This window comes from Myroides sp. LoEW2-1 (assembly GCF_009767705.1).
Classification (GTDB): Bacteria; Bacteroidota; Bacteroidia; order Flavobacteriales; family Flavobacteriaceae; genus Flavobacterium; species Flavobacterium album_A.
This window is the reverse complement of sequence record NZ_WSPP01000010.1, coordinates 1-53,224: the sequence shown is the minus strand read 5'-3', so window position 1 is coordinate 53,224 and position 53,224 is coordinate 1. Positions and strand designations below refer to the sequence as shown.

Annotated in this window: 46 protein-coding genes, 1 tRNA gene and 2 riboswitches; of the genes, 25 read left to right on the top strand and 22 right to left on the bottom strand. The window is 35.2% G+C overall.

Annotated elements, in window-relative coordinates:
* Nucleotides 1-107: 107 nt before the first annotated feature.
* Nucleotides 108-180, bottom strand: a tRNA-Gly gene (locus GOQ24_RS01140).
* Between the two features lie 352 nt (nt 181-532).
* Here GOQ24_RS01140 and GOQ24_RS01135 point away from each other — a divergent pair.
* The 5 genes from GOQ24_RS01135 to GOQ24_RS01115 all read left to right on the top strand — a co-directional run bounded on the left by GOQ24_RS01135 (nt 533) and on the right by GOQ24_RS01115 (nt 7,314).
* On the top strand, nt 533-901 hold the full coding sequence (locus tag GOQ24_RS01135) for a transcriptional regulator (RefSeq protein ID WP_243731240.1): 369 nt from the start codon (nt 533-535) through the stop codon (nt 899-901).
* A gap of 8 nt (nt 902-909) precedes the next feature.
* Nucleotides 910-2,061 carry an efflux RND transporter periplasmic adaptor subunit gene (locus GOQ24_RS01130; protein ID WP_155092513.1) on the top strand — a complete coding sequence of 384 codons (1,152 nt, stop codon included), beginning with the start codon at nt 910-912 and terminating at the stop codon, nt 2,059-2,061.
* A gap of 3 nt (nt 2,062-2,064) precedes the next feature.
* Nucleotides 2,065-5,202 (top strand): efflux RND transporter permease subunit, encoded by a 3,138-nt coding sequence (locus tag GOQ24_RS01125; RefSeq protein ID WP_160338953.1) that lies wholly within the window; start codon nt 2,065-2,067, stop codon nt 5,200-5,202.
* Between the two features lie 3 nt (nt 5,203-5,205).
* Complete coding sequence (locus GOQ24_RS01120; protein WP_155092511.1) at nt 5,206-6,615, top strand: efflux transporter outer membrane subunit; 1,410 nt, start codon at nt 5,206-5,208, stop codon at nt 6,613-6,615.
* Between the two features lie 75 nt (nt 6,616-6,690).
* Nucleotides 6,691-7,314, top strand: coding sequence for a polysaccharide deacetylase family protein (locus GOQ24_RS01115; protein WP_160338952.1), 624 nt, complete (start codon nt 6,691-6,693; stop codon nt 7,312-7,314).
* Here GOQ24_RS01115 and GOQ24_RS01110 read toward each other — a convergent pair.
* Nucleotides 7,309-7,605: a thioredoxin family protein gene (locus GOQ24_RS01110; RefSeq protein WP_155092509.1), complete on the bottom strand. Its 297-nt coding sequence runs from the start codon at nt 7,603-7,605 to the stop codon at nt 7,309-7,311. The two genes, GOQ24_RS01115 and GOQ24_RS01110, sit on opposite strands and share 6 nt — an antisense overlap.
* 74 nt (nt 7,606-7,679) lie before the next feature.
* Nucleotides 7,680-8,942, bottom strand: a complete 1,263-nt coding sequence (locus GOQ24_RS01105) for a metallophosphoesterase (protein ID WP_155092508.1) — start codon at nt 8,940-8,942, stop codon at nt 7,680-7,682.
* A 167-nt stretch (nt 8,943-9,109) separates the two neighbouring features.
* Between GOQ24_RS01105 and polA the strand changes: the two genes are divergently transcribed.
* Entirely contained in the window at nt 9,110-11,932 is a 2,823-nt protein-coding gene (polA, locus tag GOQ24_RS01100) for a DNA polymerase I (protein WP_160338951.1), read from the top strand.
* Nucleotides 11,933-13,173: 1,241 nt separating this feature from the next.
* Nucleotides 13,174-13,737, top strand: a complete 564-nt coding sequence (locus GOQ24_RS01095) for a 1-acyl-sn-glycerol-3-phosphate acyltransferase (protein ID WP_160338950.1) — start codon at nt 13,174-13,176, stop codon at nt 13,735-13,737.
* 129 nt (nt 13,738-13,866) lie between these two features.
* Here the strand turns inward: GOQ24_RS01095 and GOQ24_RS01090 are convergent, their stop codons facing one another.
* Nucleotides 13,867-14,361 carry an immunoglobulin-like domain-containing protein gene (locus tag GOQ24_RS01090; protein WP_160338949.1) on the bottom strand — a complete coding sequence of 165 codons (495 nt, stop codon included), beginning with the start codon at nt 14,359-14,361 and terminating at the stop codon, nt 13,867-13,869.
* A 267-nt stretch (nt 14,362-14,628) separates the two neighbouring features.
* On the opposite strand from GOQ24_RS01090, the gene rplM reads away from it, so the two are divergent.
* The 7 genes from rplM to thiC all read left to right on the top strand — a co-directional run bounded on the left by rplM (nt 14,629) and on the right by thiC (nt 21,559).
* On the top strand, nt 14,629-15,084 hold the full coding sequence (gene rplM / locus GOQ24_RS01085) for a 50S ribosomal protein L13 (protein WP_160338948.1): 456 nt from the start codon (nt 14,629-14,631) through the stop codon (nt 15,082-15,084).
* The gene (rpsI, locus tag GOQ24_RS01080) at nt 15,084-15,470 is read left to right on the top strand and encodes a 30S ribosomal protein S9 (protein ID WP_155092501.1); all 387 of its coding nucleotides are present in this window, start codon (nt 15,084-15,086) and stop codon (nt 15,468-15,470) included. Before rplM ends, rpsI begins: the two co-directional genes overlap by 1 nt.
* Nucleotides 15,471-15,612: 142 nt before the next feature.
* Nucleotides 15,613-16,353: a 30S ribosomal protein S2 gene (gene rpsB, locus GOQ24_RS01075; RefSeq protein WP_155092500.1), complete on the top strand. Its 741-nt coding sequence runs from the start codon at nt 15,613-15,615 to the stop codon at nt 16,351-16,353.
* 100 nt (nt 16,354-16,453) lie between these two features.
* Nucleotides 16,454-17,416, top strand: a complete 963-nt coding sequence (gene tsf / locus GOQ24_RS01070; RefSeq protein WP_155092499.1) for a translation elongation factor Ts — start codon at nt 16,454-16,456, stop codon at nt 17,414-17,416.
* An 89-nt stretch (nt 17,417-17,505) separates the two neighbouring features.
* Nucleotides 17,506-18,684 carry a dicarboxylate/amino acid:cation symporter gene (locus GOQ24_RS01065; protein ID WP_160338947.1) on the top strand — a complete coding sequence of 393 codons (1,179 nt, stop codon included), beginning with the start codon at nt 17,506-17,508 and terminating at the stop codon, nt 18,682-18,684.
* Nucleotides 18,685-18,751: 67 nt separating this feature from the next.
* Entirely contained in the window at nt 18,752-19,231 is a 480-nt protein-coding gene (locus tag GOQ24_RS01060; RefSeq protein ID WP_160338954.1) for a class I SAM-dependent methyltransferase, read from the top strand.
* Between the two features lie 94 nt (nt 19,232-19,325).
* Nucleotides 19,326-19,424: riboswitch (TPP riboswitch) on the top strand.
* A 320-nt stretch (nt 19,425-19,744) separates the two neighbouring features.
* Nucleotides 19,745-21,559 (top strand): phosphomethylpyrimidine synthase ThiC, encoded by a 1,815-nt coding sequence (thiC, locus tag GOQ24_RS01055; RefSeq protein ID WP_160338946.1) that lies wholly within the window; start codon nt 19,745-19,747, stop codon nt 21,557-21,559.
* Nucleotides 21,560-21,858: 299 nt separating this feature from the next.
* Here the strand turns inward: thiC and aat are convergent, their stop codons facing one another.
* From aat to GOQ24_RS01040, 3 genes are read right to left on the bottom strand one after another with little or no spacing between them, the layout of a single operon-like run.
* Nucleotides 21,859-22,503, bottom strand: coding sequence for a leucyl/phenylalanyl-tRNA--protein transferase (gene aat, locus GOQ24_RS01050; RefSeq protein ID WP_155092496.1), 645 nt, complete (start codon nt 22,501-22,503; stop codon nt 21,859-21,861).
* Nucleotides 22,504-22,557: 54 nt separating this feature from the next.
* Complete coding sequence (locus tag GOQ24_RS01045; RefSeq protein WP_160338945.1) at nt 22,558-23,214, bottom strand: DUF3127 domain-containing protein; 657 nt, start codon at nt 23,212-23,214, stop codon at nt 22,558-22,560.
* 30 nt (nt 23,215-23,244) lie between these two features.
* Nucleotides 23,245-24,117: a flavin reductase family protein gene (locus tag GOQ24_RS01040; protein WP_160338944.1), complete on the bottom strand. Its 873-nt coding sequence runs from the start codon at nt 24,115-24,117 to the stop codon at nt 23,245-23,247.
* 131 nt (nt 24,118-24,248) lie between these two features.
* Here GOQ24_RS01040 and GOQ24_RS01035 point away from each other — a divergent pair, with 131 nt between their 5' ends.
* A complete protein-coding gene (locus tag GOQ24_RS01035) occupies nt 24,249-25,400 on the top strand; it encodes a sensor histidine kinase (protein WP_155092493.1) in 1,152 nt (383 codons plus the stop codon).
* A gap of 42 nt (nt 25,401-25,442) precedes the next feature.
* Here the strand turns inward: GOQ24_RS01035 and GOQ24_RS01030 are convergent, their stop codons facing one another.
* Both GOQ24_RS01030 and greA read right to left on the bottom strand, forming a co-directional pair.
* Entirely contained in the window at nt 25,443-25,832 is a 390-nt protein-coding gene (locus GOQ24_RS01030) for an HIT family protein (protein WP_155092492.1), read from the bottom strand.
* Between the two features lie 16 nt (nt 25,833-25,848).
* On the bottom strand, nt 25,849-26,325 hold the full coding sequence (gene greA / locus GOQ24_RS01025; RefSeq protein ID WP_155092491.1) for a transcription elongation factor GreA: 477 nt from the start codon (nt 26,323-26,325) through the stop codon (nt 25,849-25,851).
* A gap of 149 nt (nt 26,326-26,474) precedes the next feature.
* Here greA and GOQ24_RS01020 point away from each other — a divergent pair, with 149 nt between their 5' ends.
* Nucleotides 26,475-26,945, top strand: coding sequence for a hypothetical protein (locus GOQ24_RS01020; RefSeq protein WP_160338943.1), 471 nt, complete (start codon nt 26,475-26,477; stop codon nt 26,943-26,945).
* Nucleotides 26,946-27,007: 62 nt separating this feature from the next.
* Here the strand turns inward: GOQ24_RS01020 and GOQ24_RS01015 are convergent, their stop codons facing one another.
* The 9 genes from GOQ24_RS01015 to GOQ24_RS00975 form a co-directional block, all read right to left on the bottom strand.
* The gene (locus GOQ24_RS01015; protein ID WP_160338942.1) at nt 27,008-29,158 is read right to left on the bottom strand and encodes a TonB-dependent receptor; all 2,151 of its coding nucleotides are present in this window, start codon (nt 29,156-29,158) and stop codon (nt 27,008-27,010) included.
* Nucleotides 29,159-29,236: 78 nt separating this feature from the next.
* Nucleotides 29,237-29,324, bottom strand: a riboswitch (TPP riboswitch).
* Between the two features lie 30 nt (nt 29,325-29,354).
* A complete protein-coding gene (locus GOQ24_RS01010) occupies nt 29,355-30,035 on the bottom strand; it encodes a glycosyltransferase family 32 protein (RefSeq protein WP_155092488.1) in 681 nt (226 codons plus the stop codon).
* A 100-nt stretch (nt 30,036-30,135) separates the two neighbouring features.
* Complete coding sequence (gene arfB, locus GOQ24_RS01005) at nt 30,136-30,534, bottom strand: alternative ribosome rescue aminoacyl-tRNA hydrolase ArfB (RefSeq protein WP_155092487.1); 399 nt, start codon at nt 30,532-30,534, stop codon at nt 30,136-30,138.
* Nucleotides 30,515-31,138 carry a nicotinamide riboside transporter PnuC gene (gene pnuC, locus GOQ24_RS01000; RefSeq protein WP_155092486.1) on the bottom strand — a complete coding sequence of 208 codons (624 nt, stop codon included), beginning with the start codon at nt 31,136-31,138 and terminating at the stop codon, nt 30,515-30,517. The genes arfB and pnuC overlap by 20 nt, the downstream gene beginning before the upstream one ends.
* Nucleotides 31,139-31,220: 82 nt before the next feature.
* On the bottom strand, nt 31,221-31,931 hold the full coding sequence (locus tag GOQ24_RS00995) for a Bax inhibitor-1 family protein (protein WP_160338941.1): 711 nt from the start codon (nt 31,929-31,931) through the stop codon (nt 31,221-31,223).
* Nucleotides 31,932-31,981: 50 nt separating this feature from the next.
* Nucleotides 31,982-32,599 (bottom strand): 4'-phosphopantetheinyl transferase family protein, encoded by a 618-nt coding sequence (locus tag GOQ24_RS00990; protein ID WP_160338940.1) that lies wholly within the window; start codon nt 32,597-32,599, stop codon nt 31,982-31,984.
* Nucleotides 32,600-32,748: 149 nt separating this feature from the next.
* Entirely contained in the window at nt 32,749-33,198 is a 450-nt protein-coding gene (mscL, locus tag GOQ24_RS00985; RefSeq protein ID WP_155092483.1) for a large conductance mechanosensitive channel protein MscL, read from the bottom strand.
* Nucleotides 33,199-33,255: 57 nt separating this feature from the next.
* Nucleotides 33,256-35,694: a bifunctional UDP-N-acetylmuramoyl-tripeptide:D-alanyl-D-alanine ligase/alanine racemase gene (locus GOQ24_RS00980; protein ID WP_160338939.1), complete on the bottom strand. Its 2,439-nt coding sequence runs from the start codon at nt 35,692-35,694 to the stop codon at nt 33,256-33,258.
* A gap of 80 nt (nt 35,695-35,774) precedes the next feature.
* Complete coding sequence (locus GOQ24_RS00975) at nt 35,775-36,134, bottom strand: DsrE family protein (protein WP_155092481.1); 360 nt, start codon at nt 36,132-36,134, stop codon at nt 35,775-35,777.
* A gap of 179 nt (nt 36,135-36,313) precedes the next feature.
* Here GOQ24_RS00975 and GOQ24_RS00970 point away from each other — a divergent pair, with 179 nt between their 5' ends.
* The 6 genes from GOQ24_RS00970 (at nt 36,314) to trxA (ending at nt 40,704) form a co-directional block, all read left to right on the top strand.
* The gene (locus GOQ24_RS00970) at nt 36,314-36,874 is read left to right on the top strand and encodes a YeeE/YedE family protein (protein ID WP_155092480.1); all 561 of its coding nucleotides are present in this window, start codon (nt 36,314-36,316) and stop codon (nt 36,872-36,874) included.
* A 69-nt stretch (nt 36,875-36,943) separates the two neighbouring features.
* The gene (locus GOQ24_RS00965) at nt 36,944-37,357 is read left to right on the top strand and encodes a DUF6691 family protein (protein ID WP_155092479.1); all 414 of its coding nucleotides are present in this window, start codon (nt 36,944-36,946) and stop codon (nt 37,355-37,357) included.
* An 88-nt stretch (nt 37,358-37,445) separates the two neighbouring features.
* Nucleotides 37,446-38,078 carry a Crp/Fnr family transcriptional regulator gene (locus tag GOQ24_RS00960; protein WP_155092478.1) on the top strand — a complete coding sequence of 211 codons (633 nt, stop codon included), beginning with the start codon at nt 37,446-37,448 and terminating at the stop codon, nt 38,076-38,078.
* Between the two features lie 7 nt (nt 38,079-38,085).
* On the top strand, nt 38,086-38,877 hold the full coding sequence (locus GOQ24_RS00955; RefSeq protein WP_160338938.1) for a sulfite exporter TauE/SafE family protein: 792 nt from the start codon (nt 38,086-38,088) through the stop codon (nt 38,875-38,877).
* Between the two features lie 73 nt (nt 38,878-38,950).
* A complete protein-coding gene (locus GOQ24_RS00950; RefSeq protein WP_155092476.1) occupies nt 38,951-40,381 on the top strand; it encodes an MBL fold metallo-hydrolase in 1,431 nt (476 codons plus the stop codon).
* A 5-nt stretch (nt 40,382-40,386) separates the two neighbouring features.
* A complete protein-coding gene (gene trxA, locus GOQ24_RS00945) occupies nt 40,387-40,704 on the top strand; it encodes a thioredoxin (RefSeq protein ID WP_155092475.1) in 318 nt (105 codons plus the stop codon).
* Between the two features lie 42 nt (nt 40,705-40,746).
* Here trxA and GOQ24_RS00940 read toward each other — a convergent pair whose 3' ends face one another.
* Nucleotides 40,747-41,595, bottom strand: coding sequence for a hypothetical protein (locus GOQ24_RS00940; protein ID WP_160338937.1), 849 nt, complete (start codon nt 41,593-41,595; stop codon nt 40,747-40,749).
* A gap of 103 nt (nt 41,596-41,698) precedes the next feature.
* Nucleotides 41,699-43,495: a translation elongation factor 4 gene (gene lepA / locus GOQ24_RS00935; RefSeq protein ID WP_155092472.1), complete on the bottom strand. Its 1,797-nt coding sequence runs from the start codon at nt 43,493-43,495 to the stop codon at nt 41,699-41,701.
* Nucleotides 43,496-43,785: 290 nt separating this feature from the next.
* Between lepA and GOQ24_RS00930 the strand changes: the two genes are divergently transcribed.
* Nucleotides 43,786-44,667: an esterase-like activity of phytase family protein gene (locus GOQ24_RS00930; protein ID WP_160338936.1), complete on the top strand. Its 882-nt coding sequence runs from the start codon at nt 43,786-43,788 to the stop codon at nt 44,665-44,667.
* Here GOQ24_RS00930 and GOQ24_RS00925 read toward each other — a convergent pair.
* Nucleotides 44,650-48,363 (bottom strand): BamA/TamA family outer membrane protein, encoded by a 3,714-nt coding sequence (locus tag GOQ24_RS00925; RefSeq protein WP_160338935.1) that lies wholly within the window; start codon nt 48,361-48,363, stop codon nt 44,650-44,652. The genes GOQ24_RS00930 and GOQ24_RS00925 overlap by 18 nt on opposite strands.
* Before the next feature lie 29 nt (nt 48,364-48,392).
* Here GOQ24_RS00925 and GOQ24_RS00920 point away from each other — a divergent pair, with 29 nt between their 5' ends.
* Nucleotides 48,393-49,544 (top strand): Pycsar system effector family protein, encoded by a 1,152-nt coding sequence (locus GOQ24_RS00920; RefSeq protein WP_155092469.1) that lies wholly within the window; start codon nt 48,393-48,395, stop codon nt 49,542-49,544.
* A 55-nt stretch (nt 49,545-49,599) separates the two neighbouring features.
* Here GOQ24_RS00920 and GOQ24_RS00915 read toward each other — a convergent pair whose 3' ends face one another.
* Nucleotides 49,600-51,963, bottom strand: a complete 2,364-nt coding sequence (locus tag GOQ24_RS00915) for a hypothetical protein (RefSeq protein ID WP_160338934.1) — start codon at nt 51,961-51,963, stop codon at nt 49,600-49,602.
* Nucleotides 51,964-52,121: 158 nt separating this feature from the next.
* On the opposite strand from GOQ24_RS00915, the gene dusB reads away from it, so the two are divergent.
* Nucleotides 52,122-53,114 carry a tRNA dihydrouridine synthase DusB gene (gene dusB, locus GOQ24_RS00910; protein ID WP_155092699.1) on the top strand — a complete coding sequence of 331 codons (993 nt, stop codon included), beginning with the start codon at nt 52,122-52,124 and terminating at the stop codon, nt 53,112-53,114.
* Nucleotides 53,115-53,224: the final 110 nt, after the last annotated feature.

The following is a 53,224-nucleotide window of genomic DNA, read 5'->3' as shown; positions in this document are numbered from 1 at the left end:
GAAGACGAGGCTCGAACTCGCGACAACCAGCTTGGAAGGCTGGAGCTCTACCAACTGAGCTACTTCCGCATTTGATGTGATTTGAAAACTTACATCGAGTTTGTTAGAGCGGAAGACGAGGCTCGAACTCGCGACAACCAGCTTGGAAGGCTGGAGCTCTACCAACTGAGCTACTTCCGCATTTTGTGAGGGCAAATATAAAGCTATTTTCAGAATCAATGCAATTTTTTTTAAAAAAAATAAGCAGAAAAACGATGCCACATAAATATCATCACATTATCAAGGAAATACATTTTGGAGCTATCGACAGTAAGTTCCCCTTATTTATACGCCGTTTAAATAATTATAAAAAAATTAAGTTTTTTTAGTTTTGTATTTACCGAACTAAAACTATCTTTGCTCTCAAATCTTTATTACGACATCTATGCGACAATACAATCCAGAATTAGTTGATTTATTTCAAGATTTCTGTTCACATCATGAGATAGTTTATCACTTCTCGCCTCTGACGGCTCAGATATACACCTATATTATGTTTAATAATAATAGAGATGGCGTGACTTTTGATGAGTTAGTAGAAAAATTAAATGCAAGTAAAAGTTCTGTGTCAAATAGTTTAAATTTATTAATTTCAAACAACCAAATAGAACATTTTAACAAAATAGATGAAAGAAAAAGATTTTTTAGATTAAACCCTAATTTCATGACCACAAGATTGCAGTTAATACGCGATTTACTGGAGAGAGAGCACAATCTAAGTTTGCGATTAGAAAACTTTGTCACAACCGGTGAAATCAATGCACAAAACTGTGAGATGAAAATGAAATTATATATCGATCACCTTGAAAAGAGCAAAAAACATTTAACAGAAACTATAGAAAAATTAAAAAGTACAAATTAAGTAATTATATGAAACGTTATTTCCATACTATCGTTCTAGCGTCGCTTGCGATTACAGCAGGTTCTTGTGGTAAAAAAGAACAGCAAGCAGCTCACGGCCCACTACCATATAAAGTAGTGCAAGTACCTACACAAACAGTGATAGGACACAATACTTACCCAACTACTCTACAAGGTAAGGTTACAAGTAATGTACGAGCTAAAATAGCTGGATATATTCAGGAACTTTACGTTGATGAAGGTTCGGTTGTACGCAAAGGACAACCTTTATTCAGACTTGAGACTAATACATTAAATGAAAATGCAAACGCCGCTTTAGCAGCCGTAAAAGCAGCAGAAGCACAAGTTAGCGTAGCACAAGTAAACTACGATAAATTAGTTCCTCTTGTAAATAAAGGTATCATTAGTAAAATTCAATTAGATACTGCTGAGGCTACACTAAACAGTGCTAAAGGTCAATTAGCAAATGCTAAGGCACAACATCAAAGTATCGTTGCTAATATTGATTACGCTATAATCAAAAGTCCAATTGACGGTATCGTAGGAGCTATTCCTTTTAGAGTTGGTTCATTAGTTAGTCCAAGTGATCCACAACCGTTAACAGTTGTTTCAGATAACAGTGAGATGTACGCTTACTTTTCAATGAATGAAAAGGAGTATTTTAACTTCTTAGAAAAAATTGAAGGAAAGTCAATCAGCGAAAAATTAAAGCACTTACCAGAAGTAAAATTAGTTTTAGCCAATGGACAAACATACTCAAGTACAGGTAAAATTGAAACAATGACAGGTCAAGTAAACCTTGCTACAGGAACTGTTCAGGTAAGAGCATCTTTCCCTAACACAGATAACATTTTGAGCAATGGTAACAGTGGGTCTTTATTACTACCTGTGGAATATAAAGATGTTTTAGTTGTTCCAGAATCATCGACTTTCGAACAACAAGGACAAATTTATGTTTACCGCGTTGTAAATGATACTGCAAAGGCTGCAAAAATTAATGTAATTGATCGAGTAAACAAATTAGCTATTGTTAAAGAAGGAGTTGCAAAAGGAGAAACTATTGTTGGTACAGGATTAGGAACATTGCGTAATGGTTCTGCAATTACACCAGACAAAGTAGAATTCAACTCTATCAACGAAGCTATAAAATCAACTTTCTAAAGCATGTTAAAGACTTTTATCGAAAGACCTGTATTATCTACAGTTATTTCTATCCTTATAGTAATACTTGGGGTGTTAGGACTATCCGCACTTCCAGTAACGCAATATCCAGATATTGCACCGCCGACTGTACAAATTGCGGCGAGCTACCCAGGAGCAAATGCTGAAACTGTAATGCAATCTGTGATTATCCCAATTGAAGAACAAGTGAATGGGGTGGAAAACATGGACTACATTACATCAACAGCAAGTAATGATGGTAGTGCAAGTATTCAAGTAATATTTAAACAAGGAGTTGACCCAGACATCGCAGCGGTAAACGTACAAAACCGTGTTGCTCGAGCTACTCCATTGTTACCAGCAGAGGTAACTCGTTCGGGGGTTACCACACAAAAGCAGCAAACAAGTGCATTAATGTTCTTGTCGTTCTATTCGACAAACCCGGATTATGATGCTATCTATATCCAAAACTATATGAACATTAACGTAATCCCAGAGCTGAAACGTGTTACTGGTGTAGGAGATGCACAAGCATTTGGTTCTCGAAACTACTCAATGCGTGTGTGGATTGAACCTGCAAAAATGAAAGCATACGGCTTAGTTCCTTCTGATGTAGTTAGAGTACTAAACGAGCAAAGTTTAGAGGCAGCTGCTGGTCAGCTTGGGGAAAACAATGCTGAGGCATTTCAATATGTATTAAAATACAGTGGTAAGTATAAAACTCAAGAACAATATGAAAATATCGTAGTAAAATCTTTAGGTAACGGACAAATCCTAAGGTTAAAAGACGTAGCTCGTATTGAACTTGGAGCACAATCTTATGTAGGTAGTTCTGAACTTGATGGTAACCCAGCAGTAGCAATGGCTATTTATCAAACACCTGGTTCTAACGCTCAAGAGATTATCCAAAACTTACATTTAATCCTACAAGGAATGGAGAAAAACCTTCCTGAAGGAATGAAATACAAAGTATTGATGGATACAAACGAATTCTTAGATGCTTCGATTAGCAAAGTAGTAAGTACTTTAATTGAAGCGTTTATCTTAGTATTCGTGGTAGTGTATATCTTCTTACAAGACTTTAGATCGACACTTATTCCGTTAATTGCGGTACCAGTTTCTATTGTTGGTACCTTCTTTTTCCTAAGTGTATTTGGATTTTCATTAAACTTACTTACACTTTTCGCATTAGTACTGGCCATCGGTATTGTGGTGGATGACGCCATAGTTGTGGTGGAAGCCGTCCACGCCAAGATGGAAGAAACGGGTAAAGATGCATTGGATGCGAGTGTTAGTACAATGGGAGAGATCTCAGGTGCCATTATCTCAATTACATTAGTAATGGCTGCGGTATTTATCCCAGTAACCTTTATTAGTGGTCCAACTGGAGTATTCTACAAACAATTTGGTATTACTCTTATTGTAGCTATTTTGATTTCAGCAGTAAATGCCTTGACTTTAAGTCCAGCGTTATGTGCTATCTTCTTAAAGCAACATGACAATCACGAAGGAAGAAAAAGAAATTTTGTTCAACGTTTCTTCGACGCATTCAACGTTGGGTTTAACAACTTAACGCATAGATATGGTAATTCATTCAAATTCTTATTAAAACACAAGTGGTTAACATTTGTAATCTTATTAGGATGTCTTGGAATTACATACTACTCTGCTAAGACAATGCCAACAGGATTCGTACCAAACGAAGACCGTGGGTTCATCATGGGTAATATTGAATTACCTACAGGAGCATCACAAGACCGTGTAACAAGTTTACAAAAAGAGTTTTCTGCTGTAGTAAAACAAATTCCTGGTGTAGATGCCGTAACTGTTGTTTCGGGATTCTCTTTCATCAATGGACAAGGTTCTAACTATGGTATGGCGATGATTAAGTTAAAGGATTTCTCTGAAAGAAAAACAGACGATCTTGCAACAGATGTAATCATTGGTAAATTATTTGGACTTGCTGCAACTCAGTTCCAAGATGCGAAAATGATTTTCTTCCAACCACCAAGTATACCAGGATTCGGTATGTCTGCCGGATTTGAGATGAAATTACTTGATCGCAGTGGAGGTGAATTAACAGAATTCGATAAAAAATCACAAGAATTCGTAGGTGAATTAATGAAGCGCCCTGAAGTATTATATGCTCAGTCGTCATTCAATACAAACTATGCACAATACGAACTTGAATTAAATATTCCTCGTGCAAAAGAATCAGGTGTTTTAGTAAGTGATATTTTCTCGGCTTTACAAGGTTATATTGGAGGTATATATGCAGCAGACTTTACGCGTTTTGGTAAGCAATACCGCGTAATGGTTCAATCATTGCCACAATATAGATCAGATGTAAATAGCTTAAGTGAAATCTACGTTAGAACATCTACAGGAGAAATGGCACCAGTAAACCAGTTTGTTGATTTGAAAAAAGTATATGGTCCGCAATCTGTAAACCGTTACAACTTATTTACATCATCAAATATCAATGGTGCTCCGAAACCAGGATATAGTTCGGGGGATGCAATTCGCGCAGTACAAGAGGTTGCTCAAAAAACATTATCAACAAGTCACAGTATTGACTTTACAGGACTATCTCGTGAGGAGATTAATGCAGGTAACCAAACAGTAATGATTTTTGCACTTTGTGTAATCTTCGTTTACTTCTTACTATCTGCTCAATACGAAAGTTACTTATTGCCATTTGCGGTAATTATCTCATTACCTACAGGAGTTATGGGAGCATTCCTTGCACAGAAATTAGCAGGATTAGAGAATAACATCTACTTCCAGATTGCTCTGGTCATGCTTGTGGGATTACTTGCCAAGAATGCCATTCTGATTGTAGAGTTTGCTGTTCAGAGAAGACAACATGGGGAGTCAATTGCAGAATCTGCTATTAACGGTGCTAAAGCGCGTTTAAGACCGATCTTGATGACTTCATTCGCATTTATCCTTGGTCTTATGCCATTGGTATTTGCAAAAGGAGTTGGAGACGTTGGTAACCGTTCAATCGGTACAGGTGCTGCCTTTGGATTATTAATCGGTACAATCATTGGAGTTTTCGTAATTCCAGTATTATATGCTATTTTCCAATATCTTCAAGAAAAAGTGAAGCCTGTTAAATTTGAAGAAAAAACGCACTAAGAAATGAAAAAACAAACTTTATATAGAGTTATTCCTATTGCTCTTTTGGGGTTGACAATGCAATCGTGCTTTGTTGCCAAAAAATACGATAGACCAGAGGTTATCGATGAGCAATACTTTAGAACTGATAAGATTTCTCAAGATACTCTTTCTATGGCCAATGTGTCATGGAAAGAGTTATTCTCAGACGAAATTTTAAAACAATATATTGATCAAGCTTTAGAAAACAATTTAGACATTCGCATTGCTTTAGAAAATATGAATGCTGCTAAAGCTTATATGCAACAAGGTAAATGGGGATATGCCCCTACCTTAAATGTAGGTGCAAACTACACTCACTCTGTTGCGTCTAAAAATGGACCACAAGGAATAGCTTTTGGAGATACAAGAGTAAAAACCGATTTATACGACGTTACAGGACAATTCTCTTGGGAATTAGATGTATGGGGTAAAATCAGAAGTGGCAAAAGAGCATCTACAGCAAGTTATTTACAATCTGTAGCTGCCCATCAAACTGTAAAAACACAGTTAATATCTTCAATTGCAAGTACTTATTTTCAATTAGTAGCTCTTGATCAACAAAAGGCAATTACAGAAAAAACAATTGTCAATAGAAAGAATAGTTTAGAAACAATTGAAGCTCTAAAAGAAGCAGGACAGGTTAATGAAGTTGCAGTAAAACAAACACAGGCTCAGCTATATAACGCACAAGCTTTGTTAGTTGACATCAACAACAGCATCAAGTTAACGGAAAACACGTTCAGTATTCTACTTGGAGAAAATCCAAATGCGATTAAAAGAGGGCAACTTGATGGCCAAACGTTAAACACTGATTTAACTGTTGGAGTACCTATTCAACTGCTTACAAACAGACCTGACGTTAGAGCTGCTGAATTTGAACTTATCAATGCTTTTGAAATGACAAATGTAGCTCGTAGTAATTTCTACCCTTCATTCCGCATTACTGCTAATGGAGGCTTACAAAGCTTAGACTTTGACGAGTTATTCAATACCAACTCTCTATTCGCTAATATTATTGGTGGATTAACTCAACCTTTGTTAAATGGTAGACAAGTGAGAACTCAACATCAAGTAGCACAAGCAAATCAAGAAAAAGCATATTTAAACTATAAAAAATCAGTTTTAAATGCTTCAAAAGAAGTTTCTGATGCGCTGTACAACTACGAAAGTTCAAAAGATAAACTGGTACTAAAAGAACAAGAGTACAAGTCTTATCAACTTGCAACTGAATACTCAGAAGAATTATTAGTTCAAGGCTTAGCAACTTATCTTGATGTATTAACAGCAAGAGAAAGTGCTTTGGCTGCTGAACTAGTTTATATCAATACTGAATTAGCTCAACTTAACTCTTTAGTTACTTTATACAGAGCTGTAGGTGGAGGTGTAAAATAACGTTTATAGTTAATTGTTATTCGATAATTAGAGTGGTTGAAAATTTCAGCCACTCTTTTTTTTATCTTTGTTTCTATGAATATAGGTCAATACATACTAACTAATATTTTCCCAAAATACACTTGGATCAGAAAAACCAGTGAATTAAAAGTGTACCTGACTTTTGATGACGGACCTATTCCCCAAGTAACAGAATGGGTACTCGACCTCCTTCAACATTACAACATAAAAGCTACTTTCTTTTGCATCGGTGATAATATCCGAAAACACCCTTCAGTATTTAAGAGAATAATAAATGAAGGTCACCAAGTAGGCAATCACACCTTCAATCATTTAAACGGTTGGAAAACCAGTGAAGAAGACTATATTGCCAACGCACTACTATGTGAAAAAGAGATAAAAAAGTACTGCTCAAATGATTCTAAGCTGTTTAGACCTCCTTATGGAAAAATAAAGACAGCACAAGCTAAAAGACTAAGCGATAAAGGATATGAAATAATCATGTGGCACAATCTCACCAAAGATTACGATAGGAATTTAACCCCAAAACAATGCTTAAGACGCTCTTTAAAGCACCTTAAAAAAGGAAGTATAATAGTATTTCACGACAGCCTAAAAGCGCAAGAAAACATGAAATACGCATTGCCTATACTAATCGAAAGCTTATTAGATAAAGGCTATACCTTCGACACTTTATAGTAAGGAAGTCATGACATTGATTAATGAATTCGCATCCATTACTTCTGTCTGACGCCAAATCATCGTATGATTCTTATATAATAGCATAGTAGGTACCTGCTTAATACGCAAAGCTTCCACCAATTCGCTATTTTTCTCTACATCAATCTTTACGATTAAAATACGATCACCCATCGCTGCCGCCACATCGTGTAATACAGGATTCATTTTTGTACACCCATCATTCCATTTCGCAAAAAATTGAATTAATACAGGTACATCTCTTTCTACTAAATCCCCAAACTTTGACATATAATTATTTTTTATTCGTTTTTAGATATTTACTCTACTTATATATACAAAAATATACTTTTTTGTGTAAAAACTTACTTTTTCACTCGTAATTCTATAACTGTAATCTCAGGCCAAATACCAGTACGACCTTTATATGCGTGATAACCAAACCCTCTATTCACATACAAGTACTTCCCTAATGTTTCATAAAGACCTGCCCATTGCTTATACACATACTGAATAGGACTCCACTTTAGAAAGCCAGGAATTTCAATTCCAAATTGCGAACCATGTGTATGACCCGATAAGGTTAATTGGAAATTCATCGGATGATCTAAAATTTGAGCATCCCAGTGCGATGGATCGTGACTCATCAAAATTTTAAAATCAGTCGATTCTATTCCCTGCGTGGCTTTATCTAAATCTCCAAATTTCATAAACTTGCCATTTGCACCCCAGTTCTCAACCCCAACTACACAAATAGACTCACCGTCTTTATTGATACTAACATGTTCATTTCTCAGCAGTTGAAAATTAAGTTTATCACTAATATCACAGATTTCGTTGAAGTTTTTGTCTTCCATCTCGTCCGTTTCCCAATGAGCATAAGTTCCGTAATCGTGATTCCCTAAGATTGAAAATTGCCCATACTTGTGTGGGCGAATCTTTCGAAAAGTACTCAACCACGGATTCACTTCACTTGCCACGCTATTAACCATGTCACCAGTAAAAAGCAACATGTCAGATCTCTGAGCATTAATCAATTCAACAGCATGCATCAACTTTTCAGGATCGTCAAAACTACCAAAGTGAATATCGGATAATTGCGTAAATCTAAAACCATCAAACGCAGATGGAAGATCACTAAATTCAATTATATGCTCGTGGACTTGAAATCGATAACGTCCAATAGTAATACCGTGCAATACAGACAAAAAGGGAATTGACACTATACCCAAAGCTATGTTGGTAACAAACTTTCTTCTACCTGGTATAATAGAATCTTTCTCATCTTCATTCACTCTGGAAGATTGCTTATCTCCTAACTCCCTTTGGATAAATCGATAAACACCAATTGATAAACGCGCGACATCCTCCACCAACAAAACAAGAGTCAGAATAAGTTTTGGCAAATAAAATAATACAATAAGGGCTCCAGCAGTCAATGGTAAATTCATATCACCTGACTTAGGATCGAACTTTGAAAAGCCATAGCCAATAAAAAGAACAAGAATAACAGATGCCATCACATAGAGTAAGCGACTTGAAAACTTTTTAAAGTATTGTTTAAATGCTTGATAAGTATAAAACTCGATAACAAACAACAACAGCCCGATAATTAAAAACTTCAACATGAGTGAATACATTTATTTCAAATTTACCCTTTTGTATCAGTCTACAAAATACCTTTAACATTATTTAATACCATTCTCCACAAAGACATTATGGAGGAGTGATTTTCAAGCGAAGACCAAATTGCGTATCTTTGAAACTTAATTTTAGAAACAAATAAATTCTTCCTATGGATAATAAAAAACGTCTTTTTCTACTTGATGCTTATGCTTTAATATTCCGAGGGTATTACGCATTTATCAAAAACCCAAGAATAAACTCAAAAGGATTAGACACATCAGCTATTTTGGGTTTCATGAACTCACTATTAGATGTTATCAAAAAAGAACAACCTGATCATTTAGCAGTAGCATTTGACAATGGAGGAAGTAAGGATCGTTTAGAGTTATTCCCAGAATATAAAGCAAATCGAGATGCTACGCCTGAAGCTATTAAAATAGCTGTACCGTACATTAAGGAGATCTTAAAGGCTATGCACATTCCAATTATTGAAGTAAGTGGTTATGAAGCAGATGATTTGATTGGTACAATATCAAAACAAGCTGAAAAAGAAGACTTCAAAGTATATATGGTTACACCTGATAAAGACTATGCTCAGTTGGTATCAGAGAACATATTCATGTACAAACCAGCGCGAATGGGCAATGGCGTTGAAATATGGGGAATAGATGAAGTGAAAGAGAAATTCGAAGTTGAAGAACCTATTCAAGTTATTGACTTTTTAGGTATGATGGGAGATTCAGTTGACAATATTCCAGGATTACCTGGTGTTGGTGAAAAAACAGCAAAGAAGTTTTTGAAAGAGTATGGCTCAATGGAAAACTTACTTGACAACACCCATCAGTTAAAAGGAAAAATGAAAGAGAACATTGAAAACAATAAAGAAAAGGGAATTCTTTCAAAGAAACTTGCGACGATCATGCTTGATTGCCCTGTTACCTTCGATGCTAATCAATTTGTTCTTGAACAACCAGATATCGAAAAGTCTGAAGCTCTATTCGTAGAATTAGAATTCAGAAGGATGAAAGAACAATTTGACAAAATATTCAGTGTTAGCCAACCATCAATAAAAACGCCTGAAACTGCTACGTCTAACGCAAAAAATGCCACTTTAGATGATCAATTTTCACTTTTTGGAGAGGTTGAAAATACTACAAATAGCGACTCTCCTTATTTTGCTAATTTGAGCACAACAAATCACGTTTACCAATTATGTGATAGCAAAATGAGTATTCGCCTTTTAGTTCAAAGTTTACTTCAGCAGACAAGTGTTTGTTTTGATACTGAAACAACAGGATTAGATGCTTTAAATGCTGAACTTGTAGGTATTGCTTTTTCTTACGAAAAAGGCACTGCATTCTACGTTCCTTTCCCTGATAACAAAGAGGAAACTCAAGAATTACTCGAGTCTTTCAAAGCGTTTTTTGAATCTGAACAAATAGAGAAGATTGGTCAGAACCTCAAGTATGACATTAAAGTACTCAAACAGTATAACATTGAAGTAAAAGGACCCTTGTTTGACACAATGATTGCGCATTATCTGATCAATCCTGATATGCGTCATAATATGGATATCCTTTCTGAAACATACTTGCGATATACCCCACAACCAATTGAGGATTTGATTGGCAAAAAAGGTAAAAATCAAAAGTCTATGAAAGACATTTCTCCTGAATTGGTAAAAGAATACGCAGGAGAAGATGCCGATATCACCTTTCAGTTAAAACAAAACTTTGAGCCTCAATTGCAGGCGACAAACACGATTGAACTATTTCAAAATATAGAAGTGCCTTTAGTACCTGTTTTAGCAGATATGGAAAGCGAAGGAATCCGCTTAGATATAGACTTCCTTGCTTCCCTATCAGGTGCATTAGATCAGGATATCAAACAATTAGAAAAGGCAATCTACGAAGAAGCTGGAGAAGAATTCAACTTAGCATCACCGAAACAACTTGGCGATATATTATTTGACAAGTTAAAGATTGGTGGAAGCAAACCAAAAAAGACAAAGACAGGACAATACGCTACTGGAGAAGAAATCTTAAGCGACTTAGCTCCAAAGCACCAAATTGTGCAAGATATTTTAGATTGGCGACAACTGATTAAATTGCAAAACACTTATGTAGATGCTTTACCTAAACAAGTGGATCCGAGAACAAAGCGAGTTCATACAGAATATATGCAAGCTGTAGCCGCAACAGGTCGTCTAAGTTCTAATAATCCAAACTTGCAAAATATACCTATTAGAACAGAAAGAGGGCGTTCAGTGAGAAAAGCATTTGTTGCAAGAGATGAAAACTACGTAATCATGGCAGCCGATTACTCACAGATAGAACTGCGAATTATTGCAGCTTTGAGTGAAGAACCTAATATGATTGAATCCTTTAAAAACGGAGAAGATATTCACCGTTCTACTGCTGCAAGAGTGTTTAATGTACCTCTTGAAGAAGTAACTAAGGAACAACGTAGTCATGCAAAGACTGTTAACTTCGGGATTATCTACGGTGTATCTGCATTTGGATTGAGCAATCAAACTAACTTATCTCGTTCAGAGAGTAAAGAGTTAATAGACACTTACTACGCAACATATCCAAAACTAAAAGATTATATTGCTAAGCAAATTGACTTTGCAAGGGAACATGGTTATGTACAAACAATCTTAGGTAGAAGAAGATATTTGAAAGACATCAATTCCCACAATGCAGTTGTAAAAGGAGCTGCTGAACGAAATGCCGTAAACGCTCCGATTCAAGGTAGCGCAGCAGATATTATCAAAATAGCAATGATTAACATTCACAAAAAGTTAATCTCAGAAAAATGGCAATCAAAATTACTCTTACAAGTACACGATGAGCTTGTCTTTGATGCACATAAAGAAGAATTAGAAAACTTAAAAACAATGGTCAAACAAGAAATGGAAAATGCTTTCACGCTTAGCGTTCCTTTAATTGTTGACTTAGGAGTAGGACAAAATTGGCTTGAAGCTCATTAATAAAACAAACAAATCCCATTTGATAAAAAAATCAAATGGGATTTTCTTTTTCAACACTATCTTTTATAAAAAAGACAAAAATAACGCGTGAAAAACTACCACTGAACACCCTCTCCCCTAACTAAATAATTGCTTTACTCAATTTTTAGCGAAGTTCACTAAAAATGTAACGTTACTTAAACGCTATCTCAGTAAATTTGTTTCTATAAAACCAAAGTCCTAATTGTTTGATTAGGATATTCCTAAACTTTTCCCAAAAAAGAAGTCTTTCGCAAGACTTCTTTTTTTTACAATAGATCTTCTACCTTCAAACTTTGACTCAACATGAAAAGAAGATAAAGTAAGTTGAGAAACAATCCTTACTCTAAAAATGATACCTTCGAAATATAGAGTTAATCCAAGCATACAAAGTAAAACGCACTAACCTCACTACAATTAAAATATAGTTAACCAAGTTAAATATCCTCTTTTGTAAAAGAATAAGGGAATCAATGTCTTTTAAGACTACTTATTCTCAACGTGAAATCGATATAAGCAAACAGTTTATTACTTCATCCTATCAATTCGCAACTTACTATAGATTTGTACGAATATGATTCGGTGTTACTTGAGGTTTTCTTGCACCTTTCTTGCACCTTTCTTCGAGAAAAGTGCCCTCTAGGCAAGAAAACCCCAAGAAAAGAGCAAGAAATCCCAAAGGAAGTGCAAGAAAAGCCTAAACGAAGTACTATTGATTCATGAAATTAGTCAGCATACACCTTATTCAAAATAGTCATACTAAAGAAATAGACATTCATATCAAATACCATTTACACAAAGAGATAAAGCAATAAACAACCATACAACACATTATGGTTGACACCTAAAAAACGAACAACAAGCTCATAAAGGTTTATTTTCTATCCAAGATCACCTTGACCATAAACATTGATACAGATAATGTACATAACACTGTATGTCATACTTTACAGAAAAAACGAAGCAATCGCCTTAAACAAGAGTCAAACTTAATCCGAAATAGAAATCAATTATATGCTAATTTGGCTTTCGAACCCAAATTGGAAGCTATCCCCTACAAATCACATAAATTAGGGAAGCAAATAAAACTTTTAAAATGATGAGGGGTTGTTCAAAGAGAAAAGATAAAATACTAAATAGTAATATTCCATTACTACTATAAGCATATACTAAGGTATCTAAATTATTCTATATTTGCCTTTTAATTTTATACAAAAGACAAAATGAAAAAACTGCTTGGTCGTTTAATGTTAGGAGTCACAGGATGGAAATTGAATACGAATGGAATTTCTATTGATGAAGCTAAAAAAACAGTTCTAATCTGTGTACCACATACTTCAAACTGGGATTTCTACTATAGCCTTGCCTGTTTTTGGATTATGGGAGTTCCCTTTAAGATGTTTATTAAAGATTACTATACCAAATCGTGGTTTGGCTTTTTCTTTAAAGCATTAGGCTGTATAGGTGTTGATCGTTCAAAGAGACAGAACTTAGTAGGCTATGCCGTAGAGTTAATTAATGATGCGGATAAGATTGCTATTATAAACACCCCAGAAGGAACCAGATCATTTTCAGATAAATGGAAACAAGGTTTTTATCAAATCGCGAAACAAGCGAATATCCCTATAGCACTCTGCTATGCTGATTATAGAAAAAAAGAATGTGGTATATTTAAGTTAATAGAAGTTAACGACTTAACCTTTGAGCAGACTTTAGATTTAATTGCTCCATACTATTATGCCGAAATGGCAAAATATCCAGAATTATATAACCCTAAACTGTACTAAGTAAAATAACAAACAAGGAACAACTAAAAAAACAGTTGTTCCTTGTTTGTTTAAAGCACAAGCACACCTGATCATCTGAATCTCTAAACGTATAAAAGCAAATCACCACTTCTTTATATCATCTCAAATCTACTTCACAATAGAGAAATATCCATCTACTTCGACCTCTCCTACATCACTATCAATAGCAACAGAAACCCGATAGTCCCCCTGCTTGTACTCAACCAAATTAGGATGTATCTGAACAGATACTTTCACACTCATACCTTTACTAATAACATAAGAGTCACCTCCTATTGACAGATCTTCAAAATCAATAGGGATCCACTCTCTACCTTCTAATATGCAAATCCTATAATCGCCTTTCACCTTGATAACCTCCTGTGATTGATTCCAAATACTCAGTTCAATTTCCGAAGGTGCCTCTGTAAATCTACCTTCCACTAAATCTACTTTTACACGATCATATAACGCATTTTGCCTTTCGTGTTTATTATCAACTATGACAGGAGAGGTACTATTTGTATCAGTAATTACTGACGCGCTATTCTTATGAGTCTGATTACAGCTCATAGAAAACAAACAACTAAGAAACACAATTGGAAAAACAAATAACTTTTTCATAACTATTCTTTGTATAATAAGCTACTAAAAATAAAACAATTACCTCTAAGCATCTCTTTTCAAAAGAAAAAAAGTATAGATAAGAAAATGGCACATTAAAAGATAGCATAAAGCAGGACAAAACTTCTGTCGATACAATTGTTATTCAAACGATTGAGCCCCAATTAATTCGAAAAAAAAGACTATAAATTTGTATAGTAAAAGATTTTATGTAATTTTGCACTCCCTTAATTGGGAATGGAATGTTTAATTAAATACAAATTTATTGTGGAAAGTTTAAGCTACAAGACAGTATCGGCTAACAAAGCAACTGCTCAAAAAGAGTGGTTAATTGTTGACGCTGAAGGTCAAAATTTGGGACGTCTTGCTTCAAAAGTTGCAGTACTTTTAAGAGGTAAACACAAAACAAATTACACACCGCACGTAGACTGTGGAGACAACGTAATCGTTATCAACGCAGAAAAAATCAACCTAACAGGTAACAAATTAGATGACAAGACTTACATCCGTCACACAGGTTACCCAGGAGGACAAAGATCATTAACTGCTAAAGTAATGCAACAAAAAAACCCTGCATTATTGATCGAGAAAGCAGTAAAAGGAATGTTGCCTAAAAACAAATTAGGAGCACAATTATTCCGTAATCTAAATGTAAATGTAGGTGCTGAGCACAAACACGAAGCTCAACAACCTAAAACCGTTAATTTAAACGAAATTAAGTAATGGGAGTTATTCACAAAATCGGTAGAAGAAAAACTGCTGTGGCTCGTGTTTATGTTTCAGAAGGAACAGGAAACATCACAGTAAACAAAAAAGATTTTAAAACTTATTTCCCAACTGGTACATTACAGTACAAAGTTTTACAGCCTCTAGCAATGACTGAGAATGCTGAGAACTTTGATATCAAAGTAAATGTATACGGAGGAGGAACTACAGGACAAGCTGAAGCAGTGCGTATGGCAATTGCAAGAGCAATGTGTGAAGTAGAAGTTGAAAACAGAGCAATCTTAAAACCAGAAGGATTACTTACACGTGACCCACGTATGGTTGAGCGTAAGAAATTCGGTCAGAAGAAAGCTCGTAAGAGATTCCAATTCTCTAAACGTTAATATTTACATATTATTAAAAAATCTAAGTTTTTGTTGCCCACTTGCCGAGGCAAGAGGTAGTTTAGCATCTAAATGGTTGGGACCGAATTTATCCTCGCTACTCATCCATTGCTAAAGTAACAGAACGTAAACTATTACAAAAATGGCAAACAAAGTAGAAGTTAAAGAATTACTAGAAGCAGGTGTTCACTTCGGACACATGACTAGAAAATGGGACCCAAATATGGCTCCTTACATCTATATGGAGCGTAATGGTATTCACATTATCAATCTATATAAAACTGCAGCTAAAATTGAAGAAGCTAATGAAGCTTTGAAAAAAATCGCTGCATCAGGAAGAAAAATCCTTTTCGTTGCTACAAAAAAGCAAGCGAAAGACATCGTAGCTGAAAAAGCAGCTGCAGCTAACATGCCTTACATCACTGAAAGATGGCCAGGTGGTATGTTAACAAACTTCGTTACTATTCGTAAAGCTGTTAAAAAAATGGCTTCAATCGATAGAATGAAAAAAGACGGTACATTTATGACTCTTTCTAAGAAAGAGCGTTTACAAGTTGAACGTCTACGCGCAAAATTAGAGAAGAACTTAGGTTCTATTGCTGACATGACTCGTCTACCAGCTGCTCTATTTGTAGTTGATATCAAAGCTGAACACATTGCGATTAAAGAAGCTCAAAAATTAAACATTCCGATCTTCGCTATGGTAGATACTAACTCTGACCCACGTCAAGTTGATTTCGTTATCCCAGCAAACGATGATGCTTCTAAATCAATTGAAAAAATATTATCTTTAGTTACTTCTGCTATTATCGAAGGTAATGCAGAAAGAAAATCTGAAAAAGAAGAAGCAGCAGCTGCTAAAGTTGATGCTCCTAAAGCATAATTTTTTAACAATATCATAAAGTCGTTATGCTGATAGTTGTCTACTTTTGTAAGCGCTGTCGATAACGACTTTTTTTATTAACTATTTAATACAACGAACAATGGCAAATATTACTGCTGCAGAAGTAAACAAGCTAAGACAAATTACAGGTGCCGGAATGATGGACTGTAAAAAAGCTTTAGTAGAGGCTGAAGGTGACTTCGATAAAGCTATCGAAGTGTTACGTAAAAAAGGACAAAAAGTTGCTGCTAACCGTTCTGACCGTGAGTCAAGCGAAGGAGTAGCTATTTCTTACGTAAATGATACTAAAACTAGAGGAGTTGTTATCACATTAAACTGTGAAACTGACTTCGTAGGTAAAAATGATTCTTTCGTTGCTCTTGCAAAAGAAATGGTTCAAAAAGCAATCAACTTCAACACAAAAGAAGAATTCTTAGCTTCTGAATTTGAAGGTATGACTGTAGCTGACAAGTTAATCGAGCAAACTGGAGTTATCGGTGAGAAAATTGAAATCGGATCTTTCGAAGTTTTAGAAGGAGCTTATATCGGTACTTACATCCACGGTAACAAAATTGCTGCTATCACTGCTTTATCTGCTGTAATTGCAAAAGCTGAGGAGTTAGGAAAAGATATCTCTATGCAAGTTGCTTCTATGGGAGCTGAAACATTGTCTTACAAAGATTTCGATCCAGAGTTCGTAGCTAAAGAAACTGAAGCTCGTATTGCTGTTATCGTAAAAGAAAATGAAGAATTAGTACGTTTAGGAAAAACTCTTAAAAATGTACCTCAATATATTTCTTACGCTCAAATTACTGACGAAGTATTAAAACAAGCGGAAGAAGATGCTAAAGCTGAATTAAAAGCTGAAGGTAAACCAGAAAATATTTGGGATAGAATTTTACCTGGTAAAATTCAACGTTTCATCAGTGACAACACTACTTTAGATCAAGAGAAAGCTTTATTAGACCAAAACTTTATTAAAGATGAGTCTAAAAAAGTTGGAGAATACGTGAAAGGTTTTGGTGTAGAAATCACTGGATTCAAAAGAGCTTCTTTAGGTTAATCAACAACCTTTTAGCAATATTTATAAAAGCCTCAGTTAATTCTGAGGCTTTTTTTTATTACTTTTACCAAGCACAACTAGTTTTTATTATGAAATTTTTAAAAAACAACCTATTAATACAGATTATTATTGCTATCGTGTTAGGTAGCGTGTTAGGTAACCGCCTCCCAGAATCAATTGGGAGAATATTCAGCACTTTTAATAGTGTTTTCGGAGGATTTTTAAAATTTATTGTTCCCCTGATCATCATTGGTCTAATAGTACCAGCAATTGGAAATATTGGTAAAAATGCCGGTAAACTTTTATTAATTACCACCGCCATTGCTTATAGCTCTACGCTATTCGCTGGATTTATCTCGTATGGAGTAAGTATTACTACTTTCCCTAATATTTTAGCCACTGAACAGCTGGGCAATATCACAGAATCTACTAAGAACTTGGAATCTTATTTTGATATCGCTATGCCCCCCATGTTTGACGTTATGAGTGCTCTCGTTATCTCTTTTCTGTTAGGAATAGGAATATCAAAAGGTAATTTCACGTATTTAGAGGGTGTTTTTAACGACTTTCAGAGCATCATTATGTCTGTTATCAATAAAGCAATCATTCCCTTCTTACCGCTGTTTATATTCGGTATATTCTTGAATATGACTTATAACGGTCAAGTATTCGTTGTACTGGATACGTTTGTAAAAATAATCGGAGTGATCTTTATCCTACACGTCTTTGTATTAGTATTCCAATATGTAATTGCAGGTACAATAAGTAAACAAAATCCTTTCAAGCTGATGAAGAATATGCTACCCGCCTACTTCACTGCTTTAGGAACACAATCTTCTGCTGCAACAATTCCAATTACATTAGAGCAGACAATAAAAAATAATGTCGATCCAAAAATTGGAGGATTTACAGTACCTCTATGTGCAACCATTCACTTAGCTGGAAGTACCTTGAAGATAGTTGCATGTGCTATTGCATTGATGTTGGTACAAGGTCAAACAGTTGATTTTACCCTCATGGTTGGATTTATTTTTATGTTGGGAATCACTATGGTAGCTGCACCAGGAGTACCAGGAGGTGCTATTATGGCTTCATTAGGTGTATTAGCCTCTATCTTAGGATTCGATATGGAGCAACAAAGTTTAATGATTGCACTTTATATCGCTATGGATAGTTTTGGAACAGCATGTAATGTTATGGGAGATGGAGCTATCGCTATTATCGTAAACAAAATATCGAAAAGTAAAACTATACCAGCAGAAGCTTAATACAATTCAGTTCGTTTAAAATACCATGTACGAAAAAACATATCCAAGTAAGAGATTTAGAAAGACAATGGAGTTTGTCAATAAACATATTGCGAAAGACTCAACTATTCTAGACTTAGGGGTAGTTAATCCGCTTTCTAAAATTATGCAAGAAAGTGGATTCAAAGTTATCAATACCACCGGAGAAGATTTAGATGAAGATCAGAGTGCTTTAACAAATAGAGATTACGAAGTCTTAACGGCTTTTGAAATTTTAGAACACTTACTAAATCCTTATACAGTACTTAAATCATGTAAGGCTAATAAAATTGTAATATCAGTTCCGTTGAGATTGTGGTTTAGCACTGCCTATAGAAGTAAAACGGATATGTTAGACAGACATTATCACGAATTTGAACCTTGGCAATTAGATTGGCTTGTACAAAAAGCAGGATATAAGATCATCGATAGAGATATGTGGACACACCCAATCAAAAAGTTAGGTATCAGACCTCTCTTGAGGTGGTTTACTCCAAGATACTATATTCTTTATGCAGAAAAAATATAAATAGAAACGCTGAGATTAGTTCTCAGCGTTTTTTATTTGGCCGATGAGGAACAAGCGGGTAATTTGTTTGCTAATGATTAATGGCTATATTTGCCTCAAGCTTTAGGGGTGTCTACACAAATTGTAGGCTGAGACTTCACCCTTTGAACCTGATCTGGTTAATACTAGCGTAGGGAAAAGTAAGATGACTTCATTAAATAGGTACGACCGTGCCTTCTTGTAGCCATTCCTAAAGTTATATCTCATAAGAACAAAAGGAATGGAACTTAAAATCTATAAACACAGCGTACCGTTTTTCTGTGACGAACGATTCACTTGCAAACAGCTTACTGTAAGCCTTACTGCAATACAAAGACAGAGAACTGTAAAGGTCAATAGGTCTACTAACGTCAATACTATCTCACCCATGCAGCAATTGTCTATAAGTAAGGATATACCTAATAATCACACGTACTACAATCAAGTGGTTCCATTCAATCTAACAAGTATTTACTCATTAAACTAAATAAGACAATGGAACAACACAGCATTTCACAGACGCCTTTTCCCAACTCAAAAAAAGTGTATATCAAGGGAACGATCTACCCTATTCAAGTAGCAATGAGAGAAATCTCACTAAGCGACACTAAACTCTCCAATGGAACCACAGAACACAATCCCCCCGTCACAGTATACGACACTTCTGGCCCCTACACAGATCCAAACATTACAATCGATATCCGCCAAGGAATACCACGCCTAAGAGAACAGTGGATCATAGACAGAGAGGATGTAGATATTCTAAGATCAATCACTTCAGAGTACGGCAAAGCAAGATTGGCAGATGAAAAACTCAATCATTTGCACTTCGAATTTAGACACAACCCTAAAGTGGCTAAAGAAGGAGCTAACGTAACTCAATTATTCTATGCTAAACAGGGAATAATCACACCTGAGATGGAATACGTAGCTATCAGAGAAAACCAAAGAATAGAACAGCTAAACAAAGCTACCTCAGCTATGAAGCAGCAGCATCAAGGCAATAGCTTTGGCGCTAATACTCCTAAAAATTTTATTACTCCAGAATTTGTCCGTGAAGAAATAGCCAGTGGACGCGCTATCATTCCAAACAATATCAATCACCCAGAGAGCGAACCCATGATTATTGGTCGTAATTTCTTAGTTAAAATCAATGCAAACATTGGAAATAGCGCAGTTACATCTTCTATAGAAGAAGAAGTAGAGAAAGCAGTATGGGCTTGTCGTTGGGGCGCGGACACCATAATGGACTTATCAACAGGTAAAAACATTCACGAAACAAGAGAGTGGATAATACGCAACTCACCTGTCCCTATAGGTACAGTACCAATTTATCAAGCCTTAGAAAAAGTAAAAGGGATAGCAGAAGATCTAACTTGGGAAATATTCAAAGATACCCTAATCGAACAAGCTGAACAAGGCGTGTCCTATTTCACCATTCATGCAGGCGTACTACTGCGCTACATACACCTCACTGCTAATCGAGTGACAGGCATAGTGTCCCGCGGAGGATCTATAATGGCAAAGTGGTGTTTGTTTCACCATAAGGAGAATTTTCTATATACCCATTTTGAAGAAATCTGCGAGATCATGAAAAAGTACGATATCGCTTTCTCCTTAGGGGATGGTTTAAGGCCAGGTTCAATTGCTGATGCTAATGATGCAGCACAATTTGCAGAATTAGAAACCTTAGGAGAATTAGCCAAAATCGCTTGGAAACACGATGTACAAGTCATGATAGAAGGACCAGGACATGTACCTATGCACATGATTAAAGAAAACATGGAAAAGCAATTACGCGATTGTGGAGAAGCACCCTTTTATACATTAGGACCATTAACTACAGATATTGCACCAGGATATGATCACATCACTTCAGCCATTGGAGCGGCAATGATAGGTTGGTATGGAACAGCCATGCTGTGCTATGTTACTCCCAAAGAACACTTAGGACTACCGAACAAAAAAGACGTAAAAGATGGAGTGATTACCTATAAACTTGCGGCACATGCTGCAGACTTAGCCAAAGGGCATCCAGGAGCACAATACAGAGATAATGCGCTAAGTAAAGCACGTTTTGAGTTTAGATGGGAAGATCAATTCAACTTATCACTAGATCCTGATACGGCAAGAGAATTTCACGACGAGACACTACCTGCAGATGGTGCGAAGGTAGCTCACTTCTGTTCAATGTGTGGACCTAAGTTCTGCTCTATGAAAATATCACAAGAGATTAGAGATACAGCAGAGCAAGGAATGCGTGAAAAGTCAGAAGAATTTATAGAAATGGGAAAGGAACTATACCTCTAAGACATGAGTAAGAATTTCACAGGGGAATTATTTTACACAAAAGAATAGGTCTCCTGTGAGATCTAACCTCTTAACTTATTAACATCAATACTTCATTTATAAACAATAAAAAGGGAGTTTATAAACACGAATAAAGAGTTATCAACATTTTATAGGGGTTAAAAGAGCACTTATCAACAGATATAAAGTAGTTATCAACACTAATAAAGCACAAACACATTAGTTATCAACAAAAAAAGAAAAAAGATATAAAAACTAATACTTATCAACAGAATGAAGAAAGCAATTGAGAAAAAGGACTAACCTTGAAGTAAGTATTCCATAAAAACATCTCGTGGAATTTCTATTGCGCCTAAACTGCTCAAATGATCATTATAAACTTGACAATCTAAGAGTTTGTATCCCATTGACTGGAGATATTGACTTAAGTAAATAAAAGCAACCTTACTTGCGTTAGAAACCTTCGAAAACATACTCTCTCCACAAAAGATATGGCCTAAATCAATTCCATATAACCCACCAACCAAATTGCCATCCTGCCAAACCTCAAAAGATTTAGCAATTCCCATCTCGTGTAAAGTACAATAAGACTCGATCATATCATCCGTAATCCAGGTACCATTTTGCCCTACGCGTTTAATACTTTGACAATTCGTGATTACCTCTCTAAAGCAAGTATTCATGGTAATGCGAAATGAACCTCTATTCAAGACATTACGCATGCTCTTAGAAATGATTAAATTATCAAAAAACAAAACCATACGCGGGTTAGGTGCCCACCAAGTAATAGGTTCACCGTCTTCAAACCAAGGGAAAATACCAGAGTTATAAGCCAACACTAATCTTTCTGGAGAAAGGTCTCCACCTAAGGCAAGTATGCCTGATTCATGAGCTTGATCAACATCTGGAAAACTTAGGTAATGTTCATTTAAGAGAGTAATCATTTAAAAAAAGGTAAAAAAAGTCCCTAAGGTTAACTCAGGGACTTTCTATTTTAATTAAAAAGGTAAATCATCGTGTTCCTCTTCATTATAGCTTGAAGCAGGCGGAAACTGATTTCCTGTATTCTGTTGTCCAAATTGATTAAATTGGTTTTGACCTTGATTCTGAGCATACATTCCTTGGTTTCCTTGATTAAAACCACCTTGTTGCGTTTGTTGCTGTTGGAAACCTTGACCTTGTTGAGCTTGATTATTAAACCCACCTTGTTGATTGTTAAACTGAGAACCATCATTACTTTGGTTAAAACCACCTTGTTGTGTTTGCTGTTGTTGGAATCCCTGGTTCTGTTGACCTTGATTTGCAAAACCACCTTGGTTCATATTATTACCACCAAATCCTTGATTAGGCATTTGTTGCATATCAGGACCTGGTTGTCCAGCAGCAGCTTTCTCAATTCTCCATCCTTGAATTGTATTGAAGTATCTCGTTTCACCTTGTGGGCTTACCCATTCTCTTCCTCTCAAATTAATTGAAACACGAACAGGTTCTCCAACTTGAAATGTATCTAACAAACTAACTCTATCTTGAGTAAACTCAATCATAATATGTTGTGGATACTGCTCATCTGTTGTTACGACAACCTCTCTTTTTCTAAAACTTGAACTAATATCTTGAATATGTCCAATCAATTTGATTCTTCCTGTAACTTCCATTGTATAAATATTTTCCTCGTTTTTTATTAACTATTTTGCCAGTATGGTTTTCCAAGCCAAAGGTACATTATTTTCTTCTAAATACTTTTTAGCCAATGCAAATTTATCATTTACATTTCCACCTTGCAAGATATCACTTAATTCATTATTTGACTCTACGAATTTCAAAATATCTTCTTCTCTTGGCAAGTGCTCTACATTGCCTAAAATCCCCAAGTCATTTCCATTAAAAACACCACTATCCAAAGCTTCGCGTGGTATAACATCAACTCCTACTCCCAATGTGGTCAAAGGTTTTTCTACTTCAAACATCCCCTCATTAGCTCGTGAGTACCAATTGCCCCCCATGCGAGAAACTAAGTCTAATTTAGTTTGATCTATTTTCCCATCACTAGTCAGGATACGCTCATCAATGTGCATTTTGACAACTTCACAAATCACTAAATTACCAGCTCCTCCTTCATTTCCTAAACCAATTACCTCTTGCACAATGCATTCAAACTGCACTGGGCTTTCTTTAACTCTAAATGGCCTAACCTCGTCCGATGGAATCATGGTAAAACCTGCCTTAATAAATTCATTAACACCATCCTTATACTCAGTACTTGACAAAGAAGTTTGCTGTACCATATCATATGTCACGACATTTATAACTACTTGCATTGTCGCTTGTACATTGAATAATGTATGCTTACATGTATTATCCCTTACCCTTCTCGAAGGTGAAAATACCAAAATGGGAGGATTAGCGCTAAACAAATTAAAGAAGCTAAAAGGGGAAAGATTGGGCTTATCATCAGCATCCAAAGTACTAGCTAACGCAATAGGACGAGGGCCAACAGAACTCTGTAAGAAACCCTGTAGTTCCACTACGCTAATATCACTTGGTTTTATAGTCTTCATAATGTTATATTTTTGTAAAGTAGTAAATTTACAAAAGCTTTTAGAAAGGGAAAATTTTATAAGGATACAATTCTAAAAGAACTTTCTCGTTTAATTTACATACTTTTATATACGCTAATAATAATACGCAATTGAATAACAAAAAGGAAATAATACGTTGGCTTCTTGTAACAGCAGCTTTTTTCACTCTTGTACTAATTTTGTGGAATACTTATACCTTCTTCCAAATGTACAAAGAAGAAGAACGTATTAAAATGAACATCTGGGCGGAAACGACCAATACATTATACAATGCGAAACTAAGCGATACAAGTTTAGGACTCTCTCTTCTTATTCTGACAGAGAACAAGACTATTCCAATTGTACAAACTACTGAAAAAGACAGTATACTATCCTTTATTAATGTAGATGAACGAATAGTAAACAACCCTAAGAAAGCGCAGGATTACTTAAAGAAATTAAAATCACAAAATACTCCGATGGAAGTAAAAATAGGTGATGAAATCCAATATTTATATTATGGTAACTCATCCCTATTAACTAAACTCAAATACTATCCAATATCATTAGTTTTAGTATTTCTATTTTTCTCTGTACTTATCTTCAATTTTTATAGGAGCCATAGAAGTGCTATGCAAAATAAGCTTTGGACAGGTATGGCCAAAGAAACAGCGCATCAAATTGGAACTCCACTATCTTCCCTACTCGGATGGATTGAGATAATGAAGCTTGAAAACGTAGATGAGCAGATTACATCAGAAATTCACAAGGATGTAGCTCGCTTGCAAACAATTGCTGATCGCTTTTCTAAAATAGGATCTAAACCTCAACTTAGTCCCTACGATATTGTAGAAGAAACAAGAAAGACTTTTGAGTATCTCAGTCCTCGAAATTCTAAACAAATTGAATATACAATCAACCTACCTGACTACCCAATTATGATTCCTCTAAACAAAGAGCTTCACAGTTGGACAATTGAAAACTTAATCAAAAACGCCATTGATGCAATGAAAGGTATAGGTAAGTTAGACATTCTCATACAGGATAACAACAAAACTGTAAACATATTCATTACGGACACGGGCAGTGGGATCCCAAAGAAACTTCACTCAAAAATATTTGAGCCAGGCTATACAACCAAGAAAAGAGGTTGGGGATTAGGACTATCACTTACCAAGAGAATAGTAGAGCAATTTCAAAGTGGAAAAATTAAAGTTTATCACTCAGAAGTAGGCAAAGGCACAACTTTCTGCTTGACATATAAAAAACAAAAAAGTCGATAAGAAATTATCGACTTTTTTGTTTTTATTAGAAACTCAATTCCCTTACAAGGCAGCTTTAATAGCTTCAGTAACTTGCTCGAATTCAGCTGTCGTTAATTTCTCCTTCTTAGTAAAGCGCATATCATCCATTTCTTGTAAAGGGATTAGATGCACATGAACATGAGGAACTTCTAAACCGACAACAGCCATACCAACTCGCTTACATGGTATTGCTTTTTCTAAAGCTATAGCCACTTTTCTCGAAAACTTCATTAGCTCTAAATAATGATCCTCATCCATGTCAAAGATCTTATTTATTTCTTTCTTCGGAATACACAAAGTATGACCTTTAGCATTAGGATTAATGTCCAAAAAAGCTAAGAAATTATCATCCTCTGCCACTTTATAAGCAGGCAACTCCCCACTTATAATCTTTGTAAATATTGAGCTCATATTAATATCTTTTTAATTAATCTCTACCTATCTCAAGAATCTCAAACTTCATAATTCCATTTGGAACTTGAATTTCAGCAACATCTCCTACACTCTTACCTAAAAGTCCTCTACCTATAGGTGAAGTAACAGATATCTTTCCAGTTTTCAAATCAGCTTCACTTTCTGCAACTAATGTATATGTAATTTGCATTCCATTCGCCTGATTTTTGATCTTAACCTTAGATAATACTAACACTTTAGAGTTATCTAACTGTGATTCATCAATTAATCTTGCACTAGCAACAACTTCTTCTAATTTAGCAATTTTAAGTTCCAATAAACCTTGTGCTTCCTTAGCTGCATCGTACTCCGCATTTTCCGATAAATCTCCCTTGTCCCTAGCTTCAGCAATTGCTTGAGAAGCCTTCGGACGCTCAACACTTTTTAACTGCTCTAATTCGTCTTTCAATTTCTTTAGTCCTTCAGCAGTATAATACGAAATCTTACTCATAATTAATGGTTTATATAAATAGAAAAAATCCCATAAATACGGGATTTCTTACAATATTGTATTTTTTTTACGTTTCTATGTTATTAACTGTGTCCTTCAACACTTTGTCAAAGTTAAATAATTAAATTTGTTTTACAAATATTTAGACAATGAAAAAAACATTAGTGCTTTTTACCACAATAATCTTAATAACAAGCTGTTCAAAAAGTGATATCAATAATTCAAATCCCTATCTACCAAGTCAGAATGTAAGTTTAAGTATTCCCTTATCCTATGCTGATAACTTAAGATATCCAGGTGGAGTCTACGTAGATCGGTCAGCTCAAGCAGGTATTTCAGGTGTAGCTATTTACTCGTCAAATGGAATGAATGAATATTACAGTTATGAACTAACTTGCCCCAATCACCATATACAAGCAGATGGTTCTTCCATACTTATTCAAGACCCTACTCGCAAAACATTTTTCTATTGTACTGCAACACATCTGCACAATGGAGAAAAAGTTTATTACGATATAGCTACAGGAGCTTGGGGGAGACCTGTAGGTATAAAGCTTGAATATGCTTTAAAGGCGTATCCTACCAAGAAACAAGGAGACGTTATCTATGTAAACTATTAATAAAAAAAAGAGGTTTTTTAAACCTCTTTCTTTTATTAATCCACAACTCTTATTTCAGCGTTTTAAAACTTAATTGTTACCCCCCCTAAAATATTAAACTCTGCTTGGGAATAATAAGCAGGTCCCCAATCAGTATCATAATATCCATTTGATATATACTTGACATTAAAAATATTATTTGCTAAAACTGATACCCCTATAGACTTTACCCATCCTTTAATAGGGAACTCGTAGGTCGCATTTAAATCATTAATAAAATAGGAATCCAACTTAGACTCTTTAGCATCTATATTAGCCATATATTGCTCCCCTACAAACTTAGTTAACAAAGAAACACTCATACCCTTTATAGGCAGATAAGTCAGTGTATTCGACGCTATAAAATCAGGAGAAAAAGCGATATTAGTTGTTCCTAAATTAACTGATTGTTCGTCTATGTTTGTCTTAAAGTTCTTATTCTTATTTGTGCTTATAGTTAAACTCGGAGACCAATACACTTTATCTAAGACTTTTACATTTGCTTCGACCTCAAGTCCAAGTCTATAACTATCACCACTATTAGCTCTCAACATCCCCCCTACGTCATTGATTTCTCCTGTAAGTATCAATTGATCTTTATAATCCATCAAATAAGCATTCACATTGATTGAGGCTCTCTCTCCTTTGTGACGCCATCCTAATTCATAATCATTTAATTTCTCCGCTTTGGGCTTTCCAAGTCCTTCATAATCTTTTCTATTCGGCTCTCTATTTGCACGAGCATAAGAAAAGTAAAACTGATTCTGATTATCCAATTGGTAAGTTACTCCTCCTTTAGGATTAAAGAAGTTAAACTTGTCATTTACAAGCCCTGTTTCAATTCCATTAGCTTCATAGGTAACCCTTCTATACTGCATATCTCCAAACAGACTCCATTTATCAACAAATTGCCAAGTTGCTTTAGCATAGAAATTCATATCTGTTTTAACAGCATCATCGCGATAATATTCCTGTTTGTACGAATGCTTTACCGCTTCCTTTACCCATAGTATTTCTCCAAAGTGATCACCTTCGTACTTATTCGCTCCTCCACCTAAAACTACACTAAGCTTATCCGTAGCGTACTTGGTATTGAAAACCATTCCATAAAAGTGATTATCCAAGTGTTTGCGTCTTATCAAGTCACTCTCGCGAATATCCTTCCCGTCAACTATTACAGGAGATAGTCCATAACTTTCTAAATCTTGCTTCTTTTTATAATTTTCGTAATAACCATCTCCCTTCGTATAATGCAAAGAGACGTTAGAAGACCATGCGTCGTTCCATCTTTCAGTCCAGTGAAGTTGATAGTGTTTTTGAATATAGTTATCCGTTTCATTCTTATAAAACTGCTCGTTTCCATTATCATCCTTATACTTTCCTGCAGGGTTATAACGTCTACCGTATTTATCAAGGTCATCTTGATAAACTCCACTCCATGCTTGATACGTTTTTTGCTTACCGCCAAAAACCAGTGCTTTAATCATAGTAGTTTCACCCACATAAGCCCCTTGTAAAAAGTATGATTTCATATCTGCCGAGGCTCTATCGATATATCCATCTGACTTCATATCAGACAATCTACCTGCCAACTCAAATTTGTTGTTGATTAACCCTGTACTAAACTTAGCAGTTGATTTCCTTGTATTATAACTACCAAAGCTATTTGAAATTTCACCATTAGCTTCATGTGAAAACTCATCTGTATTAAGGTTTAAACTTGCACCAAATGCCGCAGCTCCATTAGTTGATGTACCAACACCTCTTTGCAATTGGATATTTTGTACAGAAGAAGTAAAATCAGGCATATTCACCCAGAAAGATCCTTGAGACTCACCATCGTTATAAGGAATACCATTCAAGGTCACATTGACACGAGTAGCGTCAGACCCCCTAACTCGAAAACTTGAATACCCTATACCAGCACCAGCATCAGTAGTTGTAACAACAGATGGCAAAAGACCTAACAATGAAGGGATATCTTGACCCAAATTGCGTTTGCTTAATTCGCGTTTACTAACATTTGTAAAAGCGATAGGTGTTTTCTCATCAATATGAGTAGCTGACAACACGATTTCATTCAAGGCAGTATGCTGAATGCTATCATTTACTACTTTGTCTTGAGCCACCCCTAATACAGGTAGACTTATGGCAAGGCCACACACTAAAAATGATTTTGAAAATTTATTTTTCATTCGTAAAAAAAGTATTTTTCACAAATAAAAGGGGCAATTATTTCTATTGATTAATAATTACACTTATTCCATTACAACAAAGAAATGTTGTTTACTCCCTTGGCAGCATTACCCGCCCAGGTTCTATGGGTATGATCTCAGCCGTAAGGCACCCCTTTGAGATTTTATGTTGCAAATATAGGCACTCTTCTTTCATTTACAAACCAAAGAAAGACTTTATCCATTCCTTGCGATTTTTACCACCTTGCCACGAACCAGTAAAATGGTGAATTGTAAAGGTATTATCTGTTAAATGACATACACCTGTTTTTGTACATATAGGACTAAAATACGAAGTGGGAAATATAGCTACATTATTTGCTAACCTCTGCATCCTATCCTCTAATACTAAACCTTTTTCCTTAATCTTCTTAGTGACGTGAATTGTATTCGGCGTAGTGTAGTATTTCTTATAAGGGTGGTACTTTCTATAAAAAGTCTTATTACTATAAAAATCTAATAATTCATTTATAATTGGGTGATTTGGAACCGCACCAATAACAGCGGTACTTAAAAGTTTATCCGATTCAAAACCACAAAAAAAGCTAAAGTCTAAAAAAGAATCCAACTCTTGAAGCACTTCAACATCAGTATCAAAATAAACTCCTCCATGCAATTTTAAAGCGTGTAATCGACAAACATCAGATACAAAAGCATATTTCTTCTCAGCATAGGCTTCCTGGACAAATTTTAGCTCAGTTACATCAAAGTTGTCTTCATTCCAAAACATAATCTCGTATTCAGGTAAATACTTGTGAAATGAGTTTAAACACATTTGTACTTTATCAGAATATGGTTTTTTTCCAAACCAACACAGGTGTATTATCTTCGGTATCATCTATTTATTCGCTTAAATATTCTATACCAATAATACTGTTAATCCCCTTTTTGAATGTTAGATAATCATTATCAATTTGCTATTCTATATTATCAAATCATTAAAAAATACGCTTTCGCAAAGCTTTCTTTAGTGAGATTTTTTCCTTTGTTTCCTTTCTCTTTTGCACTATGCGTTTAGGTGTTTTTGTTGCCTTTCTCTCTTTTTGAGTTGCTAATCCTTTACTCAACAAGTCAAAAAGCTTTTGGATAACTATTTCTCTATTCTTAATTTGACTACGTGTAGTATCTGCTTCAATAATCAAGATTCCTTCTTTATTAAATCTATTTTTCAGACGTTCAAAAAGAAGTTCCCTCTCTTCGTTAGTGATACCTTGAGATAACTTTGCATTCCAAAAAAGTACAACTTTTGAAGATACTTTATTTACATGCTGACCTCCAGCACCACCACTTCGAACTGCTTTAAAATCACATTCCTTTTCAATTATTTCTCTTATCATTTTCCAAAATTTTATACCACGAAATATAAGCCATCGTAGCCATTACTGTAAAGATAGCAAATTGAACCGCTAAAATCCCCAGACCTCTATAAGCATAAAGAGGTATAGAAATAAGATCAGCAAAAATCCATAAAGTCCAATTCTCTATCTTCTTTAAAGCCATAAAATACATACCCGTAAAGAACACACCTGAAGTAAAAATATCAATGTAATTCTCTGGTTCAATCTTATTGCCAACTAAAGTATAAACAACGTAAATAACAACAAGAGTTACTAAAAAGATAGCTAAACCGATGACTTTCTCTCTTGAATTAGTTCTACTTATCTTTAAAACTTTTTCATTGTTCTCTACCCGTGACCAATTATACCAACCGAATACACTCATAATTGAATAGTATCCATTCAAAATCATATCACCCAAATAACCAGCTACGTATAAAAGATAAACACTAATAACAGTAGCTATTATTCCGGTAGGATAAACTAAAATATTCTCTTTTCCCGCATACCATACACTTAATATTCCAAAAAGAAAAACGATGGACTCTAATACAATTTGTAACAATGGAGCATCTTTATACACCCCAAAAAAGAAATCAAACATGAGATCACTTATTATCTATTTACTATAAAAAAACCACATTATAGCTATAATGTGGTTCAAATGTAACTTATATTTTTTTATATTAATTATTTCTACCAGTTAGTATATTTAGGATATACCACAATAACAGCATCAGAGAGGCAAATAAAGACAAAGAAGCTGCAACATATTGATCTGCCGCAAACTTATTTTTAACCTGCCAAGTATCGTATAAAATAGCTGCAGATGCTAAGGCAACCATAGCAAAAGAAAACCATAAACCAATACTAAATCCAAACAAGATTCCAGCTACTATAACTCCTAAAGCTAAAAATGATCCAATTGTTATTATTGATCTTAAGATTGAAAAATTCGCATTAGTAGCAAATACTACTCCTGTCAATCCACCAAATAACGCTAAAGTCATTACACCTGCTTGAGAAACAAGCGAAAAGTCTCCTGTTTTACTAACAGCTATTACTATTAGAGGAACAAAAAGAAAAGCTTGTGCCAAAATATACAACGCGTAACCAGCATATTGTTTTGGCTTGCTTGCAGAATTATAAGCTAAGTTTTGAGCGATATAGCTAACTCCCATAAAAGCTCCTAAAATCATTAACCATGCGTACTTAGTATCTACCATAAATGACATCATACCATCTACAACTAAAGGCGTGTTTAATAAAACAGCTTCAAAAATCACAAATAGAAGTACCCCTAAAGCCAAACTTCCATAAGTTCTCTTATAGAATTGTGTTCTAACTGCTTCTGACTCTAAAGCAACAGGTGTTGCAAAATCTAAATTATTCTCCATATACCATTTAATATTTTGACGAAAATACAAAAAGATTACAATTTACAATACTACTTTAACTGCTCAATTGCATAAACTAAAGTAAAGCCCGATAAATTAACAGTATAGTAACAAAAATCCTTATTAATACTATCTCCTTTTACACTTGCCTTACCATCGAGAGTTACATGCATATGATCTTTAAAACTAATTCCCTTCGAATCACACATTTTAAACATGGCTTCTTTTGCACACCATATCTTAGTCAAAACATTGATTGGATGTTCACTCTTGCCCACAAAAAGAAGTTCTTCGTCATTACAAAACTTTTCTGCAATGCGAAATATCTTCTCTCTAATTTTTTCAACATCGATACCCACAGAGACATTACCCACAATGATAGTAGCATACTCAAATGAATGCGAGATTGAAATAAATTTCCCATCAATCAAATAAGGTTTTCCATTTCCATCATAAAGCAAATCAAAATCACTGTAGCCAATTCCATTCAAAAGTTGTCTTATAGCTAAAAACCCCTTTTGATGTACTTGCGATTTCATCCCTTGCAAACGCTTTTGAGTTTCTACTCTTAAACACAAACCAGCCAACAACTCCTCTATTGACTCCTCTACTTTCCAAACATAGGCTTTAACATCAGCTGAATGTTCGATCACTTGAATTAATGGCATTTCAAAAATTTTCTTTAAAAGGCAAAAATACTTAATTTTTATATTACTCAATCACAACGTGAAATACCAAACACAAACATTAGATAAACAAAAAAGAGCGGTACTTAAAGCACCACTCTTTTCTAAAAACTTTATTCTCAAAAGAAATCTTATTTCTGATTTTTAAGTAAATCTCTGATTTCAGCTAACAAATCTTCTTGTGAAGGAGCTTTTGGCTCTTCAACTGCTGGTGCTTCTTCCACCGCTGCTTCTTCTGCTTTTCTCAATTTGTTGATTCCTTTAACCATCAAGAATACACATAAAGCCAATAATGTAAAGTTAATTACCTCAGTAATAAAACTACCGTAAGCAAAAACAACATTACCGTCTATTCCTCTCGCTGCTGCTAAAGGAGCTCCATCGGCTGCTTCACCTTTTAGTACTAAATACATATTACTAAAATCAGGTGTACCAATAATCGCAGATACAACAGGCATGATTACATCATTTACAACACTTGTTACAATTTTACCAAATGCTCCCCCAATGATTACCCCAACTGCTAAGTCCATCACGTTCCCTTTTACAGCGAACTCTTTAAACTCTTTTAAAAATCCCATAGTTATTTTCTTTTTACGGTTATTAATAAATTCTTACTTCGCAAAAATATAACATTTTTAGTCTTGAAAAAAAATTCTTTTAACTCTTTGTGCAATATTAGTCAAAATCTCGTAGGGTATGGTGTTCAAAGCATCTGATATGATTGTAACGGGGAGTTTTTCACCGAAAATCACTACTTCATCACCTTCTTTACATTCGAGATTTGTCACATCTACCATCAACATATCCATACAAATTGCACCAACTATCATTGCTTTCGATCCATTAACTAACACATAACCAACACCATTACCCCAAGATCGACTTATACCATCTGCATAGCCAATTGGAACCGTTGCTATGGTGCGTCTACCATTTGCTCGATACCTTCTTCCATACCCTACACTCTCAGTATCTTCTATATCTTTAACTTGCATAATTCTGGTTTTCAATGTACTGACATTCTGCAATTTACTCATCTCTTGTACATCATTACCTACACCGTACAAACCTATACCCAACCTAACCATATCCATTTGATACTCGGCAAAATTATAAATCCCCGACGTGTTTAAAATATGGCGTATGGGTTCAATCTCTAAAGAAGAACACAAATAATCAGCATTTTCCTTAAAAGTATGAATTTGCTGCAATGTGAATTCTTTATACTCTGGCATATCACTGGAAGATAAATGAGAGAATATTGACTTCACTTCTACGACATTAGTATAACGCAAGATATCTATCAATTCAGCTAACTCAGATTTGACAAAACCGTGGCGATGCATCCCTGTTTCAAGTTTTATGTGAACAGGATACTGATAACAGTTTCGCTCTCTTGCTACTTTCAAAAAAGCATGCAACTCTCGAATAGAATATACCTCAGGTTCCAAGTCATAAGCTATCATCGCAGAAAAGGCATTTATCTCAGGATTCATGACAATAATCTTCGTTTTCACCCCAGACTTTCTAAGTTCAATACCTTCATCTGCAAAAGCAACACCTAAGTACTCAACATTTTCATGTGAAAGTAATTTCGCAATCTCAAAGCTTCCACTTCCATAACCAAAAGCTTTGACCATGACCATGACTTTTGTTCCAGCATTTAGCTTTGAACGATAAAAGTTTAAATTGTGACGCAGAGCATTTAGATTAACCTCTAAAACAGTTTCATGTGTTTTAGTTTCCAAAAAGCTTACAATTCTATCAAATCGAAAAGCTCTCGCCCCCTTCACTAAGACAGTTTCTTCTTGAAATTCATCTGTAGAAACCTTTTGCAGAAACTCATCTGTTGTCTCATAAAGATAAGTGTTTGGACAATCCGCCAAATACTTGCTAATCTGTTGTCCAATTCCAAAAACTCGAGTAATATTATTTGTTTGCAACAATTCTATGACAGAGAGATAAACTTCATGTTCATTCTTACCACTAAAAAACACATCTGATAATATCACTGTTTTTTTCTTGTTAATCTTGTGCTTTTCTAAAAAGTCTAAAGCAATAACTAAAGATTGATAATCGGCACTATAGGCATCATCTATTAAAGAGCAATTATGCACACCATTAGTAAGTCGAAGCCTCAGCTCTACAGGATAAAGAAGACCAATCCTCTTTGCTATTAAATCATAATCATCCCCTAAGTACAACATAGTAGCGATACAAGTCATGATGTTTTGCACGGAAGTAATATCAGCTAAAGGTACCTCAACGTTGAAAGTAACCTCTTTCTTATATGTAATGGTTAAAGAAGCATTATCCAACGAGCCGTAGATTAACGCGTCTTTATTCCCCAAACTCCAGCCAAAAATCTTATCTTCTCCTACAAACTTCCTAATCAAAGGATCATCTTCACAGATTAAGACCTCCACATCTTTAAAAAGTAGTGCTTTCTCGCGAACTTTATCTTCTAAGCTATCGAAACCATCATTATGCTCGTCTGTGATTGCCGTAAGAATCCCAATCGTCGGCTTGACTATTGGTTCTAAATGAGACATTTCTCCTGAAAGAGAAACACCTACTTCAAAAACACCAAGATTGTGTTTTTCTTCAATTCCAAAAACAGAAAGAGGAACACCTGTCTGTGAGTTATAACTCTTTGGACTTTTAATAATAGAGTAATCCTCACTCAATAAAAAATTGAGCCATTCCTTCACAACAGTCTTCCCTCGACTGCCAGTAATACCAATGACTGGTAAACTAAAATTACTCCTGTGAAAAGAAGCTGCTTTCTGAAAAGCAGCTAACGTATTCTCAACCTTAAAAAAGGTAACATTCTCTCCATATACATCTGGGACTTCACTTACAATAAAGTAATTCACTCCCATGTCGATAAGCTCTGCTATATAATCATGCCCATTGTGGTTCTTACCTACAAGTGCAAAAAACAATGTATGTTCATCATTTAATAGAGACCTACTATCAACAGATATATTGTTTATTTCTAAGGTATTAGGCGTACTATGGCCTACAACTTCTGCACCAATATATTGGCAGAATTTATCTGTATTAAATATCATCACTATCAAATTGAAAAATAGACAAACAAAGGTAAATGACAATATTTACATAAAAAGCAAAACTCAACAATAAAATTATATTATAAATTGCATTTTATGTATGCCCACCCTGCTTCTTGTTGTTCGATAATATAGACCACTCCAGAAGGAACATAACCAACATTCTCCATGATATCAGCCTTGTCAATCTGACGAGCATTCATCGTGTTCTCACACGCAAAAAATTTAATTCCCTTAAGCATTAATGCCTTAATAGGCTCCTCGATCATAGACTTACTTTTTCTCACCATACCAATGCCAGGTCCATGCACAACTACGTGAATTTCCACATCATCTCCCCAATGTTTTTTTACATTATTAGTATAAGTAACTAAAGCATTTTGTTCGATAATATTATCTGTGTTCAGTTGAAAAACTACTCTGTGTTTAGCATCTTTCATAATACTACATTTTAAAGTTTTTGATATATTGTTTATGTACCTATAAAACTACAAAAACCACAGCTATCGCCCTAATTAAACTTGAAATACTTTTTTTTGAGTATTGTATCTTAGGTTACATTTAAGTTCACTTATATTAAAGACATTTGCTACAATATTAATTTACTTAATCAAAAATTATGGATTTGATACTACAACCATGGCCTTGGTATATTGGAGGAATATTCATCGCGATAACCCTAATACTATTACTTTTAATGGGGAAAACTTTCGGATTCTCATCCAATTTAAGAACAATGTGCTCAATGATGGGAGCAGGAAAAAGTTGTGATTTTTTCTGTTTTAATTGGAAAGCACAAACGTGGAACTTGTTATTTTTAGTGGGTACTATTTTAGGTGGTTTTATTGCGTATCATTTTTTAAGCATAGACACTGCAGCGGTTCCATTAGGTGAAAATACAATAAGCAAACTAAGTGAACTTGGCATTGAAAGTGCTGGAAAATCATATATCCCTACTGAATTATTTGGAACCGAAGCATTTTCATCAGTGAAATCCATTGTACTATTGCTTATCGCAGGTTTCTTTGTTGGGTTTGGTTCGCGCTACGCAGGTGGCTGTACCTCAGGTCATGCTATTAGTGGTTTGAGCAATCTACAGCTTCCATCTTTAATAGCGGTTATTGGATTCTTCATCGGTGGGCTTATTATGGTTCACATCTTATTCCCTTTTATCTTTTAAGCAAGAGCATTCACTCAAAGGGAATACAAAAAAACAAACAATCACAAATAGTTATATTAACGATACAAGATGAAAAAATTAGCATATTTATTAGTAGGAATGTTATTCGGAATAGGGATGTTTAAATCAGGAGCAGCATCGTGGTTTAGAATCTATGAAATGTTTCAGTTTGACAGCTTCCACATGTATGGGATTATGGGAACAGCCTTAACTATAGCCGTTATTGCAACTCTGATAATCAAAAAGAAAAATATTAAGGATTTTTCTGGAAATAAAATTGAATTTACACCAAAAGAAAAGAGTATCCCTCGATATCTTATTGGCGGTATTTTCTTCGGTTTAGGATGGGCACTTGGAGGCGCATGTCCTGGTCCAATGTTTGCCTTATTAGGTGCAGGTTTCTATCCAATAGCGATAGCGATAATTGGCGCACTTTTAGGTACGTGGTTCTACGGACTAATTAGAAAATGGCTCCCTCATTAATGTGCTATTTGGATTAAAAACTCCAATACTTTTGTTATATTATCTCAATAAAGTAAATTAGGACTTTTAAACCATTTACCACATTTCTATGGAACATGCAATAAGGAACAAATATCGTCACACTTTCGAGGAAAAACTATTAGATGAAATTATTGAAGTTTCAACAATTAAAGATTTTAAAGAAGGTGAAATACTAATGGAAATTGGAGAATACATCAAGAAAATTCCCTTGTTGTTATCTGGCGCTATCAAGATTATTAGAGAAGATCAGAGAGAGGGAGAAATAGTCTTGTACTTTATTGAAGAAGGTGATACTTGTGCCATGACGCTCACTTGCTGTTTAGGTGAAACTAAAAGTCAAGTCAGATCCATTGCTGAAAGAGATGGAAGTGTTGTCTTAGTCCCTGTTGGCAAAATGGATGAGTGGTTGGTCAAATACAAAAGTTGGAGAAACTTCGTATTAAATAGCTACAACAATAGGATGAATGAAATGCTAACAGCTATCGATAGCTTGGCATTTTTGAACATGGAAGAAAGACTGTGTAATTTACTTAGAAACAAAGCTAAGATATACAATAGTCGCTTTATTAATAATACACATCAAGAATTAGCGGACGAACTTAATACTTCAAGAGTTGTCATCTCAAGAATACTAAAAACACTGGAAAACGAGGGTATCATACAACTTAACAGAAAATATATTGAGCTGCTAAAACCTTAATTACAATATGGAAAATTTAGCATTTATAGGCTATGGTCTTGCATTGTTAATAGGAGTCTCACTCGGCTTAATTGGAAGTGGAGGATCTATTTTAACTGTGCCTATACTAGTTTACATTATGAAAGTAGAGCCTTTTGTAGCGACAGCTTATTCTCTATTTATTGTGGGCACTACAGCATTAATCGGAGGAATAAAAAACTACATCGACAAAAAAGTAGATCTTAAAGCTGTTGTTTTATTTGGAATACCTTCTCTTATTGCTGTTTTTATCACCCGCGCTTATTTGCTGCCCTTGATTCCCCCATTTATATCAATAGGAGCATGGAATATAGATAAAAACATGGCTCTAATGGTATTATTCGCCTTAGTCATGTTTACTTCTGCTACAAAAATGATTAAGCCTGCAAAGGCCTCAAAAATACAAAACGACAACCCTCGTGTATTTAACCTTGTCATTCAAGGAATATTGATTGGGCTTTTAGCGGGTACCGTTGGGGCAGGTGGAGGATTCTTAATTATACCGGCTTTAGTCTTATTTACCAATATGCCAATGCGAATGGCCGTAGGAACATCTTTGTGCATTGTCGCCATACAGTCCTTAATTGGCTTTTTAGGCGATCTCTCACATACTTTGATTGATTGGACTTTACTACTGACTTTTAGTGGAATATCAATCATTGGAATCTTTATAGGAATCTACCTTACCCGATTCGTTCCTGACAATAACCTGAAAAAAGGTTTTGGCTATTTTGTCTTGACTATGGCAATTTACATACTTATCAAAGAAGTGTTTTTATAGTTTGTAACCTAAGTTACTGTGTTATTAAAAACAACTTCTTACTTTTACTTAACTTAAAAAAATAAACAACGATATGAAAATAGAACAAATTTATACTGGATGTTTAGCTCAAGGAGCTTACTATATAGAAAGCAATGGAGAAGTTGCAATCATTGACCCTTTAAGAGAAGTACAACCGTACTTAGATAGAGCTGCTAAAGACAACGCTAAAATCAAATACATATTTGAAACGCACTTTCACGCAGACTTTGTAAGTGGACATGTCACCTTAGCAGAAAAAACAAATGCACCTATTGTATATGGGCCGAATGCAAACCCGACATATAAAGCACATATAGCTAAAGATGGGGAAGTATTCAAACTTGGGAATATCACTATTACAGCCCTACATACTCCTGGGCATACAATGGAAAGTACAACGTACTTATTAAAAGATGAAAACGGCAAAGATCACGCAATCTTTAGTGGTGATACCCTATTCTTAGGAGATGTTGGTCGACCTGACTTGGCTCAAAAAGCGGCTAACTTAACACAAGAACAATTAGCAGCTACCTTGTACCATAGCTTGCGCACCAAAATTATGCCGCTTGCTGATGACGTAATCGTTTATCCAGCACACGGAGCAGGTTCTGCTTGTGGTAAAAACTTGAGTAAAGAAACTGTAGGTACATTAGGAGATCAAAAACAAACAAATTATGCTTTACGAGCTGATATGACAGAAGCTGAATTTGTTAAAGAAGTAACGGATGGTTTACTACCACCTCCTGCCTATTTCCCGTTGAATGTTAAATTAAACAAAGAAGGGTATGAGAATGTAGAAACTATAGTTACTAACAACAAAGCCCTTAACTCTAAAGAGTTTCAGGCATTAGCTGATGATTCTGGGGCACTTTTATTAGATGTTAGACCAGCAGCCGAATTTGCTTCAGGCCACATCCCTGGTTCTATCTTCATAGGACTTGATGGTCAGTTTGCTCCTTGGGTAGGTGCTTTAATTACAGATATAAAACAACCTATCATGCTTATAACTCCTGAGGGACGTGAAGAAGAGGCGATCATTAGACTGTCACGTGTAGGTTATGACAACACCCTTGGATACTTAAAAGGAGGATTCAAATCTTGGAAAGAAGACGGACATGAATATGACACTGTACAACAAATCACTGCTGAGGAATTTGCTGAGAAGTTAAATACTGATCCAATTAAAGTTGTTGATGTACGCAAGCCAGGAGAGTACAACTCTGCTCACTTAAATTACAGTGACTTAACACATTCTCCATTAGATTACATCAATGAAAACATTGCTGATTTCCCTACGAATGAGAAGTTTTATATTCACTGTGCTGGAGGATACCGCTCTTTGATAGCAGCCTCTATCCTTAAGGCAAGAGGATACCACAATATGATAGATATAATTGGCGGATTTGGAGCAATCAAGAATACCAACTTATCGCTTATTGAAGGCGGAAGCTGTTCTTCAACTTGTTCAACTACAAATAAATAATCAGAATGAATAATTTTCAAGAACTAATCGAACGCGATCAATTAGTTCTTGTTAACTTTTTTGCTACCTGGTGTGGTCCTTGCAAAATGTTTGCACCAGTATTAGAAGAAGTTAAAAGAACTTTAGAAGATCAAATTACAATTGTCAAAATAGACGTTGATAAAAACCAGTCGATTGTAGCACAATACAGTACCCAATTTCAACTGAGAGGAGTACCTGCAACGATGCTCTTTAGAAAAGGCAAACTATTGTGGAGACAATCAGGCTATATGGATAAACAGACCCTGATGGGATATATCAATCAATACCAAGACAATTATTAAATAAAGAAGGAGATTACACAGTGTAATCTCCTTCTTTATTTATTAACAACTAAAGTCATTTCTACCCTGAGAGGCAAGATATAAGTAATTCTTAGCTCCCTTCGATAAATAGACATCAATAGATTTCTCTTCATAAAAACTTGATGTATCAAATATAAAATCAAGTTTGCCATCTCCATCCATATCTCCTACAAATAAAACTTGTAAAAAAGTCCCATCGAAACTATCTACTTTGAGTATCTCTTGTTTGTCTTTTCCATTGACAGATAAATACAACACATAGTCCGAATAACTTTTATGCATTTGCGGCTCCTCAATGTCATCTGTAGTATATTCATAAAAGTCCGTAAGCTTACCTGTAGATGAAAAGGTATACGTATTTCCTTCGTAAACATATTCTACAACATTCTCAGTCCAGAATGGCAAAGCCCCTTTAGGCAAAGAGATTAACTCTCCCTCTTTAATATCACTATTATCAGGTGAAAAATAAATAAGGGGTTCTTCTTCATCTGGCGAAAAGACTCCCACTTGTAATTCTCCTGTACACTCATTCATCAGGGGATCTGATAGATTATACTCTGCTTTTTGAACGACAAATGCACCATTTACCTCTCTAAACTCCAACCAAGAGTCATTGATAGATTCGTAAATACTCTTTTCTCCCTCCTGATTGTAATACGCAGGAATAATCAAATTGAAATTTACTTTTGATTCTATAGGTAGAACAGTTTTCTCTATTGTGATAAGTTTCTCCTGTTGAACTTCTTGAACTTCCTTTGATTCTTGATTTTCTACTACCTTAACGACTTCAGCCGCCTTTTGTTCCTTACATCCGTAGAAACCTAATAGTAACAATAAAGCAAACAATACTTTACTTAAAATTATCTTCATATATATTTTAAAAATAAACGCCGCAAATGTAATGCAAAAAAAGAGACAATCACTTAAAAAATGATTGTCTCTTAATATTGTCAAATAGAGCAAGTTACCCTAATTAATCGTTCAATTTTAACACTGCCATAAATGCTTCTTGCGGTATCTCAACGTTACCCACTTGTCGCATGCGTTTCTTACCTGCTTTTTGCTTTTCAAGTAATTTACGTTTACGAGAAATATCCCCACCATAACATTTAGCTGTAACGTCTTTACGCAAAGCTTTTACTGTTTCACGAGCAATAACTTTTACACCAATAGCTGCCTGAATAGGAATATCAAATTGTTGACGTGGAATAAGCTCTTTTAACTTCTCACACATTTTCTTTCCAATAGAATAAGCATTATCTGCGTGCATTAGAGCAGACAGCGCATCTACTACATTCGCATTAAGCATCACGTCGACTTTAACTAAATTTGACGTACGCATACCTATAGGAGAATAGTCAAAAGAAGCATACCCTTTAGATACCGTTTTTAATCTGTCGTAGAAGTCAAATACAATCTCTGCCAACGGCATATCAAACATTAACTCCACACGATCTTCAGTTAAGTAAGTTTGATTAGTAATAATTCCACGTTTATCAATACACAAACTCATTACTTGACCAACAAAGTCAGCTTTAGTAATAATAGTTGCTTTAATATATGGCTCTTCAACTCTCTCTAACTTAGAAGGTTCAGGTAGGTCTGACGGGTTATTTACAATAATAGCCGTATCTGGCTCTTTCTTCGTATAGGCTAAATAAGACACGTTAGGTACAGTTGTAATAACCGTCATGTTAAACTCGCGCTCTAAACGCTCCTGAATAATCTCCATGTGCAGCATTCCCAAGAATCCACATCGGAAACCAAATCCTAAAGCAGCTGAACTCTCTGCAGCGAATACTAAAGAAGCATCATTCAGTTGGAGTTTCTCCATAGAGTTACGCAATTCTTCATAATCCTCCGTATCAACAGGGTAAATACCAGCAAATACCATTGGTTTCACGTTCTCAAACCCTTCAATCATATTCTGTGTAGGCACTTTTGCATCAGTAATCGTATCCCCTACTTTTACTTCTCTTGCTTCCTTAATACCAGAGATCAGGTATCCAACGTCACCACTTGAAATTTCTTGTTTAGGCGCTTGAGTCAGTTTTAATGTCCCAATTTCGTCTGCAAAATATTCCTTCCCAGTAGCCATAAATTTAATTCTTTGTCCTTTCGTAATTTTACCGTTTATCACACGGAAAATAACCTCAATACCTCTAAAGGGATTGTAGACAGAATCAAAAATTAACGCTTGTAGTGGTTCCTCTGGGTTCCCCTTAGGAGAAGGTACTCTATTAATAATTGCCTCTAAGATCTTATCAACTCCAAGTCCTGTCTTACCAGATGCAGGGATAATATCTTCATAGTCACAACCTAATAAATCAACGATATCGTCGCTTACTTCTTCAGGATTGGCACTTGGCAAATCAATTTTGTTTAAAACAGGAATGATTGTCAAATCATTTTCTAACGCTAAATAAAGGTTAGAGATAGTCTGTGCTTGAATACTTTGCGCAGCATCAACAATCAAAAGCGCTCCTTCACACGCTGCAATAGACCTAGAAACTTCATAAGAAAAGTCTACGTGCCCTGGAGTATCAATTAGATTTAAAATATATTTCTCTCCATTGTGCATATATTCCATTTGGATAGCATGAGACTTGATAGTAATACCTCTCTCGCGTTCCAAATCCATATTATCCAACAACTGATTCTGTTGCTCTCTAGCTGTTACCGTTTGTGTAGCATCTAATAATCTATCCGCTAACGTACTCTTACCATGGTCAATATGAGCAATGATACAAAAGTTTCTAATGTTCTTCATTCTTCGTAATATCAAAGTTTAATTAGTGATTACATGCCCATTAGAAGTATTGAAACCACTTTCAATAATCATATAATCATTGTTTTAAGGCGTTTATACTCTTTCTATTACAGTACAATAACCCTATATTTTGCAAATATACTTTAAAGTTTGAATTATATATGCTTTTTTTCGTCGACTATCAAATTATTATAAACTATTTCCTTCAAAAAATCACAATATTTTTCAAAACACAGCTTCATTTATCTTTAACTCTTTAGTAACTTTATAGTTTAAAAATAATTATTGCTATGAGAGTATATTCTACCCTGATTTTATTTAGTCTGTTTGCACTGACAAGCTGCGGACAAAAAAAGGATATCACACAAGATTATATCACGCTTCCAAATCAACTAAAAGAAGTTTCTGGTATTCACTATGATGCGGAATCAAAGACTTTCTGGACCCTACAAGATAGCGGAAATAAAAGTGAACTATATCAAATTGACTCATTGGGAAATATCGTTAATACGTTAGAAGTTGCCCAAACGAAGAATATTGATTGGGAAGAATTAACTGCTGATAGGGAAGGAAATCTGTACATTGGCGATTTTGGAAATAACAAAAACCAACGAAAAGATTTGAGAATTATCAAAATCAACAAAGAGGATCTAAGTAAAAAGTCAGCAACACCAGCTGCTATTATCTCATTTGAATACCCAGAACAAACGGCATTCCCCCCTGTTGATACAGAACTATTTTACGATGCAGAGGCTTTCTTTTTTTACAATGATAATTTCTACATTTTCACAAAGAATAGAAGCAAAGCATTTGATGGCACTTCTTTAGTCTATAAAGTACCAAACGTAGCTGGACATCACAAAGCACAATACGTTCAGAAATTTAAAGGCTGTAATATATACAAACAATGTGCTATTACTGGTGCTGCCATTAGCCCAGATGAGAATTCCTTTGTATTATTATCACATTCAAAAGTGTGGATCGTAGATAGCTTTAACCCAAATGCAATTATGGATGGTAAAATTACCACACATAAGCTACACCACGTTTCTCAAAAAGAGGCAATCACATTCAAAGACAACAATACGCTATATCTTGCTGACGAAGTCAAAGATAAAAAAGGCGGTAAAATTTACAAGGTAGATTTGGGTACATTAAAACCCAAACCCTAAACCAAATACAAAGCGACCTCCATCAACACTTCCAAAATAAGAACAGTGGATGGTCGCTTGTTCTACTGCTGTAAACCAAATTCCACCACCATAGGCATTATGCCATTTGTCTGAATTTTCATTTGGTGTCCAAACTCTACCGTAATCAAACCCTCCATATAGGCCAAAAGTCAATGGTAAAAACCCAGCAGTAAATTGAGCAACATTATATCTTAAATCTGTTGTTTGTACAAAAGAAGTCTTTCCTGTAAATCGCTCAGGTCTAAAACCACGCAAGTTTGCATTTCCTCCTATAGTTGATGCATGATAGAAGTCGTAATTATCATTAAATCTCGTTTGATAATTAAAATTTGTAGCGAGTACTAATCGCTCACTCCTATCGATAAAATGCACAAAGTTCATTTGTAAATCCAAATAAGTAAAGTTTTGATCAGTATCTCTTAAATTCAACTTCCAACCTGCCTTTGCATTAAAACCAAAACCAACTGTTGGATTTGCTTTGTAATTATACTGTTCATAGTTAAACTCTCCTTTTACAGTTGCATATTGCTGAAAATCAAACACCTTTTGATTTACAACTTCAGGTGTACTCGTAACAAATCGATTCGCTTTATCCTGCACTTTCAAAGCTTCGTATTCTATATTTGTCTCAAAGCTCCCTCCTTGTTTTCCTTCATATCTATATCCAGGAGATATAGAATAACTTTCGATTCTAACGCGTTTATAGTCCTTTCCAAGTTCATTATCAAAGTAATAAGTCTCGTTGCCTATGCCGTAATAATTAATAGCAAAGTTTGGACTTGTCGCTCTTCCTCCTATTGTAAACATCCAATTGTTCGTTGCATTAGGAAAATAACCTTTATACTCCGCTTCTAATCCCTTTGTATTGAAAGAATAGAAACCCTTCAAAGTATGTTTTGAACTATACGGATCTTGAACAAATTTAGAACGTGTCGAACTATATAAGAATCCCAATTTTACACCATCTTCAGGATTATATCCAATATTAGGCAACAGCATATTGACATTTAAAGGCAAACGCTCATAATTAAAATTATTTAAGTCATAAGAATTACTGATGTATTTGCGAACAGAGCCATTTGGTGAAATGATTTCATTTGTTTTATCTCTATAATCGTAAACGATTACTTTCGATGGATTTGCAACATCAAATTTATCTTGATTCTTGCCTCCGATTAATCTCAAGCGAATAGTCGATTTACTTTCTCCTCTTACATTAAAAACATCCTCATCATTAAGTCCGTACAACCAAATCTCACTTGTTTGAGCAGAAGAATACACATGTTCAAAAACTAACTCATCACTATTCTTTTTAAGGCGATATTGTTTAACGCTGACATCTCCATTTTCTAAACGCTCAATATCGAATCTATCTTTCTTATCTGTACCTGCCAAAACCACATATTGACGCAACTTATCAAAATACTTAGGTAAGTACCCTTTGATGTGATCTCTCCTCCACTTCAAAACAGCAATAATATCCTCAACTTCTTTACCTTGAACTTCTTTAGGCAATGCTGCAAATGCCGTCTCAATAGATTCATCATCTAACTTGCTGACAATATCCTCTGCTTGAGTTAACCAATCATCTAACTCTGTTGACTTTAATAAATATTGATCTAATGGAAATGCAGTTTTATTTAGCCATCTTGGGTTTGCAAAGCTCTTTTGATAATTCTGCATATGTCTTAAAGGAGGTAATTTCTTAATTAACCTCAATAATGCACCATCAATTTTGGCAAAAGCTTGATCCCTATCTCGTGGTATTGGTTTGTATATAACTTTGTCCTCCTCTTTAAACTCTGACCATCTCCATTGATCCCCATGTCTATCCCAATCCCCTATGAGCATATCAAAAATGCGCGCGCGCAGAAAAGCTGTTTGATCTATTTCGTACTTCTCATCTTTGCGCAATTTTGCAATCACATCCGAAGTACTAATAATATTTGCAGCATTCCCAAAACTATCTTCTTCCTCAAAGCCATCTGTAGGCCTTTCTTCAATCATATACAACTCATCCCCATAGTTTGCATTAAACCTTCCCAAGGCAGTTTGTTTAGGGATATAATACAGCTTAGGGTTTGTGTGAAACAATCCTATTTTATCTGACAAATCTCCCAACACAAAAGCAGTATAGGGATGTGATGTCGTGTAAAAGTCATAAATAAAGCGCTCAGCCCAAGTATTGTCAAAAGAGTTCATAACATATTGATCCTTAAAGACAGCTGTTTGCACAAATCTGGCCACACTCTTCTTAATTCCACGCATGACATATTCTTTTCCGTCCTTATCGACCAAACGCAATGACATAGATTGATTACCACCTCCAGAAATAGTAGGTGTTAATCCGCCGTTTATCTTCGTTATATCTGCGATTGGTACTTCTATAGGTGTTCCATAAGTATCCCTATAATGTTCGCCCCATAAAAACTTGTACCAACTTGTTTTCTTTACCCATTCTTGTGGGTAAACACTTGCGAATGTAACTCCTTCCTCTATTTCATTAATAGGGTCAAAGGAAGGATTTTCTATCTCAAGTATTTTCTGACGGTGGATGAGCTCTTCTTTATCTTGGTTTAAAGCCCAAAAAGAGAGCCAAGTAGTTCTATCCTTTAATACTTCTATTTTGGCGTACCCCTTCTTAGTAGATGTGAAGTCATTTACATCAATTGCTCGAGCAGCAGTATTACTATTCGTCATAGCACCACTAATTACTTGCTTTACACCACTACTCTCTATATACTGTAGATTCTTTTCATGACCTGACACAAGGATAACATTCTCATACATCTGTGCCATTGTACGAAGATGCTTACTGAACTCATTGTACTTTTTACTTTGCAAATCCTGCGCGTACACTCCAGACATAGCACGAGTATAGTTAAATAGAGAGCCTATGAGAGGCATCGGAATCTTAGACTCAAAGGGAAACAAATGATCATTAAAAGAAAATTTACCTCCGTGATTTCCATTGCTCACTACGGGATGGTGCATAGCTAAGAGCACTACCCTGTTTTGATTCTTATTAATCTCCCCTCTTAATTCTTCGAAGAAATCCTCTCTTGTCTTTATATCACAATCTTCATTGATATTCGGTTGCTTGTTCCAATCCTCAAGATACCATTGACTATCTACAACAATTAATACAGTCTCATCATTGATCTTTAATCGCTCAAAACCACATACCTTTCGCGGTAAGAGTGCTTTCTTATTTGCCAATTCACTTTCTAAGTAATCACTTATGCGCTTGATACCCTCATATCCAGCCGACCATTCCTTATTTCCATTAATAAACACAGTATTGCCTCCAAATGATTTAGCTAATTGTACCTCATTCTCAAGTTGTTTGAGACTCTTTTGATATTGTTCTTGATGCTTCTTTGACAAGCCGCCACTAACATTATCTCCCAAGAATACAATTGTCTGATTCGCTTTATCCCCTCCACTTAAAAAATAGGGATTGACCTTTTCATTCTCCAAGTAGCCCATATTTCCCAACAGGTAATACGTATGAGATACCTCAACCTGTTCATAAGAGGGAGATATACTCATTCCCTGCATATTGTTTGCACGATCTTTGTAAGAAGCACAACCATAGGACAGCAGAATAATACTAAATATAGATACTAAAGGACTTTTAACAGCGTTTAGTCCTATGTGAGGAATTAATTTCATAATTTAGAGTCAATAAAGTTTTTGAAAAAATGACAATTCTACAAAAGGTTGAAGAACATATCTTTCAGATACACAAAGATACATTATCACATCAATATACGTATCATAATTTTAATCATACTCTACGTGTAGTGAATGGATTAGAAGAAATACTCATCCATCAACCAATGAGTGAAAAAGACACTGAAATTTTGAGATATGCTGCATGGTTTCACGATGTTGGATACATTAATTCACTGGAAGAACACGAAGAACGCGGTGCTCAAATGGCACAGACCTTTTTGTTAGAAAATGGCGTTGATGTCGATGTTGTTTTACAAGTAATGCAATTAATCAGAGCAACAAAACTCGATTATATCCCCGATAATGACCTTGAGTGCATAATAAAAGATGCAGATTTTGCCCACTTCTCAGATGACAACTATGTAGAGGTAAGCAACCTTTTGCGCAAAGAGTTACAGTCTCTTAATCACAAGACGTACACTGATTTAGAATGGCACGAACAAAATAGAGATGTCATGCTGTATAGACATCGATACTATACTGCCTATGCACAACAAAATTGGCAACCCAAAAAGCAAGAAAATTTACTGGCAATTTTAAAGGAGATAGAAAAAATTAAAGAGAAGAAAAAGAAAAAAGAAAAGGTCGAAACCAATAGGACGATTGATACGCTATTTAGAACAACATTGAGAAATCACACTCAGCTAAGTGCCATAGCAGATCGCAAAGCTAATATCCTGCTATCAGTTAACGCCATTATCATTTCGATTTGCCTCTCTACTTTAATACCTAAATTAGATAGTCCAAGTAATGCCCATTTGATATATCCCACGTTTATTTTGATGATATTCAGTGTAGCCACAATCATATTTGCAATCTTATCGACAAGACCAAAAGTAACATCGGGAAAATTTACAAGAGAACAAGTCGAAAATAGAGAGGTCAATCTATTATTCTTTGGTACATTCCACCAGATGCCCTACCAGGAGTACGAAGATACACTAATGAATATCATGAAGGACAAAGGCTACCTTCACCATGCTTTGACAAAAGACCTCTACAGTTTAGGAGCCGTATTAAATAGAAAATATCGCTTTCTAAACATAACATATACGGTTTTCACAGTAGGTATATTAGTCTCTGTAATCTCCTTTGTATATGCCTTTAGAGCAATATAATTCAGATAATAAAAAGCAAAAGGCTGTCGTTTAGATACGATAGCCTTTTGTTTTTCTACAAATAGTGATTTCTCAAAAATAAGTGCATCAGATTCACATAATCTAATGACTCGGTATCAAAATCGAGATTCACGCCGATACGCAGTCCTATCATTCCTGAAACCCCCTGCATATCTTCAATCTCAAATTGTTCAAATTCTGAAGTAAACAAGCCTAACTTCTGACCAAAACTCAAGTAGTTTCTATATTCTTCTAAATCTTTTGAAGACGCAAATGCGATAGTTACTTTTTTGGGTTGTACAATGCGTTCGGTTGTTTCTTTTATGTAAGCTTTATCCAATCGCTTCTTAATAATTTCATATCTTGTATTGTATGATCCATCAATATCAAAGCGCTTTTCATCCATTCTAAACTGAATCCCAAGAGAAGTATCGTAGACAAAAATCAAAACTGTTACATCCATCGGAATTACTTCCTGAATATTATTTCGATAATGCGTACACATAAGTTCTCCCATCACCTGTAACTGCCATAATCGGAGATTCTGCAAATAAGTAAAATCAAAGCTTAACGTTGGACAAATTGATTCCCCAATATAGATATTGTGCTCTATCCCATCCGTTTTGAAACGCTCATAATAATGAGGAAACACATTCTGAACGACCTTTTGACGAGCATCTAAAATATCAGAAAAACACTTGTTCATACGACCTACTTGATGATCAAATATCTTTCGATACTTATAATATATATTAATCTGCAAATCGATGTGATTAAAATATGTTTTCAACAAATCCTCATCAAACAAATGGGCTTCTTTTTTGAGAAATGGATGTAACTCCTCTTTTATATAGGTTTCAATTCGCTGCTCCAAACCAGAAAAAAAGTGAGTTTCCAACTGTCTGATAAAAGCAGTAAGTTTTAAAAAATGCTTCTCTAAAATCAAGGAAGACACCTCTCCTTTTGAATTGCTAAACATCTTTTTCAACAGAGATAATTGTTCCCTAAGATCCTTAACTATCGCTTCATTGCGCAACTGACTCGATCCTTTAATATCAATTTCCCCATACAGAGGATAAACATCCGAAAAAGAAATGGGATTAATATAGTAATCCTTCTCTATGACACTTTCTACATAATTCCTTCTTGCCTCCTCTAAAAATTTCCAATATACACTTGGGTGAATCGTTGTAAACTCTCTCTGTATAATTGCTTCAACGTGATTCAACAAATCAATCTTTACTCGTTCAAATGTCTCAGCAATAATAGGGATCAGCGCATTGAGTTTTTGTGCATTGACGCTGTGAAGCGCACGCTGATCTTCTGATATGATTTCCAAAATACCTTCTATTCCCGTAGAAATAACTACTGGACTAAATAAACAACTCTTTACACCACGGGCTTTCAACTGTTCACACATCAGGCGTTCACTTTCGTTGGCAAGGTGTTCGTCTATATCAGAGATTGAAAAATACTCCAACTTTTCAATAATCTTAGTATAAGCATTCTTTGAAAGGACAATTTCATTAGTTTGCTCATTAATCAAGTAGCTATTAAGCGCCATAATATCCCTTGTTTCTACTTGAATCAACTTGTCAAACTCCAAAGGAGTATAACCAACCTTCAAATTAGGTACTTTAAAAATCGAACTAAATAATTGTCCCAAAGTATTGCCAATCGGCTCACGTTGAAGCTCTGCTTTCAGAAAATTCTCCTTTAACAGGGAAATAGCACTTTCAATAGTAACATCCACTAAACTTATGATACCGAATCCACGAATAATCCAACTCTCTTGAGGAAAATACTTAATCCACAAATCGAGGTCATCGTAATTATCTTGTAGTAATTCAATATCTACTTTGGATAACATCAGGGCTTTCTCCGTTGGGAATACTTCCACGAAATCGGCATTGTACAATACTCTATAGTGATGAATAATACCCTTGCTGTCAGGCAAGTCAATAAAAAGAGGATATGATATATCAAAATCACATTTAAAGTAATAATTCATCACGATACAACAACATGCGATATAATACTGATGTGGACTAAAATTCCTAATCTCAATATCATAATTGCCTCCACTTTCTTCAATAATCTTGTGGAATCGCTTGGTATAATTGAACATCAAACTTTGAAAAGGCATGGAAACAGCCTTAATCTCATTGTCTTGTAATCCGCGCGGAAAAAGAATCTCTAAAAGTTCATTTATCAATTCTTGATTATCCTTAATCACTTGTTCATTAGCTATTATACCCAGAGTAGGTACTTGATCTATTCTTTGAAGTAAATCTTGATAATACCCTTTTTTCAGACCACTTTGCAGCTCGTCACTAACGAAGGCCTTCACTTCGTGAATCAACCTGTGAAAAGAGAACTGTATCTGAAAAGGAGTCTTATCGTAAGATGTTAATTTCATAATATAAAGGCATCGAGAATTAAGCTCTAAAGATACGAAAATAGCAATCGTTTAAGTCTGTATAGTTCATTGAAAGTCAAGTTAAAATTACAATTTGAACACAAAAAAGTAGAAAAACTAAAAATATTGTACTTTTGCATCAAATTTCGAAAACGAATATGATAAAAATAGGCAACATAGAACTCCCTGATCACCCGCTTTTATTGGCACCAATGGAAGATGTAAGTGATCCACCATTCCGCCGCCTGTGCAAAGCACATGGGGCTGATTTGATGTATTCTGAGTTTATATCTTCGGAAGGGTTAATTCGAGATGCGATGAAGAGTAGAATGAAACTGGATATCTTTGACTACGAAAGACCAGTAGGAATCCAAATATTTGGTGGTGATGAAGAGGCTATGGCTGAATCTGCAAGAATTGTAGAGACCGTACAACCAGACTTAGTGGATATCAACTTTGGATGTCCTGTAAAAAAGGTAGTATCAAAAGGAGCTGGAGCTGGTGTACTAAAAGACATTGATCTAATGGTTCGACTAACCAAAGCTGTAGTCAATAGTACACATTTACCAGTGACAGTTAAGACAAGACTGGGCTGGGACGAAGATTCGATTAACATTGACGAAGTAGCAGAGCGACTACAAGATGTAGGGGTACAAGCTTTGACTATTCACGCGCGTACAAGAGCTCAAATGTACAAAGGTCATTCAGACTGGACGCATATTGAGCGCATCAAAAATAATCCTCGTATACAAATTCCAATCTTTGGAAATGGAGATATTGACAGTCCTCAAAAAGCGTTAGAATACAAAGAAACCTTTGGTTTAGATGGAATGATGATAGGAAGAGCAGCCATAGGATATCCCTGGATATTTGATGAGATTAAACACTTCTTCAATACAGGAGAGATTTTAGCGCCACCGACAATAAAAGATCGTTTAGACGCTGCTAAGAACCATTTAATTTGGTCTATGGAATGGAAAGGTGAAAGATTGGGAATTGTTGAAATGAGACGTCATTATACAAACTATTTCAAAGGTATTCACGGTTTTAAACCACACCGTTTAAAATTAGTAACCACAGATGATCCAATCGAATTATTAGCTTTATTTGACAAGATTGCAGAAGAATACAAAGATTACATTATCGAATAAGAAATAAGCTTTCAAAATAAGCTATTAAATAACAGAGGGGGGCTTGAAGCCCCCCTCTGTTATATGTATACTCTATCTATGAAATTAATCAACAACAAATATATCTATAT

What these genes read in the sequence shown, in the direction of transcription:
- GOQ24_RS01135 (WP_243731240.1), top strand. Translation starts at nt 533, where the DNA reads ATGTTTAATAATAATAGAGATGGCGTGACTTTTGATGAGTTAGTAGAA.
- GOQ24_RS01130 (WP_155092513.1), top strand. Translation starts at nt 910, where the DNA reads ATGAAACGTTATTTCCATACTATCGTTCTAGCGTCGCTTGCGATTACA.
- GOQ24_RS01125 (WP_160338953.1), top strand. Translation starts at nt 2,065, where the DNA reads ATGTTAAAGACTTTTATCGAAAGACCTGTATTATCTACAGTTATTTCT.
- GOQ24_RS01120 (WP_155092511.1), top strand. Translation starts at nt 5,206, where the DNA reads ATGAAAAAACAAACTTTATATAGAGTTATTCCTATTGCTCTTTTGGGG.
- GOQ24_RS01115 (WP_160338952.1), top strand. Translation starts at nt 6,691, where the DNA reads ATGAATATAGGTCAATACATACTAACTAATATTTTCCCAAAATACACT.
- GOQ24_RS01110 (WP_155092509.1), bottom strand. Translation starts at nt 7,605, where the DNA reads ATGTCAAAGTTTGGGGATTTAGTAGAAAGAGATGTACCTGTATTAATT.
- GOQ24_RS01105 (WP_155092508.1), bottom strand. Translation starts at nt 8,942, where the DNA reads ATGTTGAAGTTTTTAATTATCGGGCTGTTGTTGTTTGTTATCGAGTTT.
- polA (WP_160338951.1), top strand. Translation starts at nt 9,110, where the DNA reads ATGGATAATAAAAAACGTCTTTTTCTACTTGATGCTTATGCTTTAATA.
- GOQ24_RS01095 (WP_160338950.1), top strand. Translation starts at nt 13,174, where the DNA reads ATGAAAAAACTGCTTGGTCGTTTAATGTTAGGAGTCACAGGATGGAAA.
- GOQ24_RS01090 (WP_160338949.1), bottom strand. Translation starts at nt 14,361, where the DNA reads ATGAAAAAGTTATTTGTTTTTCCAATTGTGTTTCTTAGTTGTTTGTTT.
- rpsI (WP_155092501.1), top strand. Translation starts at nt 15,084, where the DNA reads ATGGGAGTTATTCACAAAATCGGTAGAAGAAAAACTGCTGTGGCTCGT.
- rpsB (WP_155092500.1), top strand. Translation starts at nt 15,613, where the DNA reads ATGGCAAACAAAGTAGAAGTTAAAGAATTACTAGAAGCAGGTGTTCAC.
- tsf (WP_155092499.1), top strand. Translation starts at nt 16,454, where the DNA reads ATGGCAAATATTACTGCTGCAGAAGTAAACAAGCTAAGACAAATTACA.
- GOQ24_RS01065 (WP_160338947.1), top strand. Translation starts at nt 17,506, where the DNA reads ATGAAATTTTTAAAAAACAACCTATTAATACAGATTATTATTGCTATC.
- GOQ24_RS01060 (WP_160338954.1), top strand. Translation starts at nt 18,752, where the DNA reads ATGGAGTTTGTCAATAAACATATTGCGAAAGACTCAACTATTCTAGAC.
- thiC (WP_160338946.1), top strand. Translation starts at nt 19,745, where the DNA reads ATGGAACAACACAGCATTTCACAGACGCCTTTTCCCAACTCAAAAAAA.
- aat (WP_155092496.1), bottom strand. Translation starts at nt 22,503, where the DNA reads ATGATTACTCTCTTAAATGAACATTACCTAAGTTTTCCAGATGTTGAT.
- GOQ24_RS01045 (WP_160338945.1), bottom strand. Translation starts at nt 23,214, where the DNA reads ATGGAAGTTACAGGAAGAATCAAATTGATTGGACATATTCAAGATATT.
- GOQ24_RS01040 (WP_160338944.1), bottom strand. Translation starts at nt 24,117, where the DNA reads ATGAAGACTATAAAACCAAGTGATATTAGCGTAGTGGAACTACAGGGT.
- GOQ24_RS01030 (WP_155092492.1), bottom strand. Translation starts at nt 25,832, where the DNA reads ATGAGCTCAATATTTACAAAGATTATAAGTGGGGAGTTGCCTGCTTAT.
- greA (WP_155092491.1), bottom strand. Translation starts at nt 26,325, where the DNA reads ATGAGTAAGATTTCGTATTATACTGCTGAAGGACTAAAGAAATTGAAA.
- GOQ24_RS01020 (WP_160338943.1), top strand. Translation starts at nt 26,475, where the DNA reads ATGAAAAAAACATTAGTGCTTTTTACCACAATAATCTTAATAACAAGC.
- GOQ24_RS01015 (WP_160338942.1), bottom strand. Translation starts at nt 29,158, where the DNA reads ATGAAAAATAAATTTTCAAAATCATTTTTAGTGTGTGGCCTTGCCATA.
- GOQ24_RS01010 (WP_155092488.1), bottom strand. Translation starts at nt 30,035, where the DNA reads ATGATACCGAAGATAATACACCTGTGTTGGTTTGGAAAAAAACCATAT.
- arfB (WP_155092487.1), bottom strand. Translation starts at nt 30,534, where the DNA reads ATGATAAGAGAAATAATTGAAAAGGAATGTGATTTTAAAGCAGTTCGA.
- pnuC (WP_155092486.1), bottom strand. Translation starts at nt 31,138, where the DNA reads ATGTTTGATTTCTTTTTTGGGGTGTATAAAGATGCTCCATTGTTACAA.
- GOQ24_RS00995 (WP_160338941.1), bottom strand. Translation starts at nt 31,931, where the DNA reads ATGGAGAATAATTTAGATTTTGCAACACCTGTTGCTTTAGAGTCAGAA.
- GOQ24_RS00990 (WP_160338940.1), bottom strand. Translation starts at nt 32,599, where the DNA reads ATGCCATTAATTCAAGTGATCGAACATTCAGCTGATGTTAAAGCCTAT.
- mscL (WP_155092483.1), bottom strand. Translation starts at nt 33,198, where the DNA reads ATGGGATTTTTAAAAGAGTTTAAAGAGTTCGCTGTAAAAGGGAACGTG.
- GOQ24_RS00980 (WP_160338939.1), bottom strand. Translation starts at nt 35,694, where the DNA reads ATGATATTTAATACAGATAAATTCTGCCAATATATTGGTGCAGAAGTT.
- GOQ24_RS00975 (WP_155092481.1), bottom strand. Translation starts at nt 36,134, where the DNA reads ATGAAAGATGCTAAACACAGAGTAGTTTTTCAACTGAACACAGATAAT.
- GOQ24_RS00970 (WP_155092480.1), top strand. Translation starts at nt 36,314, where the DNA reads ATGGATTTGATACTACAACCATGGCCTTGGTATATTGGAGGAATATTC.
- GOQ24_RS00965 (WP_155092479.1), top strand. Translation starts at nt 36,944, where the DNA reads ATGAAAAAATTAGCATATTTATTAGTAGGAATGTTATTCGGAATAGGG.
- GOQ24_RS00960 (WP_155092478.1), top strand. Translation starts at nt 37,446, where the DNA reads ATGGAACATGCAATAAGGAACAAATATCGTCACACTTTCGAGGAAAAA.
- GOQ24_RS00955 (WP_160338938.1), top strand. Translation starts at nt 38,086, where the DNA reads ATGGAAAATTTAGCATTTATAGGCTATGGTCTTGCATTGTTAATAGGA.
- GOQ24_RS00950 (WP_155092476.1), top strand. Translation starts at nt 38,951, where the DNA reads ATGAAAATAGAACAAATTTATACTGGATGTTTAGCTCAAGGAGCTTAC.
- trxA (WP_155092475.1), top strand. Translation starts at nt 40,387, where the DNA reads ATGAATAATTTTCAAGAACTAATCGAACGCGATCAATTAGTTCTTGTT.
- GOQ24_RS00940 (WP_160338937.1), bottom strand. Translation starts at nt 41,595, where the DNA reads ATGAAGATAATTTTAAGTAAAGTATTGTTTGCTTTATTGTTACTATTA.
- lepA (WP_155092472.1), bottom strand. Translation starts at nt 43,495, where the DNA reads ATGAAGAACATTAGAAACTTTTGTATCATTGCTCATATTGACCATGGT.
- GOQ24_RS00930 (WP_160338936.1), top strand. Translation starts at nt 43,786, where the DNA reads ATGAGAGTATATTCTACCCTGATTTTATTTAGTCTGTTTGCACTGACA.
- GOQ24_RS00925 (WP_160338935.1), bottom strand. Translation starts at nt 48,363, where the DNA reads ATGAAATTAATTCCTCACATAGGACTAAACGCTGTTAAAAGTCCTTTA.
- GOQ24_RS00920 (WP_155092469.1), top strand. Translation starts at nt 48,393, where the DNA reads ATGACAATTCTACAAAAGGTTGAAGAACATATCTTTCAGATACACAAA.
- GOQ24_RS00915 (WP_160338934.1), bottom strand. Translation starts at nt 51,963, where the DNA reads ATGAAATTAACATCTTACGATAAGACTCCTTTTCAGATACAGTTCTCT.
- dusB (WP_155092699.1), top strand. Translation starts at nt 52,122, where the DNA reads ATGATAAAAATAGGCAACATAGAACTCCCTGATCACCCGCTTTTATTG.